This window comes from Kangiella sp. M94, from assembly GCF_054926195.1.
Map to the genome: position 1 here is coordinate 973829 of NZ_CM142903.1, position 57671 is coordinate 1031499.

Genomic DNA, 57671 nt, shown 5'->3' on the forward strand with positions numbered 1-57671 from the left:
TAATATCAGCCAGGTTGATGACTTAAACTGGAGCGCGTCAGTGACTTTACCTTCTACAGCGGGTTTGGAAGTTGCCGAGCTATTACAGTTTAACTATTCGGGCGTAGACGCACTTGATAATGAAAGTAATCAACTGCCGAGTGATCTTCAGTTCCAAGTTTACCAGGGTGACTTACCGCCGCTTGATACACCTTTTGGTTTGAAGGCTAGCGCAACACAGAACGGTATTATCGAACTTAGCTGGTACGCCGTTCCGGAAGCCTCTGCGTATCAAATTTATCGACAGGCTCCGGGTGAAACTTCGTTAACTGCTTATCAGCGCGTAGAAGATGCCACATCATTTGCCGATCAAACACAAAGTGATGATGTTTATCAATATGCGATTGCTTCGATTCGTTCAGCAAACGGGGAAGAGACGTTTAGTGCACAAAGTGAAGTGGTTTCTGCAAGTTCGGATAGTGTTCAACCCGACGCTCCAACGAACCTTGAGCTGGAACTAACACCTGTTGGTGTGCAAGTTACCTGGGAGTTGAGTGCATCGGATGATATTGAAAGTTACTCATTGTATCGAGCCGAGACACAACCGATCACGACTATTGATGGCTTAGAACCAACTATTGAAGGTATCCCGGCTTCCAGCCCATCGGTTGTTGATCCAGAACCTATGCAAAATCTACCAGCTTACGTTGTTGTAGCAGTAGATAAAGTTGGCAATACATCCGAACCAAGTAATACAGGCTATTTAAATATCGATTTATTGCCTGTTTCGAACTTAAAAGTCGTTCAATCGAATGCCGAACATCCGGTCATTAGCTGGACGCATAACTCTAATGATTTGTTGGGGTATGACTTCTACCTGGGCGATAAAGAAACCGGCTTAAAACTCAATCAGGAACCTTTAGTCACTCCTGAGTATGTTGATACCGGCTTTGCCAACCAATCACGTCAATACTCAATTGTTGCTATTGATAATAATGCTGTTGAGAGTATGGCCCGAACAATCACTTTACCTGAAGTAGACATCTCGCTTAATGAAGGTGAAGTCATCACGAAAAACGTGATAAATGAAGTGTCATTCACGGTAACAAATCGCAGCGACTCTACGATTACCAATAGTCGACTGTTAATGACTATTGCTGGCAAGCAGCACACCTCACAACCATTCGCTATTGAGCCTGCAACTTCTGAGCAAGTCGATCTAATTGTGGGTGGCTACTCTTCATTAAGCCCGCTAACGCAATATCAAGTTGCCTTGGTCAGCCAGCCGAATCAGGGTGAAGAAGTTCGTATTGAGCGTGAGAAAGACATCGAAGTTGTGGCTGGCTCGTTGGTATTAAATCTTGAAACTCAAGACTTCCTGAGAGGCGGTAAAGGTCAGATGCGCTTTAGCCTTGAAAATACCGGCCAGGCAATGATGGAGATTATTACGGCTCTAAACAGCGGTAATAAAAACTCTCCTGATATAAAACTTCTGCTTAAAGATCTGGATGGTAACGTATTAACCACTCAGGACTTTAGGCAGTCGGTTGGTGAAGGTGTTATCACGCTGCCAACTAAAGAAACCGTTGCACGGATCGAAAGTGGTAATAAGTTCACTACCGATTGGTTTGAAATGGATGTTCCTGCTGCGGCTCCTGAAAATGTTGTTCTTGAGTTAAAGATCAATAAAATTCATCGAGACGTGGGCAAAGAAACTCATGTTGAGCTACAGGGCGTTAACACCACAACGCAACTATCCTTGATAGATACACCTTATACCGGTGGCGCTGTCGTTATCACGCCTGAATCATCATTCGGTGACGAAGATATTCAGATTGCTGGTAAAGCAATAGAGCGTGAAACTACTCAACCATTAGCGTTTGTACCTTTAAAAGTGGTTATCAATGTTAACGGCTTTGAAAAAATTGCTGATGTCACCACTGATTCAGAAGGTGCCTTTACTCACTTGTATTCTCCTGAAAGTGGTGAAGCGGGTATCTATAAAGTGTCAGTGATACATCCAGAGCTAACGGATAGACCTGAGCACGGTACTTTCGTAATCAGTAAAGTGATTATTAACCCTAATAATCTCAATGTGACCATCCCGAAAAATTACTCGCAGCAACTTCCGTTGACGGTTCGAGCTGGCTCTGGCACAGAGCTAACCAATGTTAGGTTTGAGCTAAGAGCGCAAGATCAGACGGACGGTGTTTTGCCGGAAGATATCTCACTTGAGTTCGCCGCCCCCGTTTCTTTAAGCTCTGGGCAATATAAAAAGCTAGCCGCAACAATGATTGCTGGTGATAACGCCTTAGAGCAGGGGCAATTCAAAATAGCTCTGATTTCTGATGAAAGTGGCGCTGAGCCATTGGGCTTTGCAACGGTCAAATACAGCCTAACCGAAGCAACTCCAGCGCTTTACTATGCACCAAGTTTCGTCGAAACAGGTTTAACCCTGGACGGACAGGTAACGGAATCCATCACGCTTGAAAACCGTGGTGTTGATGCTATGCGCGACATCCAGCTTGAACTACTGAGAAATGATGATTATTCAGCGCCAAGTTGGATTAGTCTGACCGTGGCTAATAATTTCGGAGAGCTTGCGGTGGGCGAGAAACGTCCTGTTGGTATCAATATCATGCCGCAAGGTCAGGTTGCTCCCGGCGTGTATGAGATGAAGCTAAGGGTGCTATCAAGCAACCACCCAACGCGCGATATTCCAATCTACGTTTCGATAACAGAGAGTGGTCAGGGCGGTTATCAATTTAAAGTATCCGATATGTACACTGCGACACTGGATGATAACGGTAATCTGATTCAAGGATTGTCTGGCGCGACCATTCGTATGCAAAATGAAGACGTACCAAGCATCGAATACAGCTTAACTACGGACAATATTGGTGAAGCTTATTTCGAAGACATTCCTGCCGGTCAATACAGTTATTGGGTGTCAGCCAATAAGCACCAGGAAAAACACGGTCGAGTTCAAGTCAGACCTGGCATTGTTCGTAATGAATCAGTGTTCCTTGATTACAATCTAATCAGTCTTGAATGGTCGGTCAGAGAAATAACCATTGAAGACCGCTATGAGATTATCTTAACCGCGACTTATGAAGTGGATGTTCCTGCTGCGGTAGTTGTATTGGAGCCTTCGTCAGTGACATTACCGGATATGGAACCAGGCGATGTCTTCTATGGTGAACTGTCATTGACGAACCATGGCTTAATCCGTGCGCACAATATCGACTATAGCTTCCCAAGTACTAACCAATATTTCCAGGTGGACATGATGACCAGTGCCTTGCCGGATAGTCTCGAAGCTAAAGAAGTGGCCAGTATTCCATACCGCATCACTGCACTGGAATCACTAGAGCCAGAAGTGGATGGCTCTGGCGGTGGTTGCTACACCTTGCGTATGTGCTTTGGTAGTAAAGCCGATTATACCTGCGCCAATGGTGATGATTCGAATACGCAAAGCCAGACTTGCTGGATAAAAAGCTATGGTATCTGTGAACCCGGCGGCGGCGGTGGCGGCGGTGGCGGCTGGTTCGGCGGCGGAGGTGGCTACGGCGGTGGCGGCTATGGCGGCGGTGACAATGACCCCGATCAGGAGCCTCTCCCACAATGTCGAGTCCCTTGTGAAGACTGTGAAGCTAAAGCCAACGGCGGCGGTGACCAATAATGGATATGAATAAAGTGATAATAAATGCTGAAGCTATTGTTAAAGGTAATCCTATGAAAAAGTTGCTCTCTTTGAGTCTGGTATTAATGTGTCTTTTAGTGAGCACAAAGCTCAGCGCTATAGAAGTTATTGACAGCCGTCCTGATTACAGTGGCGGTACTTATGAAGAATACACCATGGACATGAAGGTGAAAGTTCTTGGTGGTTATGTCTCTATCAAGCGGCATTATGGCCAGGATGGCTGGTTATTGCATCCCAACTGGCAAAGCCTCAAGTTCTACGATGCAGCTGAGAATAAAATTGTTCTTGCTGAGTATTATCAAGATCCGGCCAATACGCATGCCGATCTCATCATTGGTGAGATTAAGCGTGAGCGTTATGTTTATAAACCGCTATCCAGCCAAAACAAGTCAACTTTCAGAGACCAGTATGATCCTAGCAAATCGATTGTAAAAACTGAGACGGGTTACCGCTGGGAAAGCAGAACTGGTGACTGGATTGAATATGATCAGTACGGTGTGGCGCAAAAGTATGGCAACAAAAATGATGTGACCGTTACCTTAGTTCGAGATGAGAAAAATAGAGTTAAAGCCATTCAGGACCATTTCGGTAGCCAAGTTATCACTATTGATTATAGCGTTGCTAATCAAATAACAGTTACGGATTATGATAACCGTACTTTAATTTATCACGGTAGTTTCCCGTTCATCAGTAAAGTTACTGATGTTCGCGGCAATGACTGGCAATACGAATATACCGAGATCAAAGGCAAAAAATACCTCAGTAAAAAAATCGATCCTGAGAATCGCGAAACAACTATTGGCCACGAGTTAGTACCGGGCAGTGTACAAACCATCATTACCGGTGATGACAACCCGACCTGGACGCTTGAAGAATATACCGACCCTGATACTGGCGAGACAGTAGTCCGAGAAAGAATGGTGGAAAGTGACTCTTCAGCATCTCGCAGCCAATTTGTTCCTGCCATGGTGATGTTCACTCATCTTATTTATGACGATGGGGCACGCGTTGACTTTAAGTATTATTACAACCAACAAACTAAAACCTACTCATCGGTCAGTAAAACCAGTGACGGAATTCACCGCGATCAATGGTTTGGCCCAGACGGTAAGCTAAAGCGCTCATCTGTTGGGGGTAAACTACTCTTTACCCGCGCAGAAAGTCAGGATGGCTCAAAGTCGATACGTGTTGACGCAGAAGGGCGCAAAGTCACGACTCATTATGATCAATGGGAAAAACCCACCAAGATCGTTGCCGCTGATGGTTCTACAACGACATACAGTTATCACCCACAATTCAGTTATCCAGTCGAAATTATAGACGCTCGTGGTGTAAAAACCACCAATGAGTTTGACGCGAAAGGTAATTTAATCCGCGTGACTCGTGCAAAAGGCTCAGGCAACGAACGGATTACTGAGTTTGAATACGATGCTTATGGACAGGTTAAGTTAGTTCGTCAAGTAGGTAATGCTGTAACAGACACAGCAGAAACCATTTTTGATTATGATGACTATGGCAATATCATTAAAGTGACTGACCAAGAAGGTTTTGAAAAACTCTATCATGAATATAACGCTTTGGGGCAAGCAGCTAAATTTACCGATGGTCGCAAAAAAGTATGGTCATTTGTTTATGATAATGCTGGAAACTTAAAAGAACGAAGCAGCCCACTAGGATTTAAAAACACCTTTGTTTACGACAAAGTTAATAACCTAAAAGAAACGACCGATGCAGAAAGCAATCCTTCCAGCTTTATCTACGACGTTCGTAATCGACTGACGACTGCTACTAATGCTCTTGAAGAAACTTATGAAATAAGATATGCACTGGATGGCATGCCAAAAGAAGCGATAAATCGAGAAGGTCATAAAACCTTGCTCCAATATGATTTACAGCGTCGTCTGAAGTCTGTTAATAACGAAGAAGGCTTATTTACTGAATATCACTATAAAAATGAAGATTCTCACGCTTTATCAGACTTGGATTCAATTATTACCACTAATGGTAAGGTCAAGTTCCAACTCGATCAACGTGGCCGAATAGTACAGCAGACCCAAGCCAGCTTAGATGAATCATTATTACTAGCTACCAAATTTGAGTTTGACGCGATCAGTAACGTCACAAAAGTAACAGATGCTAGAACCCATAGCTCCAAATATGTATACAACGAACACAACGAGCTAGTTAAAATTATTAATGCCCTTGACCATATTATTGAGCTGGAATATGACGCACGCGGTAACTTAATCACGGTTATCGACCCTAAACTCAGTACAACACGCTATGAATACGATAAGCGTGGGCTACGCACCGCTGAATATCGCCCTATGGGTGAGAAGACCACCTATCAATATGATGAGGATGGTAACTTAACCAGAGTCATTGATGCTAAAGGACAGGTCATAGAGTACGTTTATGATGATAATCTCAGAATGGAGAAAGAAAATCTTTATCTGACAGAAACTAGTGAGCAGCCTGAGAAAACAATCACCTATAATTATAACAAGAATGGGGTGATGACAGGTTATGATGATGGAGTTACATCTGCAGTTTTTAGCGTGGATGAACTAAGTCGCGTTAAAAGTGTTACCACAAACTATGGGCCTTTCTCTAAAACCCATAGTTATAGCTATCACAAGGACGGCGAAGTAGCATCATTCACTAACGCTGAAAATATCACCTCCAGTTACTCTTACGACAAAGCTAACCGCTTAAAACTGATCGGTATTAGTGGGCATGGCAGCGTTTCATTTAACCAATATCAAGGCTATTCACCAACAGAAATTGTCTATCCAGGCGGTATTAAAGTTACACATGACTATGACGGGATTGGTCGATTAAAAACGAAAGCAGTTGATGACCCTGCCGGTAATGACCTGCAAAACGAAAATTATCATTATGATGAGGTTTCCAATATCACCTCTAAATCCACCGACGATGGCGAATATCAATATACCTATGATGAAATTAATCGCCTTATTAATGCCAATCAACCGCAACCATTGCAGAACCGTAGCTATCAATACGATGAAGTCGGCAACCGTATTGGTACCGAAATTGAAGGTCAGAACTGGGACTACAACGCTAACCACGAGTTATTGGGGTATGGTTTAACCGATACTAAAACTGTTTTTGAGTACGACGCTAACGGTAGTACCATAAAAAAAACGGATGCTAACGGAATTGAAGAGTATATCTATAATATTGCTGGCCGATTGGTTGAGGTTCAGCGGAATGGAGAGTCAGTAGCCAAATATTACTATGACCCATTTGGGCGAAGGCTGTATAAAGAAGTCTCAGGTAATAGAACCTATTTCCTCTACAGCAATGAAGGACTTAGTGGTGAATATGATAACTCAGGAACCGCGATTAGAAGTTATCAGTACTTCCCTAATCATTACTGGGGAACAAAGCCTTTAGCGCTAATAGAAAATGGCGAGGCTTATTTTTATCAGCATGATCAATTGGGCACTCCTAATCTTCTGACCAGTAAAACGGGCGAAACCCAGTGGAAAGGTATGGTCGATGCTTATGGCGAAGTTCATACGAGTGTTTCATCCATCAATAACCCATTACGTTTTCCGGGGCAGGTTCAGAATATTGAAACAGGTTATTACTACAATTTCCTGAGGGATTACAATCCTCAAATAGGACGTTACATGCAATCTGATCCCATTGGATTATTAGGTGGAGTAAATTACTACAATTATGTGCATTCAATGCCAACAAGGTTAATAGACCCTTTGGGATTGTCTGCTACGATCCCACAATGTAATGGGTTAGAGCCAAGTGACGAATGTAATTTCTTGCGTTCTAGGATAATAGAGAAGCACTTAAAGTTTACCAAAGAATTATCAAAGTATGATCCAGTCTCGGATGCAATTGGTGGGCATAAAATGAAGTATGGTAGCGGTAAAACGAAGCCTTATGGCCATTATAAGGAACTTACAGATTTACAAAGGGGTATAAAAAACGATATCAAACGGTACAACGATTTATGCCGAGGAGGCGGTGGGGGCCCACCACTAGCGGAGCCAATCCCTAAATATATAGATGCAGATGCTAATAAATTAATTCCGCTCATAGATCAATCTGAGTTTCGAGAAACCTCAGATGAATATTGTGCACGTAACCCGTATAAATGTGCTTTTGTTGCTACTGGAGTAGTTGTTTTGGCGGGGCTTAGAATACCTGTTGGTATTACAGGTACAACAGGAGTGGCAGCAGCAGCAGCAGCCTTATGACTACTTATGAATAAAATACAAAAGTTGATAATGAATGCTGAGTTTAAAAAATTGGAACAACTCTTTATTGAGTCGCCTGATTTGCTACATAGCTTAAGCTTTGAAAATGTGATTAGACTTATAGGAGAAGGCTATAAGGGTACGATTATCTATTATCTGCCAAAATTGTTGCCAAGTAGCTTGATTGATGAAGATGGTTTCACACTTGCTCATTTTGCATCAAAAACTAAGGACATAGAATTGCTTGATGCCTTAGTTAATAGTGGCTATTCCATTAATGCACAAGATGAGGAAGGAATAACACCGCTCATGATAGCTGCGAGATTTGGGGACTATAATTTATTTAAATATTTTATAACGAAAAATTGCAGTCCTTTTCTTTTGTCTAATGACGGGAATACCTTACTTCATCACTCGATTATTTATTTTGATCAACCGCAAATTGTCCATAAGTTACTAGCTCTCGGTGTAGATCCCAAAACTAAGAATAAATTAGGACTCAACGCACTAGAATATGCGAGTTTACTTAATAGGAAACTAGCACATCGTTTAATGAGTAATCATGAATAAATGTAGAGATTAGGGTGATTTTAATGACAAAGTCATCTTTTATGCGCTGACTTCATTTGATGTGTTTAAATCGTTGTAATTTATCGGCCTTGAAGCGTTTGCAGGGCGAGTATTATTACTCATAATAAAAGAGATATATAAGATAATTAATGGGGCCAGAGTGAAAGTCAAAGCATGATACTGGGAAATAGAAAGACAAAAATTAGTAAAAGAGTTAATGGGGTCAGAGTTAATTTTATTCAGCGATATTTTTTTTGATCATCTCCTAGGTAGGAGTGATGGTTTAATAGAACAGAAAACAGTATTAAGTAAGGATTAAAAAGGCGCATTGATATGCACAAAATAGTAAGAAAGTTATGGTCAAACGGTATTTGTATTTTAAGTGCTCTTGTATTGATGGTTTCGTTTTCGGTTCAAGCTGAGGATTCGGTTTGTGCTGTGGTTAAAATTGAAATCTTGCAGGAGCTGACTCTTGAGCGTCAGGGCTTTGAGGCTGAGCTTAAGATCTCGAATGTTCTTGATGATAAGTCGATTGATAATATTGACGTTGATGTCTGGTTTAAGGATGAGAATCAGGAGGATGTGTTAGCGTCCTCTGATCCGAACAATACTGACGCCAAGTTTTTCATTCGTGTGCAGTCGATGGATAATATTCTCGATGTCAATGGGTCTGGTTATATTCAAGCTGGTGATGAAGCGGTTATTCGCTGGTTGATTATTCCATCTCCTGGTGCTTCGAACGGTCGTGAGCAGGGTACTTTGTATTTTGTCGGTGCTGATTTTAATTACACCTTAGACGGTGAAGCGGACACCATTAAAGTTGCGCCGGATAATATCTATGTTAAGCCAATGCCGTTGCTTACTCTTGATTATTTCTTGCCGCGTGATGTTATTGGTGATGATCCTTTTACCGATGAAGTCGAGGCTCCGGAACCATTTAGTTTGGGCGTGCGTGTTCAGAACAATGGTAACGGTACTGCCAAATCATTAAAAATCGATTCCGCTCAACCTAAGATTGTTGAAAACAAGCAAGGCCTTTTAATTAATTTTGAGCTGTTATCCAGTTATGTTCAGGACGAGCCAGTAGAGAATAGCTTGCTGTTGAACTTTGGTGATATTGAGTCTAATCAGTCTAAAGTAGGCCGTTGGCAGATGGAGGTGACCCTTTCCGGTAAGTTTACCGAGTTTGGCGCTACCTATACCCATGCCAGCGAACTAGGCGGCGAGCTAACCTCGCTACTCGAAGCTACTAATACTCATTTCTTAATTCATGATGTGCTGGTTGATTTGCCAGGTCGCGATAATGTTCGTGACTTCCTTGCCGAAGACTTGGAAGGCCCTATGGTCTATGAGTCTGACGGTGGTACTTTTAATGTCGTTGATCAATCAGAAAACTCTGGCTTTAGTTACGTGAAAGAAGTCGGCGAATATTCTCAGTATAAGTTAACAGTGCCTGCTACTCCGAACCTGTTTTATTCTAAAGTGACTGATCCCTTTAATGGGCAAAAAGATATTGCTTTTGTAACGCGCTCTGATGGCAAGTCTATTAAATCAGAGAACGCCTGGCTGTCAAAAAAGCAGGATAGTGTGACTCATGACTGGTCATATTTTATCAACCTGTTTGATGCTAACGGCACCGATAGCTATTTATTCCACTTTAAAGAAAGAGTTATTCCACCAAGAGCGCCTGTGATTCAGTTCATTCCTCAGCGTGTTACCCATGAAGGCGCCAGCATTGGCTTTACGGTCGATGCTTCCGATCCTGATGGTGACGCTGTTTCTTTATCTGCATCGGGTCTGCCGGGCGGTGCTAGCTTTGTTGATAATGGTGATGGCTCAGGTACTTTTAACTGGTCTATATCTATAGGGCAGGCTGGTGTTTATTCGATCACTTATAGCGCTACTGACGGTACTCACGTTACTACTCGAACGGCCAGTATTGTCGTCAATCCTCATGATGATATTGACGGTGATGGCTTGAATGATGACTGGGAAATGGAGCATTTCAATACGCTTGATTATGACGGTTATGGTGACTTTGATGGTGACGGTATCAGCAACCAGGACGAGCATGACAATGGTACTAACCCGACCATCCCTGATGGGCCTACCAAGCCAACTATTATTTCGCCACAGCTGGATGGTGAAACAGATAGTCTGGAGGTAGAGTTAACAGTCGATAATGGCGTTTATGATGGGCCGCATGACATTGTTTATCAGTTTGAAGTTTATGCTGATGAAGCCATGACACAGAAGGTGGCGTTTTATAACGCTGTACCACAAGATTACAGTGGCTTAACTTCCTGGAAGCCTGGATTGCCTTTAAGGGATAACAACACTTATTACTGGCGTGTTAGAGCTTACGATAGCTTTACCTACAGTGAGTGGGTCAATGGTTTCTTCTTTGTAAACACAGTGAATGATTTACCGTCTAAGCCAAATCTTTCTTCACCTGCAAACGGCGCTGAACTTGAAGATACGGTATCTACAGTTTCTGTGACTAACAGTAGCGATATCGATAATGATACTTTGTACTATGAGTTTGCACTCTATTCTGATTCAGAAATGCTCGATTTGATTGCTGAGTCTGGTGTTAAGAATCAGGGGGCCGACGGTACTACAAACTGGACATTTGATCAGTTCCTAATCGATCAGAAAACCTATTACTGGCAAGTCAAAGTAACCGATGAGCATAATGACTTTGTTTATTCGGATGTGTTCTCATTTGTCTGGACCATTAGTAATCAGGCTCCGCCAGCGCCAACTATTGTTGGCCCAGAGTTAGACTCGGAAACTACATCGACAACACCAACTCTAGAGGTTAGTAATGTTACTGACCCTAATAATGATGTGGTTTCTTATAAGATCGAGCTGGACAAGGTTAATACTTTTGATAGCGAAGCATTGCAGGCTTACTCATTTGAGATAGATTTGCAAAAGGCCAGTCAAACTCAGCAAGTTTCAGAGTTACGAGACAATCAGACCTATTATTGGAGAGTAAAAGCTATTGATACCTATGGTGCTGAAAGCGCCTGGGTCAGCTCTAGCTTCTTCGTCAATACAGAGAATGATGCGCCAAGCCTGCCTAGCGTTAAAAACCCGGGTAATGAAGCATGGGTTGATACTTTAACTCCAAACTTGCAACTTAATGCATCAACGGATGTTGATGGCGATGCGGTGCGTTACGAATTTGAAGTCTATTTGGATTCAGGCCTAAACAACCTAGTGCAAATTTATGCAGTCGAAGCTCCAGAAGTGATGCTCGAAATCTTGAGTGATAATCGCTGGTATTATTGGAGAGCAAGAGCTATTGACGATGAAGAGCTTGATAGCGGTTGGATAGAGACGCATCAGTTCTTTGTTAATGATAATGACTATGACGACCCTCCGACTTTAACATGGATTAAGCCTGTTAAAGCAGTAAAGGCAACGCCTAATACTGATATTGAACTGGTCTGGGAAGATTCTGACCCTGACAGCTCGGCAGTTATTGATTTATATTTTTCAAGCTATGAAAGTGGCACCAGCCCAGTTTATATCGCCGAAGGCATTGCAGAAGATAATGACAGTACAGCAGATCGCTATGTCTGGAATATCGGTGAGCTAGAGTTTGGCGTTTATCATTTGTTTGCTGAAATTAGAGACGGAGCCTCGACCATTACTGTTAAAGCTCCAGTGACTGTCGAAGCCATTCCAGAGCCCGTTATTCCGGGTAATATCATTGTTGAATCAGACCCACTGGTTAAGCTTTACGAGTCAGTTGTCAATCCTGTGACTGAGTCAATAAGCCTGCGTCTCGATAAGGCTCCAGAAGCGGACGTTATCGTTCCGATTGTTAATCCTGCACCCGACAGGTTGCATCTAAGTACGCAACAGCTGATTTTCAATGCCGACAATTGGAATACCCCTCAGCAAGTTATATTAACTCCTAAAAATAACTGTTTTGTTGATGAGCATGTTAATTTTGACCTTAATATCGCCGCAGCTGTCAGTGAAGATGAAGCCTTCAGTGGTGTTACAGGCAGAGACGTCAAGGCGCAAGTGTTTAATGATGATGCGCCCATAACCTCTAGAAGCGGCTCGGTAACGCATGAGTTTGCAATGTGTGGACTGGAAGAATCATTCTCCATAAGCGTGTTTGGTTTGTCTTTCCACACCTATAACGTGTACCTTTCAAACTTAACTAGTTTCAAAGGACGGAGAGGATTTAAAATTGACGGTTACAATAATCCTGTAATTGCTGGCAATGGTTCTATTAAAACTCAGCAATCGGGTATAGATGAAATTTATAAAGGAAAGGGAATCTTTTTCTTAGGCTTTTCAGGCAAACCGGATAATGAGTGGGTTAATCCAGCTTGGTATAAGCTAAAATTACGTGGAAATAACTTTAGGCGGTTTTAAGGATTATGGCATTACGAACAATCATCATAGGTGGTATTTTGTTGGGATTAATTAGCCCTGCTTTCTCTTCAGATTTCTTCAAAGCTGAACTAGAAGTTTGTTCAATTGATGATGAGGAGTACATCCATTCTCTAAGCGCAACCAAATTTAGAGAGCGTAAACAAAGCTATTATATGGATCTTAATGAAGCTGTTGTTGAGTACCAGAAAGATAAACTGGTCGTTATTGATGTCAGACCTGACTATGAATACAAGTCGTATCGTATTCCGAAGTCTTTAAATATGACTTCTGGTTTGATAAAGCGAAAAGGATTCTTAAAAAATAAGAATATATTGTTAGTTAATGACGGTATACGATACACGGCTTTAGAAATGGTGGTTGATGAGTTACTTGCAAGTGGCTTTAAAAAAGTATCAATTCTTGATGGTGGCGTTAAATTGTGGGCGCGTAAAACAAGCTATGTCGATGGTCAGATAGGGCTGGCGCGTTCAACACCGACAATATCAGTAAAAAACTTCCTCGCTGAATCGAGGCTAGGCTCCTGGCTAGTGGTGGATGTCGGAAGCGAGCCAAGCTTTAAGGAAGACATTAATGGCAAAGTCATTCACTTACCTCTGAATGAGTCATTTACTCTTAATTTAAGCAATCTATTGCAGCAAAATAGCAGCTCCTTAAAGCGTGTTCTTTTTGCCAGTAATGATGCGGACATGATGGAGGAATTGAATAAAAAACTCAATCTCATAACGCTTGATAATTATTTTGTGTTAGACCAAACCATACCTGCTATTGAGCAATATAAGAAAGAAAGTCTGATCGCATTTCAAAAACGCAATAAAAAGGCCAGAGAAGAATGTCAGTAGCTAACAAAGTGGGGCAGTCTAAAATTCTTATCACTGCTGCAATACTCATTGTTATAGCGGTGGTACTTTTTTTCGTTTATAAGAATAGTGAAACAGTCCCTTTCGTGAAAGAAGACTCCTATCCAGTGACGAAGCACTTTAAGTGGCGCTATAAACTGGTTAATGAGTCTTCAAAGACATTGCAATCCACAAGATTTAAAGTTGCTGCGCCATCCTCGCTACTGGCCAATCAAAAGTTAGTAGAGCTCCAGGCCAGTTTGCCCTATAAAAAAGAGACGGATGAATGGGGGAATACCAACTTGGTATTTACACTTGATAACATTGCTCCCTACGCGACAACTTACATAGACGTTAAAGCGCAACTTAACTTTGCCGTTAAGCCGCAAGCATTTACCGATGAACTGGCCGATATTTACCTTGAGCCATCCTATCGTATTGAGTCCGATCATGCGGATGTGATTGGTTTAGCGCAGAGATTGAGCAAAGCTGACAAAATTGAGACTCTTAAATCTCAATATAACTGGATTAAAGACAACCTCGAATATTCTGGTTACGTCAAAGAAGATATGGGCGCATTGTATGCACTAGAGCATAAGAAGGGTGATTGTACTGAGTATTCCTACTTGATGGCAGCGCTGGCAAGAGCTTCGAATATACCCGCAAGAGTCATGGGCGGTTACGTATATGCTGAAAATAGTGTCGTGAAATCAATGGATTACCATAATTGGACTGAAGTTTGGCTAGATGGGCGTTGGTACATTATTGACCCACAGAAAGAACGGTTTATGAGAAATTATCAGGATTATCTGGCGGTTAAAGTAATACCTCTGACCAATGAAAATCAATCAAATTCACACCAAATAGCCATTAGTGAAGAAGCTCTTAAAGTCACATTATAAGCTTATCAGCTGACTTTTTGTGGCGCAGCTTGGGGAGCATTAAATGAATAAATGGGCCATTATCATCAGCCTGGTTGTCGGGATACTTCTGTTTAAACATTGCTCGGGGCCAGAACTTGATGTGAATCAGCTCAACAATAGCGATGTGGTTTTTTATTCCGCAGAGTGGTGTGGTGTTTGTGATAGGACGCGAAACTACTTTGATAAAAACAATATTGATTATGTTGAGTATGACATAGAAAAATCTGCAGTAGGGCGCCAGCAATATAATGCCATTAAACCTCGAAGCGTTATTCCCATTGTTGTGATCAAAGGGGAGTTAATCATGGGCTATAGTGAGCAAAAGATGCGAAGAGCTCTACAAAGTCAATAATTCACTTCATATAATGAAATCCAAGCGTTACATCCTGATAGACCTCTGGTGCGTCAAGGCCCATCCCACATCCGATTACCAACTCTTTTACTAATTCCTGAAGCCATTATTACCAAGGAATATTCTTCAGATATATCAAGAATAGACAAACTGTCAGAGATTGTTACAATCGAAGAAGGGCATAGCGGATTGATAACAATGATGCAGTTAAAAAAAAGCACTATTCGAGCGATGTTGCTGCCAATAATCTTGGGCATGTTTCTGTTTGGCGGGCTTTCAAATAATGCACTGTCTGCTGAAGACCAAGACCAAGGTCAAGAGCTAGATCAGGCTGGAAAAGAGATTACTCTTGAAGAACTGCAACAGTTGGAACCTTTCCCCGAATTTTTTGAGCAGATGTCGCCCGAGGGGCGGCTTGATTGGTTAAACTCTCAAGTTAAACAAGCCACCACTCCTGCCCAAAATTATAACTTCCAAAGAGCTTTGGCTTTTGAGCATTTTTTTAATTATAGGAACTCCGAAGCTCAAAACATTTGCCAAACAACTCCTCCTTTATCATTCGATCTTCGCTACCGTTTTGCCTGTATCCAGGCAAGCGATGTAAGTTACGAGAAGCGAATCGAAAGATTCTTTAATCTCTACCAGTCTGCTATCGAAGCTGACGATAAGACTATGGCGGCACAGGTTTTAACTTCTATGGGCTGGTACCAGTCAGGAAAGGGTGATATTGCGGCAGCTTTTAAAAGTTACGAAGAAGCTTTATCAATGGGCGAGAGTCTTGAGTTTTTTGCGCTTAATGATGCGATGGTCAATACCGCCAGCTTGTATATTATTCATGGGGATAAAGAGTATATTCGAAAAGGTATTGAGTTACACAAGCAGTCAATTGAGAGAATAAAGAAACGAGCAGAAGAAGATCCTGAATTTGCTGAAACGTCGCGCGCAGCAATGATAATTCCTCAGTTTAATATTGGGATAGCTTATGCTCTGCATACCTTTGAGTATGAAAAAGCTTTGCAATGGTTTGAGATTGTAAACAACAGCGATACTGAAATCCTCCATCTAAGACTATCATCAATACTTTTCTCAGCCCTGTCTGCGGTTGAACTCGGGCGTACTCAGCAAGCAGAGCAGTATTTAGCTCGCTCGTACGACGAACCCGTTGTTAATAATACAGAGTTTTCCTATCTATATTGTTATAGGGAGCTGGTTAAATTTAAACTGGGTCAAGAGGCTGATATGGATGTCTGTCTGCCTTTACATGATAATGTACCGCTAGAGGTTAAAATTGACGTTTATAAACGCATATCAGACTTAGATGATGCGGCGATAAAGTATGCGGGTATGGAGCAGTTTTATAAGTTGTTCGAAGAAAAATTGGAAAGTCAGTTAAAACAGAGCTCGACATCAGTTGCTTCTACTGCGGAGCTTCATCGCGTACAACAAGAATCAAGACTCAGAAATGAATTGCTGGAAAAAGAGATAGCACTAAAAACTGCCGAGCAAGAGAAAAAAGAAGGTCAGGTGCGGTTTATGATCGCTGCTTCATTAGTCTTGCTGTTGCTTGTGCTGATTACCATCATTCGACTCAATCAAAAAAGACGTATGGCTGAACAGTTCGAACAGTTGAGTGTTATGGATGTTCTGACTGGGTTAAAGAATCGTCGCTTTCTGGAACAGAATATCGGTCGTGAAATGAGCTATATCAAGCGTTCACAGGCCAACCAGAATGACCACGTCTTGGGTATTTATTTGCTGGATATTGATCACTTTAAGAATGTTAATGATTCATATGGGCATGAAGCAGGAGATCAGGCGTTAATTGAATTTACGAAACGAATAAATAAAACCATTCGTGATACGGATCTTTTTGTGCGCTGGGGCGGTGAGGAGTTTTTGCTAGTTGCTCGCCTGGATAATAGAGATGGCTTGCATTTATTGGCAGAGCGAATTAACCAAGCAGTAAAACAAGAGCCATATCAGGTAAGTGAAAACCAATTTATTGATTTAACCTGTACTGTTGGGGCAGTTGTGTATCCATGTACAGAAAATACTAAGAAAGAGATTTCGTGGAACAAGCTGGTTCAACTTGCCGATTTGGCACTTTATTATGGCAAGGAAAAGCAACGTGACTGTTGGGTGTGTATCGAAAAGATTTCAAACTATAAAAGTAGAAATACTGTTCTTGAGCTTGGTTTTGAAGAGTCTCTAAAACAAGGCTTGCTTACTTTCAGCACTTCAATCTCAAAGTCTTAATAAGTAAGTTGTAACCACTAAAGAGTGTTAACGCGCGGTGTTAATCTTTGCGGCTAACACTTTTTGTATTCTTTGCTTATTCTTATTGTTTATTCCTAGCCCTAACTTATTAATCTAACTGACACCTTTTTCTTTCTGTGCCAGTTTTTGGAACTGTTCTTTTTGTGCGCCAGCAGGAACAGGGCGCTCACCTTTGGGGTCCTCTGTATCCATCACTAAAGAGATTATTTGAGTTCCTTCCTTAATGTTTTTCCCTTCAGTTTCGGATGAGAAAACTTTCATCGTGTCATTTTTGTCAATCATAAACAAAGCAACGAAGTTTTGGTTATCGTTTTGATATTGCTCGTAACTGTAACTTTCAGTGATGCTGGTGATTTTGATTTTAGCATTCTTTGCGATCATGCTGGCGAGCTGTCCATAAGTAACAGATTCACCAAATAACCAGGGTGATTGCCAATACTCATCTTTATCCTGACGATCATTTTTGCTGACGTCTTTGCTTGCACGTAAGCGATAGATGTTTTGTTTTCCGAATGTGTGTCTGAAGTTGAGTTCACTTAAACTATTCAGTTCTTGATCCATGCTCATGGCGAATACATGACCATATCCAATCAGGTCAAGGCTTCTATCCGCATGTTCCGAAATGGGGTTGCCGAAGTAAACGTGAATACCTTCCATGCGCGCTTTAGAGATGTTGGTGTAGTTATTATGTGCCATTAATACATCGATATCATGATCTTTAAGAGCTTTGGCCACGGTAAGTGCCACTGGGTTACTGCCAATGATCAGTACGCCATTATTGGAAGGCTCTCGTACATCCAGCAAATTGCCTATGGAGGCTGCACTTAAACTTTGTATGACGACGGTACCAATGATTACTATGAAAACTAGCGGCACAAGGTATTCAACGCCAGCCAGTCCGGAGTCTTCGAGACGGATGGCGAACAAGGATGAGATAGCCGCAGCAACAATACCACGCGGGCCAATCCAACTTATCATGAGCTTTTCATTGGTCTTGAGTTTCGAGCCGATACTCGAAGCCCACACACTAACTGGACGCGCAACTAACATGATAATCGCGAGCAGGATTAAACCGTTGTAGCCGATCTTCTGGACACTTGCTAAATCCAGCCTGGCAGCCAGCACAATAAAGAGCACCGAGATCAGAAGTATTGAGAGAGACTCTTTAAAGTCGAGAATGTCGTCTTTGGGGAATTTCGGCCAGTTAGCAAGCGCTACACCAAGAACGGTAACAGTTAATAAACCTGATTCATGCTCAATGTAATTAGAAATTGAGAAAACAAGTAGTACGAATGCGAGTGTGAACACATTATTCAAATACTCAGGGATCCAGTGCTTTTTCATCAACAATGCTAGAATAGCGGCACTGACAAAACCTATTACCGAGCCGATCAGCAGAATCTTACCGAAAAGTAATAATGCACCTTCACCAGAGCCGCCTGAGATAATGTAGTTATAGACTAGAACCACAGCGATTGCGCCGATTGGGTCGATGATGATGCCTTCCCAGCGAAGGACATTGCTGATGCTTCGGTTAGCTCTTAAATTACGCAGAATCGGCGTAATAACCGTTGGTCCGGTAACGCACACCAGAGCACCAAACAGCAAGGCAATTAACGGATGCATATCGAACAGGTAGTAGGCCGCCAGACCTGCGATGGCGATAGTAATCAGGACGCCGACTGATACGAGCATTTGCACCACGCGGCCATGACTTTTAACCTCGTGGAATTCCAGCGTTAAAGAACCTTCAAAAAGAATGACCGCAACACCAAGTGAGATGAAGGGGAACAATAAATCGCCTAAGGCCTGGTCCGGGTTAAACCAGCCAAGCACGGGGCCTATGATAATGCCGATCAACAACAGGAATAGAATCGAGGGCTGCTTTAAATACCATGCTAACCATTGCGCGCCGATCCCGATGGCCAATACCGCGGACAAAGTTAATGCTAAATCTAGTGTCATAAAATTCCCGTTGTGTTCCGTTATCAGCCTTATTGTTATGAAAGCTCATTGTCTTGTGCTTAGACTGATAAATCAACCGCTTAGCCTTCAGTTTTGGTAAACGGGTAGTTTAGGGAAGGTAGTGTCAAAGTTTTGTGGAGAAGAGTTTTGTGGAGAAGAGGGGGCTAGCTCACGAACACTGATGCTTTAGTGTCATTCGTATTAATGGTTTTCAGCGTTAATATGATGCGTTTGCTGGATATAACTTCTCATATCAAAACCCATGGCACCATCGGCTAATGGACGCTTGATTGAGTAGCGCATGCCTGATTTGTCAGAGGGTAATTTACTCAAGTCGATAATCAGAGATTTGCGCAGTTTGCCTTCGCTGTCTCGCACCAACTCAACTTTCGGCTTCAGCTTTTTCTCTGGATGCGTTGAAATCACAATGCCGACTTCACCGTTGCTCATTTCAACCAGAGTGCCTGGAGGATAAATACCGAGCATACGAATAAAGGCTTCGACCAGCTCACCATCGAACTGCTTGTTGCGCTGATTGAATAACTCTTTTAGTGCATCACGGGCAGAACGGCTACGACTGTAGCAAGTGTCGCTGGTGATAGTGTCATAAGCATCAACAATACTGACAATACGGCAATACAGGCTGATTTGCTCGGGCGGTATACTAGGGTAGCCAGTGCCATCGATATGGGCATGGTGATTTTTAATCACATCCTTGATGGTTCTGTTTATCGATGGATCAGCATTGACCAATTCATAGCCGAGAATGGTGTGCTTTTGCATCACACGCATTTCAATGTCCGTCAACAAACCATGCTTATCGACGATATCTTCGGGGATTTGAGTTTTGCCCAGGTCATGCAGCATGCCGCATAAGCCCAACAACTCCAATTGCTCCTCATCAAGCTTAAGATATTTGCCAAGTGCCATGGCAAGAATGGAAACTCTGACGCTATGTTCGGCGTTAAACTCGCTTTTATCTTTAATACGAGTTAACCAGAAGAGGGCATTCGCATTCGACATAATGCTGATCATACAATTTTGAATCACGCGACGAGTATGTTCGATATCAATCTTCATACCCATTTTGGCCAATTCAAATAAATTCATTGCTTCTTCGCGCGCAGCTTCATAAGTACCCTGGGCACGCTTTAGCTCATGGTGTAATGGGGTGTTTTCGGGAAGCGGGGCGGTTTTAGCTTTTGCCTTGAGCTTGTCTTTCTGTAACGACCAGAACTGCTCATCGACTTCGATATAAACGTATTTGCAGTATTCTTTGAGGGTTTTGAGTTCAAGTTCGCGCTTAATCATGAACTTTTGGAACATCAAAGGCACATCAAGCCAAGGCCGGTCGAGTTCTACGACATACATGCCTAGCTGTAATGAGTCAGCCGGAATTTTTACCTTAAGTGACATAAGTGCCCTGTGATGCGAGTCTTACCCCAAACGAGAACCAAAAGGCTCATAATTGGTTAACTCTATCACATTTATACAAAAGGTCTATAAATTTTGTATAAAATGCTGACGATTTTAGAGCTGATAGCTATCCTGTATCAGGATTTCTTTTCTGATAGCTTTTCTGCTGCCTGATGGGTGTATAAGTAATATCTGGGTACACTTTATTCGTTGATTCGGCTGACCAATACTGGTAATTTCCACTGCACAAAAATCTATCTAAAAGACATTAAGCATGAAAGACAGGGTTAGCGCACTGGTCCAGCATAAATGGTTTGAGCGGATCATTATTTCAGTCATTGTGTTAAGCGGTGTTTTGATCGGTATCGAAACCAGTCGAAATCTCTCGCAGGCCCAATTGGGCTGGGTTGAAACTGCTCATGCGATCATCCTGGGCATCTTTGTGATTGAAGTTATTCTAAAGCTCTTTGCCTGTGCGCCCGATGTGAAAAAGTACTTTAAAGATGGCTGGAATGTCTTTGATTTTACGATTGTTGTCGTTGCCTTGATTCCTATGACTGGTCAGTTTGCGGTGATTGGTCGTTTACTACGCCTGTTGCGTGTTGCCCGTCTGATTTCAGTTCTGCCGGAACTGCGCCTTATCGTAACCACCTTGATTAAAACGGTTCCATCCATGTTCCATGTCGTCATACTGATGTTGGTGCTGTTTTATATCTATGCTGTGGCAGGCTTTAATTTATTCCACGAGAATAACCCTCAATATTGGGGCGATCTGGGCACCTCAATGCTGACCCTGTTCCGAATCGTGACCTTGGAAAGCTGGACACAGATTATGTATATCGATCTGGAGTACCACAGCTGGGCCTGGCTGTTTTACGTCAGCTTTATCGTGATGGGCACCTTTATTATCATTAACCTGTTTATTGCTCTGGTATTGAATAATCTGGATGAGGTCAAAGAGCAAAAGAAAGCCCTGGAGCGTAGCCAAAATACGGAAGCTCATATTTTGAACAATATCGTTCTTATTCGTAAGCAACTGCAAGAAATCGAAAAGGAAATGCATGAAAAACAATAGGTTAGCTCTGATACTTTTTGATACTGGCAACTCATAACAAAATCGAGGATAATTGCGCCCAATTTTGTTTCGGACAACATTTGGTCGCGGAGACTTCTATTGTGTCAACAGACTATCGCCAACTCGTAGACTCGCTAACGCCTGACATTATTGAGCGCTTTACAGAAGCGGTTGAGACGGGCAAGTGGCCTGATGGCAGCGCTTTATCAGAAGCGCAACGTGAGAACTGCATGCAGGCGATTATGTTGTATAACGCACGCCATAACGCCAGTGATGAGCCTTTCACCATTTCAACAACGGGTGAAATCCAGACCGGCAAGAAGATGCGCAACGACTTCGAAGGTCAGTCTTCAAACGATAGACTCCGTCAACAAGGCCATTTAATTGATTCCAAAACAATCGACAATTCTGACGAATAACAATCATTCCAGTCAGCTTTTATCTCTTAAAATTACAGCAAAATAGGGTAGTTATGCTTAAAACGATTATTCGAAAAGAACATAAGAATAAGTGGGAAAAACGAGCCCCGTTAACACCAGAAGCCGTTAAGACATTAACCGAACAAGGCTTCGCCATAGAATTAGAACCCTGCAATATCCGCATTTTTTCAGACCAAGAATACCAAGCCGCTGGCGCCATTTATCCTTCCTCTCCAGACCAAGCAGAATTCGTATTAGGCATTAAAGAACCACCCGTTGACTCAATCAAACACGGCCAGGTGCACTTAGCCTTTTCGCACACCATCAAAGGCCAGGAATATAACATGCCTTTGCTGCAGAAATTCCTTGATGAAGAAGCAACGCTGTTAGATTATGAACCGATTGTCGATCCTGCAACCGGCCAAAGAACCATCGCCTTCGGTCGTTATGCCGGTATCGCTGGCGCAGTTGATAGTTTTGCTGTGCTTGGCGAAAAGCTAGCGCAAAAAGAATTAGCCACGCCATTATCAGAACTGAAAATGACCCATGCCTACGGCACGGTTGAAAACCTCAAGCAATCGCTTGAGCAATTTGATTTGTCACAAGGCGAACCGATCCGCGCGCTAGTCGTCGGCACCGGTAAAGTCGGCAAAGGCTCAATCGAAGTCTGCGAATGGTTAGGACTGCCGAAAGTCAGCGCCAAAGACTTCCTGGCCGGTAACTTACCAGAAGGTAGCTTTTATGCCGTATTAAGCAGTCGTCACATCAACCGCCGCAAAGACGGTGGTGAGTTCAGCATGAAAGAATTCGTCGCAAAAGGCAGTGAGCTATACGAAAGCAGCTTCGATCAAGTGCTCGGCAAATTCAACATCCTGCTGCAAACCCCATACTGGGAAGAGATGTACCCGAAACACCTGACTAAAGAACGCATGCAGCAAAACAAAGACAAACTGCCACTAGTCATCGGCGACATCAGCTGCGACATCAACGGCAGCCTCGAATGCACAACCAAAGCCTCCGACAGCGACAACCCAGCCTTCACCTACAATGTCGACACAGCAGAAAGCATCGACGGCATCAGCTGGAACGGCGTCACCGTCATGTCAATCGACAACCTGCCATGCGAGCTACCGATTGACGCCTCCAACGACTTCTCCAAAGCATTAACCACCTACGCACCGCAAATCATGCGTATGGACCTAAGCAAACCATTCGCAGAATGCGGTCTGCCAAAAGACCTCGCCGACGCCGTCATCGTCTACAAAGGTCAATTAACACCAAACTACGAATACCTGAAAGAGTATTTGTCCTAATCCGTAAAAGTTTGGGTAGGGGCGGGCCAATGTGCCCGCCCTTAATGTATGGAGTAAATATTTGTTGGTAGGGGCGCACCTATGTGTGCGCCCAATGACCTCATACAACATATAAAAAAGGGCAGACACACAGGTCTGCCCCTACCAAAGTAACGAAATCACCATCAGGATTAGCGCCAATCCCAAAGCCCTGTCATACCGTGGCTTGACCGCGGTATCCAGTGACTTTCAATTATTGTTATCTATGCACCACATAAAAAAGGGCAGACACACAGGTCTGCCCCTACCTAAATATTTGCCTTTGTAGGGACAACTCATGAGTTGTCCCTACGACAAACCAATCACTCCGGTACCGTCAATTCACCCCGTAAATTGGTCATCATCTTCTCGCGAATACTTTGCCTATCCATGCCGCGGCTAAACAAATAATACAACTTCGCCAGTGCCGCTTCGGTGGTCATGTCGTACCCGGAAATAACACCCGCATCCATCAATACTTTGCCGGTTTCATAGGTCGCCATATTAACGCTGCCTTTCAGACACTGAGTACAGTTAACGATGACCTGGCCGTTGTCGCAGGCTTCGCGAATCGCATCCATCAGCGCCTTATTCTTAATCGGTGCATTACCGGCGCCATAAGACTGCAACACAACGCCATCGAGTGGCTGGCTTAAAAAGCCTTTAACCAGATCCGCTGAAATACCGGGGAATAGAGTCAGAATGGCAATCTTAGGCGAGCTGAACTTTTGCACATTTAATTCAGGCTTATTCTGTTTAAAGACTAAATGCTCACGCACTTTAATGGTGCTGCCGATACTGGCCAGTGGCGGCATATTCGGCGATGAAAATGCCGCGAAGCCATCAGCATCGGTTTTGGTGCAACGATTGCCGCGATGCAAATGATCATGGAAAAACAGACAGACTTCAGGAATAGGGTGGTTGGCCGCCAGAAACACCGCATTGATGAGGTTATCGCGCGCATCGGTGCGCAGCTGCGTCAATGGAATCTGCGACCCGGTCAGAATCACCGGCTTCTGCAAACCTTCGAGCATAAACGACAAAGCCGACGCCGTGTACGCCATGGTATCGGTACCATGCAACACCACAAAACCATCGTAAGCGTCGTAATTATCCTGAATATCCTGCGCAATCAGATACCAATCCTCCGGCGTCATATTCGCCGAATCAATCGGCTCCGCGTAATCACGAATCGTAATCTCCGGCATATCCGGATGCTTAAACTCATGAAAGCTCGCCAGAGTATTCTCCAGAAAACCCTCCTGCGGCACAAAACCCTTATCACTCGGCTTCATCCCAATCGTACCGCCGGTATAAGCGATATAAACTTTTTTCTTCTTCATCGGCTACTCAATCTTTGTCATTCCCATGAAAATGGGAGTCTATACTTTTCGTCATACCCAAGTGAGGTATCTAAAATCAACAAGTTGGCAGAAGTATAACTTTTATTGGGGGGAGAAAGAAGTCGTGCATTTTTATAGCCGTGGCATTAGCAGTTAGCCTGCGGCTTGACAGTGTTGCGCGATGCGCTACACTCGATCAATCAATCAATCAATCAATCAATATTAGTTTTACTACTGACTTAGAGCATTAGGAAATACCGGCATAATAGACAAGAAGAATTATCACTAATGAATATGCATAACCCACCACATCCCGGCGAGTTTATCCTCGCAACTTATATGGAGCCCTTTGGTGTCAGTTGCCGAGCGCTGGCCAAGCACCTTGATGTTGCTCCTTCTACATTAAACCGTATCCTAAAAGCTAAAAGTGGCATCAGCCCCGAAATGGCACTACGGCTTGCCAAAGTTCTTGGTCGCACACCGGAAAGCTGGTTAGCCATGCAAGACAACTATGATCTATGGCAAGCTAAAAGAACGCTGAAACTTGGCAAGTTGCATAAACTTGATTTGAGTGCTGCGTGACAGAGGGAGCTTTTCGAATTAGAGTTGGACTTTAGTATTAAATTTATGCGTGTCGAAACTTTTGTAACATTAGAGTTCGTTAGGAAAATATGTGAAAAAAAATGTAAAAGACTTACATGATAAGAAAACTCTTGAAGAATTGCTTGCAATATTCGAGTCTCAAGCTAAGTGCTTATCAAAAGTAAACAATGTCACTACAGGTGATCTTAAGTTTGATCTTGGAAGAAATTTGATTTACACAATTGTTTCCAAGTGTAGGGCAATACATATATTAACTGCTGCTAGTTCTGACCATGAAGTTCAAATAATTGCAAGAAGCTTACTTGAAAACATAATTGACTATTATTACATTCAGTCAAGCGAAGAGTCAGAATTCAAGAACTACATAGATTATGGTGTACAAAAAAGTTACAGAGTGAAAGCTGGAAGAAAGATAACTGTTGGTGAGCATACTTTTGAGATTAAAAATCAAACTTTAGAAGGGATTGATGACAATGACTGGCTCAAGCTCGCTTTAGAAAAATTTACTAGCAAAAAATCAGGAAAGCCTATTACTAGATGGACAAATCAAACATTGGTTAAAAAGTTAGAGAAGATACACGAAAATAATATTATAGATATTCGGAGACTCATGCTTGCAGTCTTATCTATTCATGAAGATGCTTCTGAAACTGTTCATAATACATTTTATGGAAATTTGCATTTGTACGGAATTTTTGATGGTGTCCATCCTGGCGACTATCTCCAGCAGGAGAAGTATTACAGAAAGATTCTGAATACCAATTTATATTTAATTAATAGTTTGCTTTGTAGTTTAGGATGTTACGTAGGTAAAGTAGTATCCTCTGATGATGCTCTTATAAAAAGTAGAGAAAATGATGAAGCCAATTCTCAAATAGTTGATGACTTGTTTAATAGCATCCAATAAATTAATAGAGTCAGAGTAAATAAGAAATGTTAAGAATCATTCTGTTTTCTATACTTTTCATTGCATCCTGCAGCACGATGGATAAAAGTGATAGTAAAGGTTTTAATCCAATTTACATCTCTATTGACGGCGTACCCCTATGGTTTGAGAACCCCGGTACTCCTGAGATGGTGCTTTGTTCGGGCCATACATGTTTGAGTCTTGGGCAATCTTTTTGCGATGATGATAAGTATTATTGTGTTGAAGATCCGTTGCTAAAAATTAGAATCCCAAAGAACATAGAAGGCATGATTCCTGAGTTCGTCACGAATGATTTTGGAACAGAAAATATCTGGGTTGCCGATGGTTATAGATACGAGGTCACTCCTATTTATCAAGGTAGAATAATTCCTAACCGTTCACGTTATCAATCAGAAGTTTCTATTTTTGGTGAGAGTCGAGCTATTTATAATATAACCTCATATGAAGAAGGAACTGATATACCAATATCTACGGTTTTATATTCTCCTGTGTACGGCATAGTTGCAATTGAGGCACGTTATGCTGGAGACATATACAAAAGTTATTGGCTGAAAGGACGTTGTGGTTATTTAGCAAATGTAGGGTGCGTCGAGACGCACCGATAAACCAACCGATAGCTCCAAGAGCGGTGCGTCACGACGCACCCTACGATACCTATCAAAAGGGTTACAATGAATCTCAATAAAGTAATAATAATCTCTATGGTTCTGTTCACAATAACTTCCTGTAGTTCTATTCCTGAGAGCGGCCCTTTAATTGTTAGAGCAGTGCCGAAGTCTTCAGAGGATACAAGTTGGTATCGTGATTATTGTACTCATGGTCAGCCTGTCAATAATGATACTGTTAGCTATGGTGACTCTTGTCAAAATAACCAGATTCTTCATCATGCCTTTTTATACAAGGTAAGGCTTTCAAATGTGTACAGCGTAGACGGTGATTATTTCGGAAATAATATCTATGCCGGTATGCCTGGTGGCCAAAGAGTCTTCTGGGAGCAAGAGAATCAGAAGGAGAGATATTTCATACTTCAAAGAGCTCCACAGGTGTTTACTAATGATACTCAAATTAGCTTTTTAATGACTCCTGTGTCATACGACAAAAGGTTAAATTGTGTTAGTAGTTTCGGTTTTTATCCTCATACTGACTTCCGAGCGTGTCCAGAAAAAGATTTTCACAAAGGTGATTATGATGCCTGCATACCTATTAACGATGTTTTAGAGCATTTTGCTGATGGTTAGATAACAAAGCCTTGGACATGCACAAACTTGCGAAAAGCGTTGGGTTACGCTTCGCTAACCCAACCTATAATGAAGGGGAAGTAGCCACTAGATCAACAAGGAGCAAAGCATGTCGAAACTTACTAAAGAAGAACAAGAGCGTCGTGTTAAAGAGGCTGAAGCTCGCTTTCAAGAAAGCGTCAGTTATATTGAAGAAGATGACGTTCAGTCAGCTGCCAAGTCTGGTGAGGAGAAAGTTAACGTCTTAGCCAAGGCTGTCCCTAAATCTTTAAAATCACTTTGGTCTGATATCAAGCTGCTCATAGGCGTTATTAAGGATTATTCATCCGGTGAATATAGGGAGATTCCATTTGGTACTATTGCTGTCATCGCTGCGGCAATTCTATATTTTGTTTCGCCAATAGACGCTATTCCAGATTTCATTCCGGGCATCGGATACATAGATGACGCAGCGATCATTGCTTTATGTCTTCGAGGAGTACGTAAAGACCTTGAAGTTTACAAGGTCTGGAAGGAAAAGCAGGAAATGTAGGGTACTCCTAGGGCAGGATCTGCGTCGATACGCACCAATGAACCAACCGACAGCTCCAAGAGCGGTGCGTCACGACGCACCCTACAGGCAATAGGATTTTTATGTGAGACTGTTTATAACTTTAATATGAGCTGAAAGATATGACTTATAACTTTTCTAACAAAAATGATGTTATCACCATTAGCAACAAGCCTAGTTTGAAAGGTAGGATAATAGGCTTTTCGTTGGTTTTTCTATCCCTTATATGGTTAGCCTATATCTTGTACCAGTTTTGGATTCCTGTATTTGATAGCAAGAATGCTGGAATAGCATTCTATCCAGTCCTGATTATAGCTCTAACAGTTTTTTTCACCTTTAATTACAAGACTATTCATTTCGATCTTAAATCCGATAGCATAATTATTATAAGGCAGTTAATTCGATCAAAGACAATTTATTTAAAAATGGGGGAGGTGATTGGAATTAAATCAGTAAGAAATGACTACTCTTACGGAGGAAATTATAGGAATAGAGAGCATATTTCTCCTAATCATAGTTTTACTTCATACTTGGTCTTGAATTCTGAAAGACAAATAAAATTGTTCCAAATACACGGAAGATTTTGGAAAAAGTATTTTGATTATCTGAAAATTCTTAGAGAGGAAACAGGTATATGTTTATTAGATGGCTGATTTCATTCTCCTTGGTTTTACATATATCTATAATTTTTTGGATATGCACAAACCTGCAAAGAGAGTTGGGTTACGCTTGGCTAACCCAACCTATAAGATCTTAGAGCAGATTCCCTAAAGGGATTCCCTTCGGTTGCCTGAATCTAGTTCAGGCAGGCAATTCTCCAATAATTGCCACTGCATTTCCCACATCCTTGTGGGTCAAATGACTCACCTTTAAGTCCTGTAATTATCCTCCAATCTTTCCATTCGCTGTTTATTTTTAGGCGTGTATAATAGTGAACATTCCCGAGGGGTGGCTTTTAGCCTGAGATGAGGCTCAATGCGGTTTGCTGTTTTGCGACTGTTTGAGCGCCAGACCCTTAGAACCTGATCCGGGTTATGCCGGCGTAGGGACAGGGAGTTCAGAAAATGTGTTGTTTTTTGGAATCTGGCTTTTCTCTTTCTCAGTTTTAAGCCATTCATTGACAGGGATTGAGTCAGCTTAGCTTAACTGCAATTTTCTGTCTTTTCTGTTGTTACTCTGCATACCCCCTAAAATATTGTGCTATGTGGAGTTGTCTTTTGATACACGCTATTCGTTCTTATAAACCTCTTGTTTTGACCAGTTTGCTGGCGATGTCGTTTGGTGCAGTTGCTGATGAGCAGTCGGATGATGAGCTCTTGGATAAAGATCTGGAAACCCTGGTTGTTACCGCTGAACATCTGACTGAGAGTCCTTTGACCCTGCCGTCGAGTGTGACTGTGATTGGTAGCGAGACGGCGCGTAAGAACAATGCTCACCATGTTTCTGATGTTTTTAATTTAGCGCCTAATGTGAATTTCGCGACGGGTGCGTCGCGTGGTCGTTTTATTCAGATCCGTGGCGTCGGAGAGCGCAGTGAATTCGTTGAGCCGGTGAATTATTCGGTCGGTGTCATTGTTGATGGCATCGATATGACGGGTATTGCTGGCGGTGCCTTGATGCTGGATACGCAGCAGGTTGAGATCCTTCGTGGCCCGCAGGGCACACTCTATGGCGCGAATGCTTTGGCGGGTTTGGTCAATATGGTATCTGCCGCACCCGAAGCTGATTTATTGAAAGCTTCAGGTTCCTTTGAGTCTTATAATGGTCGTAGCGCTTCTTTGATCAGCAGCGATCAGTTATCAGATGGCTGGGGCTATCGTTTCGCGGTGGGGCAATACCGTAGCGATGGCTTTACCGACAATATTTTCCTTGGTCGTGATGATACCCAGAATTTTGACGAGTCGAGTATGAAGGCGCGTCTAGTCTATCAGCCAGATGATAGCTTCTCTTTAACCTCGAATCTGATTCTGGTGGATGTGGACAATGGCTACGATGCCTTTAGCCTGGATAATACCCGCCAGACGTATTCCGACGAGCCGGGTCATGATCGCCAGGAAACTATTGGTGCTTCCTTTATCGCTGAATGGGCCTGGGATTCCGCCAAGCTGCAAAGCACCTTGTCTTTTGCCGACAGCGAACTGGATTATGCTTACGATGAAGATTGGAGCCACACCGGGATTTGTGACGGCACGCCGTGCGATAGCGATGACTGGGGTTTTGACTGGTGGTATTCGTCTTTTGATCGCTTCTTGAGAGATAACCGTAATCTGAGCCTGGACGTTAAATTGATTGGTGGGCAGGACTCGTCTGATTCTGTATCTAATCAATCTGTTTCGAATCAGTGGGTTGTCGGCGCTTATTTCCGTGACCAGTCAGTGGATCTGTTGCGCCAATATACTTTCAATCCTGTGGACTTCAGGAACCGATATGACACGAACAACGCGGCGCTTTATGGTCAGCTGGATATTCCGCTGAATAATGACTGGACCTTGGCAACTGGTGCACGATTCGAGCGTCAATCGGCTGATTACAGTGATAACCAGCCGTTTGCCGATGACCGCTCAGAGAATTTCTGGGGTGGTAAAGTATCGCTTGAGTATCAGGCCAGCGAACAGACGATGCTGTATGCCTTGTTGTCGCGTGGTTACAAAGCAGGAGGCTTTAATACCGCGCAGGAGTTGCCGGAATCGCAACGTGAATATGATTCGGAATATATGCTGAATCATGAGCTGGGCGTTAAAGGCTTATGGCCCGATGCCGGTGTAACTTTGCAGGCGTCTGTGTTCTATCAAAACCGTGATGATATTCAGTCTAAGCAATCTTACGTGACGTCGCAGGCTGATGGGCGTACTTTGCAGGAAGGTGGCGAGTGCCCCTGTAATTTCACTGATTACAACATCAATGCCGGTGGCGCAAAAAGCTATGGTGCAGAAGTTGAGTGGAATTGGCGTTCGCTGGATTGGGCGCATTTTTATGGTTCGGTAGGCATATTAAAAACTGAGTTCGAAAATTTGCAGAGCTTTACGCATGTGTTGGCTGACCTAACTGCCAACCCACCAGTGCCTTATGACCTGAGCGGACGCGAACTGGCGCATTCGCCTGAGTTACAGTGGGTGGCTGGCGCTGATTTTTATTTGAGCGACTACTGGAGTCTGAACCTACAAACTGAATTCAAAGACGAGTTTTATTTGTCGGACCGTCATCAGGTTAAGGCCGATGATTATCAGTTGTGGCATGTGGCGTTGACCTATGAAGATGTCAATTGGTTGGTTGAGTTTTATGGTCGTAATCTGACCGACGAGACCATTGTCAATCGTGGCTTTGGTAGCTTCGGTAATGACCCGCGTAAGTTCTACGAAACCGAGCCTTACTTCCAATATGGCACACCAAGAATAGTTGGCGTTCGAGCCGCCTACAGTTTTTAATAATTGAGGGGATGATGTGATGAATATTTCAGTCGAATTAAGTTTGTATCCGTTGGACGATCAGTTCCTGCCAATCATTCAGGATATTGTTGAACGTCTGATGGGTGACAAGCGGGTAGAGGCCATCGTTAATACCATGAGCACGCAAATATTTGGTGACTTCGAATCCGTCATGGCTGTGGTTAACGAAACGGTCGAATACTCGTTTAAGACTTATGGCAAGCAGGTGTTTGTGGCCAAGTTTTTGAATAGCGACGTTAAGCCCGGTTAAAGAAGAAAAAAATAAATAAGGAAGCTGATGAGCGACTTTTTTGAAACTTTCGGCCAGCAGGTGGCTGCCACTTCGATCTGGGAGTGGCTGGCTGTGGCCTTGGCTATCGCTTATGTCTTATTGGCGATTAAAGAGAACATCTGGTGCTGGGTTGCCGCATTTTTCAGCACGGCGATTTACACCGTGTTGTTTTATGATGTCAATTTGTTCATGGAGTCGCTGCTGAATGTTTATTATTTACTGATGGCGGTTTACGGCTTCTATCTGTGGCGGTTTACGGGAAGAAAGGGCAATGATAAACCGATCAGTCGCTGGTCAATCAAGACGCATCTGATGTGGATTGTAGGTTTGTTGGTGATTGTTGCTATCAGCGGCTATTTGCTGGATAACTACACGACGCAGGATTTTGCTTACGTCGATTCCTTTACCACCTGGTTTGCGGTTTTTACTACGTATTTATTGGCGCAGAAAGTTCTTGAGAACTGGTTGTATTGGGTTGTGATTGATTTTGTATCAGTGTTTTTGTATTGGGAAAAAGGCTTGCTGATTACGTCGATTCTTTTCGCAGGTTATACGGTGATGGCGATTATTGGTTGGCTGGAGTGGAAAAAGCATTATGAACAACAAACAACAGCCTGATTGGTGGCGCTATTCTGCGCATAGCTGGCAACAGTTGGTAGAGCTGTTAACTGAATTACAGCCTGCTACCTATGGCCAGTGTGCTAACCAGGCTAATTGGCAATTGCTTCGCCAGGGTGAAACCAATGCCAACTTCAAACTTAGTCTTGCTCATCAGGATTATTTTGTGCAGTTGGCGGATCAAGCCAAAGTGGGTCAGTTACCTGGGGGCCATTACCGTTCGCAGACGCGCCTAGTCAGTGAGAACCCGGCTTTATCAAAATGGTTACCGAAATGCTTATTGGACAGCGAAGAGATCCGCGTTTCGATTTGGCTTTATGCCAGCCCGACGGTGAGTCAGCATTTTGTTAATCCAGAACTTACTGTTGAGCTATGTCGATTGTTAGCCGAGCTACATGAATCGTCGCTGTCGTTGCCAAAGCTCGATATTCAACAGCACCTTCAGCGTTACTATGAGATAGCCAGTGCTAATCAGCTTGATAAAGTAGCTCATTGTCGAGACCTTTATGAAGAGGCCGTTGAGCACGCCGAACAGTTTTGCGCCACTCATAGTTGTCATAATGACATTTCCCCCGGCAACTTACTGACGGGGCATCAGCTATTTTTAGTGGACTGGGAATACGCTGCGATTAGTGACCCTTTGTTTGAGCTGGCGGGGATAAGTTGTAATTTTCATCTGACCGATCTGCAAGAATCATTTTTGGTTTGCGAATATCAAAGGCAATCCAGTCAGTTTGTGGAGCCGCAAAAACTGGAAGCGATGAAGCGGTTGTATCAGATTATTGGTGAGCTGTGGTATTTGGGGAATGAGTAGACTGCTGCTTCGTAGGTTGGTGATGTACCCTTAGGGCAGGATCAGCAAAGCGAATCCCAACAAATTTAAATGTTGAGGTTCAAAACCATTTTTTAATTTAATTTAAAATAATTGCCAATTTATTCACAACCTTTTGTCGTAGTGTGTTGCATAAAACAATGTTGGGATTCGCTTTGCTGATCCTGCCCTAAGGGTACATCACCAACCTACAGAAATTACAGAAACAAAAAAGGTGCGTCACAGCGCACCTTTTTATCTAATCGACTAACGACTAATGAGCCTCTTGATATTTGTTCAAGTAATCAACCGCAAGCTGCGATAAAGCTTTAACACCGGTTTTCATTCCCGCTTCGTCTACGTAAAAATCTGCAGTGTGGTGAGGCGCTACTTCACTAAGTGGTTTGCCAATGGGTTTGCCGCCCAGGAAGAAGAACATGCCGGGAACTTCGTTGGCGAATATGGAGAAATCTTCTGCGCCGGTAACTGGGTTAACCAGGTGGATATTGTCTTTGCCGATGACGTTTTCAAGAGTTGGCATCATGGCTGCGGTCAGTCCCGGATCGTTGTAGGTTACTGGTAGTGAGCTGGAGTAGGGAAGTTCAACCACAGCAGTCGCGCCCATACTTTTAGCAACTAATTCTGCTTTTTGGCGTACTTGTTTAGCGATATTTTTACGGTCATTTTCGTCCAGGGCACGAATGGTACCGAGCAGTTCAACTTCTTCTGGAATAATGTTGGAGCGTACGCCACCGTGAATTGCGCCAATGCTGACAACCGATGCTTGCTCGGTCAGCGGCATACTGCGACTGACGATAGTCTGCAAGCTGTTTACGATTTGTGCTGCCGTGACTACGGGGTCAACTGATAGCCAAGGCGTGGAGCCATGCGCCCCTTTGCCTTTGATGGTGATTTTAAAATCGTCCACGCTGGCCATCAGTCCTTCGGATTTAATACCGATTTCACCGACATTAATGCCGGCCCAGATGTGCAAACCAAAAACCACATCAACATCAGGGTTCTTCAGAGCGTTTTCTTTAACCATTAATTCAGCGCCGCCTTCTTCACCCGGAGGCGAGCCTTCTTCTGCTGGCTGGAATAGAAATTTTACGGTGCCGGGGAGCTCGTCTTTCATGCCTGTTAGAATTTCAGCGACCCCCATCAGCATGGCGACGTGTGTATCATGACCACAGGCATGCATCACTGGCACTTCCTGACCCATGTATTCACCAATGGCAGTAGATTTAAAGGGCAGGTCATTGCGTTCTTTGATCGGTAGGGCATCCATGTCGGCGCGTAATGCCACTACCGGCCCCGGTTTGCCACCTTTGAGAATGGCGACTATGCCGGTGTGGGCTACGCCGGTTTGGACTTCAAGGCCTAGCTCACGTAAATGCTGTTCAATGTATTTGCTAGTTTCGAACTCACGGTTGCTGAGCTCTGGATTTTGATGGAGATGGCGGCGCCACTCGATAATCTTGGGCTCAATAGCCTCTGCTTGTTCAGAGATGATTTGCTGAGTATCTTGCGCGGAAAGCGATAGCGAAAAGCTTGCTAGTAATAAACTGACAATAAACTTCATAAAAGAGCCCCTCAATTTTTAAGCGCATTCAGTTTGGCCTTTTTTGCGATTTAATGCAAATGTGGGTGGTGGTTGGTCAGTTGAAGGGTGGGCCTTGGCCCACCAGAACGTAGGGACAACTCATGAGCATCCTGCGGGGCAGACCCTTGTCCGTACAAAAGCGGGAGGTAGGAGCAGACCTGCGTGTCTGCCTGTGATTTTTATTGAAGAGCAGATCCTGAATCGAGTTCAGGATGACAAAACTCTTGAATAGTACATACCTCACAAAAAAAGGCGTCCAGTTGGACGCCTTGTCGAGGGTGTTGCTTAGGGGTGTTTCTCGAACATGATTAAACTTTCTTGTGTACCATTTCTTCTGTTTCGAAGTCGTCGACGTTGATGATGTCGAGGCGTGCTTTTTCGGCTTCGATAATTAAGTTGTATTCATCATTGCTGATAATGTCTTCTTTCTTGGCCTGTTCGGCAAAGATGACCACTTGGTGATTGTCAGGTTTGACGCCGAGTGTGGTGGCGATCTTTTTGACCAGTGGCTCAATTTCAAGCTGCATACGAAGTGCGCGGTCGACTTTGGCAGCGTTGTTGAACTCTGCTGGAGTCTTGAACATGCCATGGGTCAGTTCTTCACGCATTGCGCCAGGTTCTTGCAATTGGCGGGCTACTTTACGCTGTATCTTGTCGGATGGTGCTGACACTGGCATTCCTAATGGGAAGACCACGATACGCAGTAGTTTGCCTAACCAGCTGATTGGGAAGTTACGCAATACGCCATCGGCAGCCATTTGGGTTTGGTGCAGGCAGTAGTCCAGTGACCATTGCACGATCTCGCGGTCATGCGCTGGGCGACCTTTGTCCTCATAGAATTTCAGGACAGATGAGGCGATGTACATATAACTCAACATGTCACCTAAACGACCAGAAATCATTTCGCGACGTTTCAGTTCGCCACCGAGCACGCCCATGGTCACATCGGATAAGAAAGCTAATGTGCTGGAGAAACGAGTCAGCTGTTGATAGTAGCGACCGGTAAAGTCTGATTTTGGTTTTATGACCAGGCGGCTACTGGTTAGGCCAAGCCAGAATGTACGGAGCTTATTACTGGCAGCAAAGCCCAGGTGTGCAAACAAAGCCTTATCAAAATCTTTAACAGCCTGTTTGGTGTCTGGGTTTTGAGTAGCCGCAATTTCTTTCAGAACATAAGGATGGCAACGAATCGAACCTTGCCCATAAATGATCAGGCTTCGCGTCAAAATGTTCGCGCCTTCGACGGTTATGGAAATGGGCGCGCTTTGATAAGCACGAGCCATGTAGTTTTTAGGACCCATGATAATGGCTTTACCACCATGCACGTCCATGCCATCAGTCGCTATTTCACGTGACATGTTAGTTGTGTGGCATTTGACAATGGCAGAAGCCACTGAGGGTTTTTCACCAGTATCAATACCGGCTGCTGTAAAAGTGCGCACTGCGTCAATAAGGTAGGTTTTACCGGCAATACGCGCCAACGCTTCCATTACGCCTTCCATATAGCCAACAGGAACTTTGAATTGTTTGCGAATACGGGCATAAGCACCGGTGGTATAAGCAACGGCTTTGGAGCCACCGGTAGCACCTGAAGGTAATGAAATTGCACGACCTGCGGATAAACAGTCAACCAGCATGCGCCAGCCGATGCCAGCGTTTTTAGCGCCACCAATAATATAATCCAGCGGTACAAAAACATCTTTACCGGTTGTTGGACCATTCTGGAATGGGGTACTGATTGGGTGATGGCGTCGGCCAAAGTTTACCCCTGGCGTGTCAGTTGGGATTAGGGCGCAGGTAATGCCTAAATCTTCTTCATCACCGAGCAAACCGTCAGGGTCGTATAATTTAAAGGCTAAGCCGAGTAGGGTAGCGACTGGTGCAAGAGTTATGTAACGCTTATTCCAGGTCAGGCGCATACCTAATACTTCTTCGCCATTCCATTCGCCTTTGCAGATGATGCCTTTATCGGGAATTGCCCCGGCATCGGAGCCTGCTTCAACTGCCGTCAATGCAAAGCAAGGGACGTCTTCGCCACTGGCCAGGCGTGGCAGGTAATGCTTCTTTTGCTCTTCGGTGCCGTAATGTAGCAACAATTCAGCAGGGCCAAGCGAGTTTGGCACTGACACGATACTGCCGACGGTGGCACTACAGGAATTGATTTTGGTTAACACCTGCGATTGGGCATAGGATGAAAAACCTAAACCGCCGTATTCTCTTGGGATGATGAAACTGAAGAAGCCGTTCTTTTTAATGTATTCCCACATTTTGGGTGGCATATCGCGGTCATATTCCGAGATGGTCCAGTCATCAATCATTTTGCAAAGCTCTTCAACTGGGCCATCAAGATAGTCTTGTTCTTCCTTGCTCAACTTGGCTGGCGGCACATCGTGCAGACGTTTCCAGCTTGGTTTGCCACCAAAAACTTCTGCTTCCCACCACACGGTACCGGCATCCAGCGCTTCTTGCTCAGTGTCGGAAATGGTTGGCATGATGCCTTTGAATATCTGCAATAACTTGCCGGAAATGATTTTACGTACCGGCTTTAGGTTTAGTGGGGCAAATATGGCCAGAAATAGAATCCAGTGTACATAGGGTATGGACATTTGAAGGCTATATAGAACCAGGATGGCGGCTAGCGTTAAGGTCGTGACCAATAAGCTCAGGCGATGGTACAGGGTGATACCAACGGCGGCTAGCAGGACGAGCGTGAGGATAAGCAAATTCATGGAATAACCTACCTTTTAATGAATAAAAGTTTGTACGAATTTATAAGCAATTTATCGGCCTAGAATAACACATCGTACCAGTTTTGCTAGTATGATTTTTTGTTTCAAAGTTTGTAACTGCTTGAACTCAAAGAGCAGTTGTAACAATATAGGCGTGAACTAAATATAAAGATAAATTGAGGAGCGGGAAATGAAGCGTTTAGCTGTAGCTATCATCCACGGGATTGGTTCTGAGAAGGAATTTTTCTCTGTTGAGTTAAAACACCGAATTGTTCAGGAATATCTGAAAGGTGACCCTGACAATCGAATGGAAGACGATTTACTATTTCATGAAATTTACTGGGGTGATTTAGTTAAAGACGAACATGGTGAGTTGTTACAACAACTCGATTATCGTAATGAACTGACCTACAAGGGTGTTCGTAACATGTTCGTGGACTTTATGCGTCTTGGTCTTAGTTACCGTAAAGGTGGTGAGAGTGGGCTGTATGAAGCGATTCATGGGCGTATCAAAGAAAGCATGGCCAAGTTTGCTACCCACCGCCATGTTGATACTGACTCAACACCATTAGTACTGATGGCTCATTCATTTGGCTCGGTCATTATGTCTGACTATATTCACGACCTGGCGGCCAATGGTGGTGATTTAAACCCATTTGAGCAATTTCAAACCTTGGCTGGTATTGTGACTTTCGCCAGTCCACTTGGTGTTTATTCTGCGCACCACGATAATTTTGACGGGCCAATGCCAAAAGTCGGTCAAGCGTTAGAAGACGGACTTAAAGAGCGGGTTAAATGGCTTAACTTCTATGACAAAGATGACGTGGTGGCATATCCACTGAAAAACGTCAGCGAAGACTATAACCAGGCAGTTGATGAAGATATCGAAATCAACGTTGGTAGTGCAGCGACTTCCTGGAACCCTGCTTGCCATACCGGCTACTGGGAAGATAAAGACTTCTACAAACCTGTTGCAAAATATCTTGGTGAAGTTCGTGCACCACACGAGTTCTGGAAATTGTCATAACCAGTAATTTAAGCGACAATAGCGACATCGTTTATTCAAGCTCCTGTTAGTTATCGATTTCATTCGGTCAATTAGCAGGAGCCTGTTTATTTAAGCCATGGTCTGATGACCTTTGACTGTTTCTTGAGTGTTTATTGTCGTTTATGTCAAAACAACCAACTGTTTCCAAAAAGCCTGCCTCAGACAAGCCTTCTTCTAATAAGACTTCGATTCAAACTCTGATCACCGAACAGGTGGCTCAATGCCAGCTTGTGGATCAATTTGAGTTGAACAAACTGAAGTCCATTATTACGAAACGACAAAAAAGTAATCAGCCTGTCAGTAAGCTAGTCAGCAAAGCCGAAAAGCTTCTTCAAGACTCAAAGCAGATTGTCGAGCAACGACAAAAACTGATCCCAACCGATATCGAGTTTGATTTGGCCTTGCCAGTGTGCCAGGCAAGAGATGATGTCCGAAAAGCTATCGAAGAGAATCAGGTGGTGGTGATTGCAGGCGAAACGGGTTCAGGTAAAACCACACAGCTCCCCAAAATCTGTTTACAGCTAGGTTTAGGTGTTTATGGCAAGATTGGTCATACGCAGCCGAGACGAGTAGCTGCAACCAGCGTTGCTCGTCGCATTGCTGAAGAATTAAAAACTGAGTTGGGTGAGCTGGTTGGCTATAGTATTCGTTTCAATGACCAGTCTAATCCGGTCACACCTGTGCGCGTCATGACCGATGGTATTCTGCTCAATGAAATCACCCATGATCCGTTACTGCGACAATACGACACTTTGATCATTGATGAAGCTCATGAGCGAAGCTTAAACATTGATTTTCTGTTGGGTTACATAAGTAATATTTTACCCAAGCGGCCCGATCTTAAAGTCATAATTACTTCTGCAACGATTGACGTTGAGCGCTTCTCCAAGCACTTTGCCATTGATGGCAAGCCTGCCCCCATTCTTGAAATTAGCGGAAGGACCTATCCGGTTGATGTCTGGTATCGACCTGACGATGAAGAGAACCCGAGTCCGCAAGTTGAACGTATTGGTCATGCAGTTGACGAGCTAATCAGCTATGCCCCCGGCGATATTTTGATTTTCTTGTCTGGCGAGGCTGAAATTCGCGAAACTGCTAAGTTATTGCGCAAAGAACGCTTCCAAGCTTGTGAAGTTCTGCCTCTCTATGCGCGGCTATCAATGCGCGAACAGGAAAAGATATTCCATCCGTCTGGCGGCAAGCGCCGAATTATTCTGTCCACCAATGTAGCTGAGACTTCGGTGACGGTTCCTGGCATTCGTTTTGTCATTGATCCCGGCTTTGCCCGTATCAGTCGTTATTCTGTGCGCAATAAAATTCAGCGCTTACCGATTGAAAAGATTTCTCAGGCTAGCGCCAATCAGCGAAAAGGTCGTTGCGGTCGTGTTGCTGATGGTGTTTGTATCCGTCTATATGAAGAGGAAGATTTTCTAAATCGTCCTGAGTTTACTGACGCAGAAATTCTGCGCACCAATCTCGCAGCGGTCATTTTGCAGATGAAACAATTGGGGCTGGGCGATATTGAGGCCTTTCCTTTTATTGATGAGCCTGCGCCAAAGCAAATCAGCGATGGTTTGAATTTATTGTCTGAGCTACAGGCGGTAGATGGCAAGAAACAGCTGACCCATATTGGTCGTAAGATGGCGCGCCTGCCGATTGAGCCGCGACTGGCTCGTATATTGCTTGCCGCAGAAGATGAGTCCTGCATTCGAGAAGCACTCATTCTCGCAGCCTTTCTATCGGTTAAAGATCCTAGAGAGTGGCCTTTCGAGAAAAGAGAGCTGGCCCAGCAGAAGCATGCCAAATACAAACACCCACAGTCTGACTTTATCGCCATCATTAATTTATGGGACCATTTGCATCAGCAGCAGGAAGATTTAACAAACAATCAGTTTCGTCGTTACTGTCAGGAAGAGTTGATTAATTTCAACGCGTATCGAGAGTGGCGCAGTACTTATCGTCAATTAAAGAGTTTGGTTAAATCTACACATCATCAGACACAAAAACAGTCAGAGCCAATCAATCCTGAGGATAAGGTCTATTACGCCAAGCTACATTCGATTCTGTTAACCGGCTTACTGAGCTTTATTGGCCAAAAGGATATTGAAAAAGGCTATTTAGGAACTCGTCAGACACGCTTTATGATTCATCCTCAGTCTGCAAATTTTAAAAAGCAGCCGCCGTGGGTGATGGCTTTTGAGATTGTCGAAACCACGCAGAATTATGCACGCTTAACCGCCATGATTGAAACGCCATGGATTGAGACGATCGGCAAGCACCTGATTAAGAGTCATTATTTTGATGCCCATTGGGAAAAAAAACGTGGCGCAGTGGTTGCCTCATTGCAGCAAACGTTATTGGGTTTAAAAATTGTTTCTAACCGAACCGTCGACTATTCCTCTATTGAGCCTGAGCTGTGTCGTGAATTGTTTATTGTGCATGGCCTGGTTCGCAGAGAGCTTGAGCCAAGACATTCGTTTCAGCAGGAAAATGAGCAGCTTTGGTTAGATGTCGAACAGGAAATAGCTAAGGCCAGGCAGGCAGACATGCGCACTGATGAGCGTGATCTGGTTGCATGGTTTGATAAACGTTTACCTGAATCAATTTGTAATGTTAAACAGCTTAATCAATGGCTCAAGAAAAATGCTAAACAGAATAATCAGCTGTTAACTCTCAATAAAGATGTTTTATTCAAAGCGGAGGAGCAGGACGCCAGCCTTTATCCTGAAACGATTAAAGTGAAATCGATTGAGTTACCGCTGACCTATCATTTCGAGCCAGGGCATCCACAAGATGGTGTGACGGTAAAAATCCCTCAATCGCTGAGTCAACAATTTAAAGACTCGGATTTTGAGCGATTGGTTCCGGGTCTATTAGAAGAAAAAATTGAGTTCATGCTGCGCTCTTTGCCGAAACGCTTCCGCAAAAACTTTGTGCCCATACCGCAGTTCGCCCAGGCCTGTTATGAACAGGTATTGGAGCAGCAGGGCAGCTTGATCGATATTATCAGCAAGCACCTGTTTAAAATGACTGGCGTGATTCTGCCTAAAGAGGCGTGGCAGGAACTGAGCTTGCCCGAGCACTACTTAATGCGCTTTGAAATTGTAGATGATAAAGGCAAGGTACTTACTAGCAGCAGAACCCTTGAGCAGTCGCAGGAGTTAAAACAGGTTAAGGTTAAAAGCAAAGGTAGTCACAAGAAGAAAGAAGAGACTTTCACCAGCTGGCCTGAATCTTATGTCAAAGAGGGTGTTTTCGAGGAGGCAGGCACTAAAATCCCAGTAACTTATGCTCTGGAAGATGCTGGCAACAAGGTGCGAATTCTTGCTGTGGTCAACAAGCGTCAGGCAGAGAATGTGCATGTGCGAGGCGTCTGCCGCTTATTAGCGCTCGAAAAAGCGCAATTGTTGAGTTACCTGAAAAAGAAATATCACAACAAACAGAAACTAACTCTATCAGTGAGTACTTTAAGTAGTGTCGATGATTTGATTGATGATGCAGCCATGGCTTGTCTGAAAGATTTTGTACAACATAATACGCCTTATGATATCAAGGCGTATCAGTCATTGGTTCAGGCAATGGAAAAAGAACTGGTGCCTGCTACGACAGAATTGCTGGATGATCTGGTTCAGGTTCTGCAACTTCGAGCTAGCGTTCTGGCTCAAGCAAAGGGGTTGGGTAAAGCTCTGGCTAGCACCCGACAAGACATCACAAAGCAGTGTGACTATCTGTTTCAGCCTGGGTTTTGCTTCAGGTTTGGTGCAGAGAAGATCAAAGACTTCAAACGTTATTTATCAGCCATCGAAAAGCGCATTGAACGTGCAAAGCTGAGCCCGCTCAAAGAAGCTGAGTCGTTGATTGTGGTGTCTGATTGGATTAATGTTCGCGACAGTTTGGCGGATGACAAGGCGATTCCATCTTTTGAAGTGGACGAGTTCAACTGGATGTTAGAAGAGTTCAGAATTTCATTATTTGCCCAAGGACAGAAAACACGTTTTCCGATTTCGGCGAAACGACTGCAAAAAGCAATTGATGAGCTGGAGAAACAGTATTACTAGAGGGTGTTATTTAGAGGGTCTCATTAAAGAATAATGATTAAACAGTCGTTATTCTTTATTCCGTGCTAGTTTCTTCCGGAGTGATGACGACTTTGTTACGACCGGTTTCTTTAGCTTCGTAGAGGCACTGATCGGCAATTTCAATCATACTATCCAATACATGATGATGATTGATGTTAACGCCAATACTGATGGTCACTTTGACCTCCAGACCATCAATATCTATCGCTGTGTTTTCAACTCTTTTTAGTAATTTATCAAAGAATATTTCTGAATTTTCGCGATTGATACCTACCATGTACATACAGAATTCTTCACCGCCAAAACGTGCCACCACGTCTGATTTTCGCACTGAGCTTTGTAGTATTTCTGCAACTTTTGTTAAAACTGCATCACCTACCTGGTGCCCGTAGGTATCGTTTACCTTCTTGAAGTGATCAATATCCACTAATGCACAGGCTATTGGCGTGGAGTGTCGAACTGCGGAATTATGCATAACCTCAACCAGCTCATAGAAGTGGCGACGGTTATTGAGACCAGTCAGGTAGTCTTTGGTAGCAGCAGTTGTCAGCTTTTCATATTCAATGACACGGCTGGTGTTAACGGCAACCCGCAGATAAAATTCTTCCGCCAAAAAAGACTGTTTAATGATGAAGTCGTCAGCTCCATGCTTTAAGAAATTGGCAGACATCAACACATCGTCTCGAGCTGACATGCCGATAATGGCCAATTCCTGCTTGCTGTAGAGTCGGCGTATATTTTTGGTTAAGTCGTAACCATTCATGGCTTCCATATCATAGTCGGTTATCACTAGTTTGATATCATGATGTTGTTTTAAGTGCTCAAGCAGTTTTTGTGGGTCGTTAAATTGTAGGGTTTGGTATTTATGGACGCTGAGCAGGGTGCTCATTATTCGCAGACTGGTCTTAGAATCATCAGCCAGAGCAATCTTAACACTCGGATTGATTTTCAGGCGCTGCAGAGTTTCGATAATATACTCAGTGACATAGTTATCGCTCTTGATAACATAATCTACGATACGGAATTTCCAGATATAGTTACGAATTTCAGCGGTGATATCGCTGATCAAAACAATGGTCGGGATACGCTTTTTTGCCATTAACTGGACAATTTCACCCTCTGGGGCATCAGGCAAACGGAAATCTACCAGGCAGGCATCGATCTGTTCAATATCTAAAACATCCAGCAAAGCTTCCGCACTGGCATAGGTGCCAATAGACATTACCTGATAGTCCATCTTTTCGGTAATTTTCTTTTCTATCAATGCGCAGAAAAATTTACTGTCGTCTACAACAAGTATGGTTTTCAAAGTATTAGTATCTTTATTCCAATAGCGTGATTGTATAGGAGCTCAGCTTAAATGCACAGAACCTTATATGCCAAGTACTTAGATCCGTTTTTCACCCCTAATAAGACCACTGTAAAAGGTTTTGTGCTGTGGGTTAAAAACTAAATGTAAAATTTGCAGGGTTATTTCTCAAAATATGAGCTGATTCACTGTATTAATATCTGACGCTAAGCCAGACTTTGACAAAAGGTTGCTCTGTAAATGAATTTGACGCTTTATTATTTCAAACACATAGGGTGATTTTTAAATGTATTAAAAAACATTAGGTTAATGCAAATCTGCATTACTCCAAGGTTAACTCTTCGCTAAACACTACTCCCGAAAGTTAAGGTGTAAAAAATCATTGTCACCAGTCAATATTTTTAACAAACAAGTCCAATAAAGCCTTAATAAATGTATCAAAGTTGGACATTCGACAGCTTTTACTAAAAAAAATATATTGAGCGTCGGAGTCCTAAATTTGTAACACCGCCTTTTTTACAGTCTCAAGTAAATCACTTTTGTAGTTCAAAGACGTCGCATCATATTTAGAGACACTACTCTTAAAGCTAACTTTACCAAGGAAGCAATTGGTATGGCTTTAGGTACACACTATTACTGTTCGCAAACAATGGATGTTCAATGGAGGGAGAATTCATGGACACTAACTTAAAGACACTTTTCAAGCCCATAGTGGCTATTGGCTTGTTGATGTCAGCTCAACATATTTACGCAGCGCCGAAAATTCATGAGGTGCAACCTTATCCCTATGAGACACCGACAAACTTGGTGATTTGGGGATCGGGATTTGAGGATCCTCAAGTTTATTTTGGAACGCATCCGGATCCATTAGTCATCAGTGCCGATCAATCGACTTGTGATGCTATGACTTTTAATCCTGCACCACCACTTGATCCTACTGACTTCCAATGTCTGGTAGTTGATCTGCCTTATGTTAATAATGGTGAGCCCGCAGTGCCCTCAGGTGATTATCTTTTGAAGATAGTTGCTGTTGGTGGGTTGAATATATGCGGTACCAAACCAAGTTCGTTAACATTTGAATATAATCCTTCAGACTGTAGTGGGCAAAATTCTCAAGAAACTGCTACCTGCTCAGGTGATATGACAGGGGCGGTAGGTGCAACAAATGTCAATGTGTTTGGAAGAGATGAAGAAAAGTGGAGTTATCCTTCGGTCATTTATCCCGGTGAAAATGTCACATTTACTTCAGCTGGAAGTAAATGGGGTAATCAATTAAATGTACATTTTAGTGAAGGTAACTTAGCTCAAGATATTGGGTTGCATACTTCTTGTTCCGAGCCATTGGTGTTGGGTGATTCTTACGGTAGTTTTATACTAGTAGACTTTGTTGGTGAGGCTAGAGGCTCTACCGAGGAATATGATCTTTATGATCTCACTATAGGAGGAGTTGGTCCTCAAGGCCCTCAAGGTGACACTGGTCCAGCGGGTCCTCAAGGTGACACTGGTCCAGCGGGTCCTCAAGGTGACACTGGTCCAGCGGGTCCTCAAGGTGACACTGGTCCAGCGGGTCCTCAAGGTGACACTGGTCCAGCGGGTCCTCAAGGTGACACTGGTCCAGCAGGTCCTCAGGGTGATACCGGTGCCACAGGTCCACAAGGCCCTCAGGGTGATACTGGTGCCACAGGTCCACAAGGCCCTCAAGGTGATACTGGTGCCACAGGTCCACAAGGTCCTCAAGGTGATACTGGTGCCACAGGTCCACAAGGCCCTCAAGGTGATACTGGTGCCACAGGTCCACAAGGCCCTAAAGGCGACACGGGTGATACCGGTGCCACAGGTCCACAAGGTCCTCAAGGTCCTCAAGGTGATACTGGTGCCACAGGTCCACAAGGCCCTAAAGGCGACACGGGTGATACCGGTGCCACGGGTCCACAAGGTCCTAAAGGCGACACGGGTGATACCGGTGCCACGGGTCCACAAGGTCCTAAAGGCGACACGGGTGATACTGGTGCCACAGGCCCACAAGGTCCTCAAGGTCCTCAAGGTGACACCGGTGCCACAGGTCCAATGGGTCCGCAAGGTCCTAAAGGTGACACGGGTGATACTGGTGCAACTGGCCCTCAAGGTCCATCTGGCCCAATGGGACCACAGGGTCCACAGGGTGAAAAAGGTGATACCGGAGACACTGGTGCCACTGGTCCAGCAGGTCCTCAAGGTCCACAGGGTGAAACTGGCCCAGCGGGTGGCGGCTCTAACTTACTCTGTTTCGCAACTGACCAAACGATCGGCTCGCAAGGTAAATACATGGGTCTCGGTCAGCAAGGTGGTTCGCATCAGGAAGTGGCAGTAATAACACCTTTTGAAGCCGGTGCCTTTATTAAGCGTTTCGTGATCAAAGCCGCACAAGGTAACAACCCTGTCAGTGGTGTAGCAACTGTTCATCATGATGACGGTCCGATAGGCACTTGTAACCTGGTTGCTAATGATCCCGATGGTATAAAATCAGTTTGCTCTGGAATTACGAATGGCGTTTTAGGCGAGTTTGACAGCTTAAGCGTGTTCGTTAAAACAGATAGTGGTAGTTTCAATGGTGCCACAGCTTGTTTGTTAATAGAAACCGACCCACAAGCGCAATAATTGGGAAGATGAGTAGAATGGGTTCTTAACACCCAAGTGGCAGTCTCCTAGCCACTTAACCCGCAAACGCGCCACATCATGTGGCGCGTTTTTTTATTAGCTGCTTTTGCCGTGAGATGAGTTCAGAGATGAATTTGGAGATAAGTTGTGTAACATATCTTGCCGATAATGCTCATACCACATCTTGGTCGCACCGCAGACAGCGGCAGGCATGACTAATAAATTAATAAAGGGAATCATGGTCATTAACATCACCATGGCACCGAAGCCGAATGTGCCGCTACGTCTTTGTTGTAAGGCTTTGAGCATATCCTGAAACGGCACCTTGTGGTTATCCATCGGGTAGTCAACGTACTGAACTGACATCATCCAGGCGTTGAAAATAAACCAGATAACAGGGAAGGCAAGCGCACCAATCAGTGGCACAAACAGGATCAGTAGACAGATCAGCGCTCTGGGAATGTAGTATTTTAGCTTGGTCCATTCACGACCAAATAATCGCGGGATATCTTTGACCAAAGCCCAGAAGCCTTGTTCTGGTAGAACCTTTTCCTCGTTACCCGCCGCTGCATGTAGCCTGTTTTCAACCGCTTCGGCTAACAGGCCATTGAATGGAGCCGCAATCCAGTTTGCCAGCATGGCAAAAAAGAAGAAAACGAACAAAATTCCACCAATGATGACTACCGGCCACATCAGCCAGGCGAGTGCTGTACCCAGCCATTCCCAGGCACCCCAGCTGGCGATGGTCTGCTCAACCCATTGCGACCACTCGGAAACTTGAGAAATCAATAAAATCAATGCAGTAGTGAGTAATATTAAATTAATTACTAAAGGGATAAGGACATATCGTTTAAGCCCTTTTTGGGTTAACATGCGGAATCCGTCGGCGAGATAGTGGGCGCCATGAAAAGTGTTTTGTGCCATGTCGATTTTTTTACTTTTACTGTGTGCTTATTGGATTAAAATAATTTACACTTAAACGCTTTAGATTATAACCCTGCAAATGTAACAGGGCCTTTCATACAATTAAAATCTTGCCAGCTTGACTAGCATGCTCAGCTTGGCTTTTGACTAAAAAATAGACGAATAAAATAGATGCGATTAAAACAAATTAAATTAGCAGGTTTTAAATCATTCGTAGATCCAACCACGGTATCCTTACCGAGCAACCTGACAGCGATTGTCGGGCCTAATGGTTGTGGTAAGTCAAATCTTATTGACGCGGTGCGTTGGGTGATGGGGGAGTCGTCCGCTAAGAACCTTCGTGGTGATGCGATGACTGACGTTATTTTCAACGGTTCCACCGGCCGCAAACCTGTCGGCCAGGCCAGTATTGAGCTGGTATTTGACAACTCAGACGGCACTGTGCAGGGCGAGTTCGCTAATTATAACGAAATCTCCGTCAAGCGTATGGTAAACCGTGAGGCTCAATCGAGCTATTTCTTAAACGGAACGCGCTGTCGCCGTAAAGATATTACCGATATTTTCCTTGGAACCGGTCTTGGCCCTCGCAGTTATGCCATTATTGAACAGGGCATGATTTCGCGCCTAATCGAGTCTAAACCGCATGAGTTACGTATTTTCCTCGAAGAAGCGGCCGGGATTTCCAAATATAAAGAACGTCGTAAAGAGACAGAAAACCGAATTCGCCATACTCGCGACAATCTAGACCGCTTGACGGACTTGCGCGATGAGTTAGGAAAGCAGCTGTCACACCTCAAACGTCAAGCAACATCTGCTGAGCGTTATAAAGAATACAAAGCCGAAGAACGAGAACTCAAAGCGCAATTAGCAGCAATCCGTTGGCAAACTTTTAACAGCAAAATTGAAGCGCTGGACGATGGCATCCAGAAGATGGAAACTGAAGTCGAAGCCAAAATGGCCGATCAGCGCCATGCCGACAGTGAAATTGAAAAGTCCCGCGAATTACACATTGAATTAACCGATGCACATAGCGAAGTTCAAGGTCGTTTTTACGGCATTGGTGCCGACATTGCCCGCCTGGAGCAAGCCATTGAGCATGCTCGTCAGCAAAAATCACAACTGCTGGAAGACAAGGCACAAGTTCAAAGCTCATTGGATAAATTGCGCGAGCAATTGCGTTTTGATGAATCAAAACTTGAAGAGTTGATGACTGAGCTGTTGCAAACCGAGCCCGACTTAGAACTCAAAACTGAGCAAGTTGAAGAGCAGCAACAACAGTTGCAGGACATGGAAGAAGACATGCGCTTGTGGCAACAAGATTGGGATGTGTTCAACCAGCAGGCTCATGCCAATGCGCAGAAAACAGAAGTTGAAAAAACGCGTATTCAACATCTGGAATCGCACATAGCTCGTTATACTAAACGTCTTGAAGATATTCGTACTGAGATCAATCAGCAAGAAGCCAGTCCCATGGAAAATGATCTGGTCGAAATTGCCAAGGAATTAAATCTGGCTGAAGAACAGTCAGAGCGCCTTGAAGAGGAAGTTTCTAACGCAGTAGAACAAATTAATCAGATCCGCCAACAGCAGCGTGAACACAATCAGAAGCTGGAAGTGTCTCGTAAGGAATTGCGTGGTCTTGAGTCCCGTAAGATTTCCTTAGAAGCCTTGCAGAGCGCAGCATTGGGTGGACAAAGCGAAGAGTCGGTTAGTTGGTTAAAGCAACAGGGGCTGGACAGTAAATCACGCCTTGCGCAAAATATTTCGGTCGATTCTGGCTGGGAAGTTGCGGCAGAAACTGTATTGGGTGAATACCTCGAAGCAGTAGTGGTTAACGATAGTCATGAATTTGCTAATTCTTTAACAGAGCTCGCCAGCGGCAAACTGATTTTGATTTCTGGTAACGGTTCTGGTGGTAGTCACCCGAATACTTTACACAGCAAGATTAAAAATGCGGATGCCTTAGCCGGGCAATTAAGTAAAGTTAAAACTGCTGATTCACTTGAGCAGGCTATGAGTATTCGTGAACAGCTTGCCGACGATGAATCGGTGATTACACAAGACGGCCTATGGGTAGGTAAAAACTGGCTACGAGTGTCGAAACAGTCAGAGCAGGGTGCCGGTATTCTTGAGCGCGAAGCTGAGCTTAATGAGTTGACTGGCAAGATTGAGCAGCAAGAAGCTGTGATGGAAGAGCTGGAGCAAACCAAAGAGCGTTTGGCCGAGCAACTTTCAGAGCAGGAACAATTGTGGCAATCCAAGCAATCTCAGTTAGCGCAAGCAAGCCGCAGCTATAGCGAATTACGAGCCAAAGTGGGTTCGCAGCAAGCCAAATTAGAGCAAGCTAAAAACCGACTGGAGCGTTTGCAAAAAGAGCAACGCGATGTCTTGCAACAGTTGCAGGATGATGAAGAGTTATTAGCAAAGAGCCGTCAACAGATTGAGCAAATGGTCGATAGCATGGCTGATGATAATCAGCGTCGCGAACAAATGACCACTGAGCGCGAAGAAAAGCGCGCGCAGCTTGAAGCGAAACGCCAGCAAGCACGTCAGGTTAAGGATGAGCAACATCAGTTAGCGATTCGCGTCAGTGCGGTTAAAGCCGAAGTTAATTCGACTCGGGCTGGTTTCGAGCGTGTTAACTCACAAATCGGTGAATTAACTTCACGTAAAGTAGAATTGGAAAATCGTTTAAGTTCTGAACAGGATCCAACTGAAGATTATCAGATTGAACTAGAGCAGGCTTTGGAAAAACGTTTGCTGGTTGAAGAAGAGCTTAAGCAAGCTCGTAATAAGTTGTCAGAAATTGATGACAAAATGCGCAAGCTTGAACGTCAACGTCATGAGTCTGAACAGCAGGCGCAAGGTGTGCGTTCTCGTTTAGAGAAATTGCGCATGGACTGGCAAGAGGCTAAAACTCGACAAAATACTCAATCTGAAATTCTAGCCGATGCTAAAGCTGATGTTGATACACTTCTTGAAGAGTTACCGGAAGAGGCAAATGAACAGCAGTGGATTAGCGCTATTGAAGACATTACTGGCAAGATCCAGCGACTTGGTGCGATTAACTTAGCAGCGATTGAAGAGTTCAAAGCGGCAGAAGAACGTAAAACCTATCTTGATGCTCAGCATGAAGATTTGAACGAGGCGTTAGAAACCTTAGAAAGTGCTATTCGTAAAATCGATCATGAAACCCGCACTCGCTTTAAAGAAACTTTTGATAAGGTTAATAAAGGCGTGCAGGAGCTATTCCCTAAAGTGTTCGGTGGCGGTCATGCATACCTTGAGCTCACTGGCGAAAATTTACTTGATACAGGTGTTACGGTTATGGCGCGCCCACCAGGCAAGCGTAACTCTACTATTCACTTGCTATCGGGCGGTGAAAAAGCGTTAACGGCTATTTCTCTGGTATTCTCTATCTTCCGCTTGAATCCGGCGCCATTCTGTATGCTGGATGAGGTGGATGCACCACTGGATGATGCGAACGTAGGTCGTTATGCTAATTTGGTAAAAGAAATGAGTGAGCAAGTGCAATTTATTGCTATCACACACAATAAAATTGCGATGGAAATGGCACATAATTTATTAGGTGTTACTATGAGTGAGCCAGGCGTTTCGCGCGTGGTTTCAGTAGATGTAGAAGAAGCTGCAGCATTAGCGGCTTCATAATAACCATTAACCAAAAGGTGAAGTGATGGACTGGCAGTTCACTTTATTACTGATAATCGTAGGCTTAATTATAATTGGTTTTATTTACTTTGATGCAAAGCGCCGAAGTAAAGTCAGACGAGAAAGAGCTGAACGAGAACTTTATGAACAACGTATGGAGCAGCATCGAGACGGTACTGGATACGACCCAGATGGGATTGGTCAAGTCCGTGTCATAGGCAAGGATGAGAAGTCTGAGCAAGTCTCCTCTCGCCCAGAGCCTGTTTCTCAAAGTAAAACTGAAGCCATGTCTCAGCCGCTTTCAGAAGAACAGGCGGAAGAGCAGGTTGAGCAAACGCAAGCTGAGAAACCTCTCAATCAGGAACAAGTGCATAAAGATCCCATTATTGATGAAGAAAATGTCCCTGTATTGGATGATGCGCTGTTTGAATTTACCAGCGAGCATTTTAAGCGTGAAGCTGCCAAAGAATCTGAAAGAAAAACCGCTGCTGCTACAAAAAATGAGCCTCAACTAGCAAAGCCACAGCAGACCTCTCTTTTCGAAGAGCCTCAAGAAGAAGCTTCTACCGTTGAAGTGGAGCCTGAGTTAATCTTTTCACTATATGTGGTCGCCTCTCAAGATCATCCTTATCATGGCCCTGAATTAGTGCAGACTCTGGTTGAGCAAGGTATGCGTCATGGTGATATGGATATTTTCCATCGGCATGCACAAGCCAATGGTCGCGGTGCGGTTCAATTCAGTTTAGCCAATGCTTTCGAACCAGGTATTTTCGATCTGGATGATATTGATAATCTATCCTCAAAAGGCTTGGCTTTATTCATGACTTTGCCGGGTCCATCAAAACCAATGAAAGCTTATGAGTTAATGGTTAAAACTGCCCAAGCGATTACCCAGCAATTAGGCGGGCGAATTTTAGACGGCAGTCGTAGCAACTTTAGCCGTCAAATAGAAACACACCATAAAGAACAAATTAGTGAGTTTGAGCGTCGCCAGCTGCTCAATAAGCAGTAATACTTTCAAATATTTTACTTAGACGAGAGTCATGAGTCATAAGATGTCCGATTTAGAAAAGCGCGTTGCAGAGCTACGCGCTACCCTCGATAATTATAACTATCAATATTATGTTTTAGACGACCCTTCGGTTCCTGATGCTGAGTATGATCGCCTGTTACGCGAACTTCAGCAGATTGAAGCTCAACATCCGGAACTTGTTTCCGAAGATTCTCCGACACAACGGGTTGGTGCAAAACCTGATAACGGCTTTCAAGAGGTTACTCATGAACTGCCTATGTTGTCGCTTGATAATGCGATGAGTGATGACGAACTGTTTAGTTTTAACAAACGTATTCAGGACCGCTTAAAAACAACGGGCAATATCGAATATGTGTGCGAGCCAAAGTTAGATGGCCTGGCAGTGAGTTTGTTGTATGAAAATGGCCAGCTTGTCCGTGGTGCTACACGTGGTGATGGTGCCACTGGCGAGAATATAACTCTTAACGTGAGAACCATTCGTGCCATTCCTTTAAAGCTTCGAGGCAAAAAGATTCCTGAGCGTGTTGAAATACGTGGCGAAGTTTATATGCCAAAATCAGTTTTTGAGTCATTGAATCAAGAAGCACGGGAGCAGGGTGGTAAAAGTTTCGCCAATCCTCGAAATGCTGCCGCCGGCAGTTTACGCCAACTCGATCCTTCAATCACGGCAAAAAGACAACTGTCTTTCTATGCCTACTCAATGGGGCTGGTCTCCGATGATTTTGAGCTTGCCGATACTCACTATGATCGATTGCAGCAAATCAAAGACTTTGGTCTGCCTGTCAGTAGTGAAATTAAAGTAGTGAAAGGTGCGGAAGGATGCTTGGCTTACCATCAATCAATATCGGAAAAGCGTGACTCGCTTGGTTATGAAATTGATGGAGTCGTTAATAAGGTTAACTCGATCGAGCTACAGGAAGAGCTTGGTTTTGTGGCTCGCGCACCGCGTTGGGCAATTGCCCATAAGTTTCCTGCGCAAGAAGAAATGACTCAGTTAATTGGCGTAGATTTCCAGGTCGGTCGCACTGGCGCTTTGACGCCGGTGGCGCGATTAGAGCCAGTTTCCGTTGGCGGAGTAACCGTCAGCAATGCGACTTTACATAACATGGATGAAATCGCACGTCTGGATGCACGAATTGGCGATACTGTTATCATTCGTCGTGCTGGAGACGTTATTCCTCAAGTTGTTAGTGTCATTCTTGAAAAACGTCCTGCTGAAGCTGAAATCATTTTAACGCCGGAACATTGTCCAGTGTGCAATTCTCCAGTAGAAAGGACTGAAGGGGAAGCAGCCATTCGATGCACTGGTGGACTGATTTGTTCGGCCCAGCGCAAGGAGTCTATTAAACATTTTGCTTCACGCAAAGCTATGGACATTGATGGACTTGGTGACAAGCTGGTTGAGATTTTTGCTGAAAAAGGCATGGTGCAAAGCATCAGTGATCTTTATCGGTTGGAAGCTAGCGATATTGCATCTCTTGATCGTATGGGTGAAAAATCTTCTGAGAATTTAATCGAAGCTTTAGAATACAGCAAAAATACTACGCTACCAAAGTTTCTATATTCACTAGGTATTCGAGAAGTCGGTGAGGTAACTGCAAAAAATATTGCACATCACTTTTTAACATTGGACGCCATTATCAAAGCCAGTCAGGAAGATCTGGAATCTGTCCCAGATGTTGGTCCGATTGTTGCTCATCATATTCGAGCATTTTTTGATAATGAAGAAAATATTGAGCAAATTAAAGAATTAAAAGAGTTAGGCGTAAACTGGCCTGATATCGAACAGAAATCAGATGATGAATTACCTCTGAAAGGTAAAACTTTTGTCATTACAGGTACTTTAGAAGGTATAAGTCGACCCGAAGCCAAAGCGAAATTGGAAGCTTTGGGGGCTAAGGTTTCTGGTTCAGTATCCAGTAAAACAACGGCCTTAATTGCCGGTGCAAACGCAGGAAGTAAATTAAAGAAAGCACAAGAGCTGGACGTTGAAGTGCTTGATCAATCTTTCCTAGACAACTTATAGAGGTCTGTATGAAGAGCTTTGCTACAACCATTATTGCTTCGAGCTTACTTGCTAGTAGCTCGTTATATGCGAGTGAAGCTGGTAGTCAGTCTAGCCAATGCGATAATTATGACGTTTATGTTATGCGTCATTTGCCTAAAGCTGATGTTGCTAACAAAGATCCCGAGCTAAATGAACTTGGCCAAAAGATGGCGCTAGTATTAGCTGACTCAGAGTTTATGGTACAGGTTGACGCTGGTTTTAGTACAGATTATCAACGGACCAGACAAACATTGGCACCTTCCGCTGAACGCCATGGTTTTGAGGTTCATATTTATGATCCAAGAGATAATCAATCACTGATGAACATCATTAATGAGCAATATTGTGGTAAGACTATTGCTATCGTTGGTCATTCGAATACAACGCCTGCAATAGTTACAGCGCTTGGCGGAACCTTTGAAGTGTCTTTTGCAGGTGAGCCGCTGCCAGCTAACACCCAAGTTCAGCTAGATGAATCTGATTATGGTGCGGTTTTTCACGTCAAGAAAGAACAAGGTGCCATAGAGCAGGACATGTTCCGGTTGAAATAGTAATAAACGATTTCTCTATAAATAACTGAGCATAAAAAAAGGAGGCGATTAAGCCTCCTTTTTTATTAGCAATTGCAATTAAGCAACATGACTAGTTCAGTTGACTGGTCTTTGCTGCAGGGCTATTACTATGTTTGTCACTGGTGTCTTCAATATCAGTTGTAATCACATCACCTTCAGAGAACTGATAAGGTTTTGGTGAAAAATCCGCTGATACGACTGACTCGTGATTAGTAGCTTTAGCCATTGGTGCCGAAGCGTGAGTCGCTACATGCGGCTTAGCCGGTTGTTTAATAACTTCGGTTGCAACATCATCAGCTTTCGCTGTTGGTTTCTCGTTGCTCTCAGTTATTTGTTCTTGCGGCTTAGCTTCTTCTAACTTGCTTTCTTCAGGCTTGGCTTCTTCGCTAGCAGCCGTTTCTGGTTTGCCAGTTTCAACGTCCTGGTTAACAAATGGCTCAACCGTCTCAGCATCAAGCTTGGTTGCAACTGACTCATTCTGAGCTTGTGTTGCTTGAGGCTTTTGCTGTTCAGTTGTAGCTTCTGCCTTTGCCGTAGAAGCCTGAGCCTGTTCAACTTGAGCATCATTTGCTGCTTCCTGAGTTGGCTTAGCTGCTTCAGCTTTGTCGTCTTTCTTATCTTTGCTGTAGCCCATCACTTCAGAAACACTACGCTCTAAAGATTTATGGGCCTTATAGACCATAATATCTTCAGCGTGTGCTTTATTCTTCGGAGCACGCTCTTTGGCTGATTTTTCTTTAGTCGGTTTGTCGCTGCTAGCTTTACCTTTCTTGGCTGCTGGTTTTGTATCTACCGAGTCATCTTGAGCTTTCTTGCCTTTAATTGCTGAGCGTACCGAAGGTTTTTTCGGTTGTTGATCTTGCTCATGCTTTGCAGCTGGCTGTTGTTCTTGACCAGACTGGCCTGGTTGTTTAGCTTCAGCCATACGTTCAGCACGCGTTTTGCGCGGTGGTCGTTTTGCTTGAGGCTGCTGCTCTACAACATTTTTCTGCTCATTCTTTTGTTCTGGTTTTTGCTCTTGCTTTTGACCAGATTGCTGCTTTCTTTGTGGCTTGTCGCTTTGCTTCTTCTGCGGACGCCCACTTTTTTGTTGAACCTTATTGTCTTTATCATCACGCTGTTCTTGCGGCTGAGGTTTGTTCTGACTTTGGTTTTGGCTCTGGTTCTGGTTCTGGTTGCGACCTTTCTGGTTAGTACGCTTTTTACCTTGATGGCGAGTGTTACGACCGCGAGTATTACGGTCATATTTGCCACGGTTGTTCTGCGATTGCTTGTCTTTCTTTTTCTTGTCTTTGTCGTCACCAAACAAAGAAGTCCAAAGACGCGCGAATAAGCCAGGCTTTTTCTTCTTGGCTGGTTTACTTGGAGCAGGAGGCGGCGCAGTTGGTTTAACACCTTTTAGCGCTGGTTGGTCGCTGACAGGGGCTGGCTGCTTACTACTTCTAACCAACTCAATCTCAGGAGCATCGCCAATTAAGCTATAGCTACTGTCTTCCAGAGTTTCGCCAGCTTTAACTCGTAACACTTCATAGTGAGGTGTTTCAAGGTATGGGTTAGGTACAACGACTAAGCGAACTTTTTGACGTTTCTCAATTTGCTCAATTTTGCGCCGTTTCTCGTTCAACAAGAATGTTGCCACTTCAACAGGAACTACTGCTTGAACTTCAGCAGTCGACTCTTTCATAGCCTCATCTTCCATCAATCGCAGGATAGATAGAGCCAGTGAATCAGTACCACGAATGACACCAGAACCAGTACAGCGTGGGCAAACATGTTGGCTGGATTCTTCCAATGATGGACGCAAGCGCTGACGTGACATCTCAAGTAGACCAAAGCGAGAAATACGACCAATTTGAATGCGTGCACGATCACGGGCTACGGCATCTTTAAGAACCCGCTCAACTTCACGCTGATTGCGAGGAGGGCCCATATCGATAAAGTCGATAACAATCAGGCCACCGATATCACGTAAACGCAATTGACGAGCAATTTCTTCTGCTGCTTCGACATTGGTATGTACAGCCGTTTCTTCGATATCACCGCCTTTAGTTGCGCGAGCAGAGTTGATGTCGATAGAAAGCAACGCTTCTGTTTGATCAAATACTACTGAGCCACCAGACGGAAGGCGGACTTCGCGTTGGAAGGCACTTTCGATCTGGCTTTCAACCTGGTAGCGGTTGAACAATGGAATTTCATCACGATACAGCTTAACTTTACTGACAAAGTCAGGACGTTGATACTGAAGTTCGCTTTTGACCCGCTCATAGATCTCCGGGCGGTCAATAACGATCTCACCAATATCTGGACGTAAGTAATCACGAATAGCGCGCGTGATAACGTCTGATTCTTGAGTGATTAAGAATGGAGCAGGGCGTGTGCCAGCTACTTGCTTGATGCCGTTCCAGGTATCAATCAAATAGTTGAAGTCGTATTGGATTTCTTCAAGGCTTTTACCGATGCCAGCAGTACGAACAATACAACCCATACCATTTGGCACAGGAAGTTGGCTCATAACTTGCTTAAGTTCAGTGCGCTCATCACCTTCGATGCGACGAGAAATACCGCCAGCGCGAGGATTGTTAGGCATAAGAACCAGATAGCTACCGGCCAAACTGATTGAAGTGGTCAAGGCTGCGCCTTTATTACCACGTTCTTCTTTATCAATCTGAACGATGACTTCCTGACCTTCTTTTAAGGCATC

General features: G+C 43.9%; 35 protein-coding genes and 1 riboswitch (2 of these 36 running past the window's edge). Of the genes, 27 read left to right on the forward strand and 8 right to left on the reverse strand.

The window, feature by feature from the left end; genetic code table 11:
* The 8 genes from ACYTXU_RS04470 to ACYTXU_RS04505 all read left to right on the forward strand — a co-directional run.
* A protein-coding gene (locus ACYTXU_RS04470) for a fibronectin type III domain-containing protein (protein WP_462208669.1) crosses the window boundary here: on the forward strand, positions 1-3661 show its end. Its footprint begins 8114 nt before the window's first position; the window shows 3661 of its 11775 coding nt (coding positions 8115-11775); its start codon lies beyond the left edge, outside the window; it ends in the stop codon at positions 3659-3661.
* A gap of 53 nt (positions 3662-3714) precedes the next feature.
* Complete coding sequence (locus ACYTXU_RS04475; protein ID WP_462208670.1) at positions 3715-7926, forward strand: RHS repeat-associated core domain-containing protein; 4212 nt, start codon at positions 3715-3717, stop codon at positions 7924-7926.
* 6 nt (positions 7927-7932) lie between these two features.
* Positions 7933-8496, forward strand: coding sequence for an ankyrin repeat domain-containing protein (locus ACYTXU_RS04480; protein WP_462208672.1), 564 nt, complete (start codon positions 7933-7935; stop codon positions 8494-8496).
* Positions 8497-8829: 333 nt separating this feature from the next.
* On the forward strand, positions 8830-12897 hold the full coding sequence (locus tag ACYTXU_RS04485) for an Ig-like domain-containing protein (RefSeq protein ID WP_462208674.1): 4068 nt from the start codon (positions 8830-8832) through the stop codon (positions 12895-12897).
* Between the two features lie 5 nt (positions 12898-12902).
* Positions 12903-13757, forward strand: a complete 855-nt coding sequence (locus ACYTXU_RS04490) for a rhodanese-like domain-containing protein (RefSeq protein WP_462208675.1) — start codon at positions 12903-12905, stop codon at positions 13755-13757.
* A complete protein-coding gene (locus ACYTXU_RS04495) occupies positions 13748-14656 on the forward strand; it encodes a transglutaminase-like domain-containing protein (RefSeq protein ID WP_462208677.1) in 909 nt (302 codons plus the stop codon). The genes ACYTXU_RS04490 and ACYTXU_RS04495 overlap by 10 nt, the downstream gene beginning before the upstream one ends.
* 43 nt (positions 14657-14699) lie before the next feature.
* Positions 14700-15029 carry a glutaredoxin family protein gene (locus tag ACYTXU_RS04500; RefSeq protein ID WP_462208679.1) on the forward strand — a complete coding sequence of 110 codons (330 nt, stop codon included), beginning with the start codon at positions 14700-14702 and terminating at the stop codon, positions 15027-15029.
* Positions 15030-15227: 198 nt separating this feature from the next.
* Positions 15228-17285: a tetratricopeptide repeat-containing diguanylate cyclase gene (locus ACYTXU_RS04505; RefSeq protein ID WP_462208680.1), complete on the forward strand. Its 2058-nt coding sequence runs from the start codon at positions 15228-15230 to the stop codon at positions 17283-17285.
* Positions 17286-17399: 114 nt separating this feature from the next.
* Here ACYTXU_RS04505 and ACYTXU_RS04510 read toward each other — a convergent pair whose 3' ends face one another.
* Positions 17400-19271, reverse strand: a complete 1872-nt coding sequence (locus ACYTXU_RS04510) for a cation:proton antiporter (protein WP_462208681.1) — start codon at positions 19269-19271, stop codon at positions 17400-17402.
* A gap of 201 nt (positions 19272-19472) precedes the next feature.
* Positions 19473-20687: an HD-GYP domain-containing protein gene (locus tag ACYTXU_RS04515; protein WP_462208683.1), complete on the reverse strand. Its 1215-nt coding sequence runs from the start codon at positions 20685-20687 to the stop codon at positions 19473-19475.
* A gap of 274 nt (positions 20688-20961) precedes the next feature.
* Between ACYTXU_RS04515 and ACYTXU_RS04520 the strand changes: the two genes are divergently transcribed.
* The 3 genes from ACYTXU_RS04520 (at position 20962) to ACYTXU_RS04530 (ending at position 23494) form a co-directional block, all read left to right on the forward strand.
* Positions 20962-21762 (forward strand): ion transporter, encoded by an 801-nt coding sequence (locus ACYTXU_RS04520; protein WP_462208685.1) that lies wholly within the window; start codon positions 20962-20964, stop codon positions 21760-21762.
* 101 nt (positions 21763-21863) lie between these two features.
* The gene (locus tag ACYTXU_RS04525) at positions 21864-22181 is read left to right on the forward strand and encodes a YeaC family protein (RefSeq protein WP_462208686.1); all 318 of its coding nucleotides are present in this window, start codon (positions 21864-21866) and stop codon (positions 22179-22181) included.
* Positions 22182-22234: 53 nt separating this feature from the next.
* Complete coding sequence (locus tag ACYTXU_RS04530; RefSeq protein ID WP_462208688.1) at positions 22235-23494, forward strand: bifunctional lysine ketoglutarate reductase /saccharopine dehydrogenase family protein; 1260 nt, start codon at positions 22235-22237, stop codon at positions 23492-23494.
* A 341-nt stretch (positions 23495-23835) separates the two neighbouring features.
* Here ACYTXU_RS04530 and ansA read toward each other — a convergent pair whose 3' ends face one another.
* Complete coding sequence (gene ansA, locus ACYTXU_RS04535; protein ID WP_462208689.1) at positions 23836-24855, reverse strand: asparaginase; 1020 nt, start codon at positions 24853-24855, stop codon at positions 23836-23838.
* A 288-nt stretch (positions 24856-25143) separates the two neighbouring features.
* On the opposite strand from ansA, the gene ACYTXU_RS04540 reads away from it, so the two are divergent.
* The 9 genes from ACYTXU_RS04540 to ACYTXU_RS04580 all read left to right on the forward strand — a co-directional run bounded on the left by ACYTXU_RS04540 (position 25144) and on the right by ACYTXU_RS04580 (position 33323).
* Positions 25144-25437 (forward strand): HigA family addiction module antitoxin, encoded by a 294-nt coding sequence (locus ACYTXU_RS04540; protein ID WP_462208691.1) that lies wholly within the window; start codon positions 25144-25146, stop codon positions 25435-25437.
* Positions 25438-25528: 91 nt separating this feature from the next.
* Positions 25529-26365: a DUF5677 domain-containing protein gene (locus ACYTXU_RS04545; RefSeq protein WP_462208692.1), complete on the forward strand. Its 837-nt coding sequence runs from the start codon at positions 25529-25531 to the stop codon at positions 26363-26365.
* A gap of 77 nt (positions 26366-26442) precedes the next feature.
* Positions 26443-26991 (forward strand): hypothetical protein, encoded by a 549-nt coding sequence (locus ACYTXU_RS04550; RefSeq protein WP_462208693.1) that lies wholly within the window; start codon positions 26443-26445, stop codon positions 26989-26991.
* A 66-nt stretch (positions 26992-27057) separates the two neighbouring features.
* A complete protein-coding gene (locus ACYTXU_RS04555) occupies positions 27058-27624 on the forward strand; it encodes a hypothetical protein (RefSeq protein ID WP_462208694.1) in 567 nt (188 codons plus the stop codon).
* 109 nt (positions 27625-27733) lie between these two features.
* Positions 27734-28156: a YkvA family protein gene (locus ACYTXU_RS04560; RefSeq protein ID WP_462208696.1), complete on the forward strand. Its 423-nt coding sequence runs from the start codon at positions 27734-27736 to the stop codon at positions 28154-28156.
* A gap of 952 nt (positions 28157-29108) precedes the next feature.
* Positions 29109-29241, forward strand: a riboswitch (TPP riboswitch).
* A gap of 150 nt (positions 29242-29391) precedes the next feature.
* A complete protein-coding gene (locus tag ACYTXU_RS04565) occupies positions 29392-31599 on the forward strand; it encodes a TonB-dependent receptor (protein ID WP_462208698.1) in 2208 nt (735 codons plus the stop codon).
* Positions 31600-31618: 19 nt separating this feature from the next.
* Positions 31619-31870 (forward strand): thiamine-binding protein, encoded by a 252-nt coding sequence (locus ACYTXU_RS04570; protein WP_462208700.1) that lies wholly within the window; start codon positions 31619-31621, stop codon positions 31868-31870.
* A gap of 27 nt (positions 31871-31897) precedes the next feature.
* A complete protein-coding gene (gene pnuC / locus ACYTXU_RS04575) occupies positions 31898-32509 on the forward strand; it encodes a nicotinamide riboside transporter PnuC (protein WP_462208702.1) in 612 nt (203 codons plus the stop codon).
* On the forward strand, positions 32487-33323 hold the full coding sequence (locus tag ACYTXU_RS04580) for a phosphotransferase (protein WP_462208703.1): 837 nt from the start codon (positions 32487-32489) through the stop codon (positions 33321-33323). The genes pnuC and ACYTXU_RS04580 overlap by 23 nt, the downstream gene beginning before the upstream one ends.
* A gap of 271 nt (positions 33324-33594) precedes the next feature.
* On the opposite strand, the gene ACYTXU_RS04585 is transcribed toward ACYTXU_RS04580, so the two are convergent.
* Both ACYTXU_RS04585 and ACYTXU_RS04590 read right to left on the reverse strand, forming a co-directional pair.
* Positions 33595-34902, reverse strand: a complete 1308-nt coding sequence (locus ACYTXU_RS04585) for an amidohydrolase (RefSeq protein WP_462208704.1) — start codon at positions 34900-34902, stop codon at positions 33595-33597.
* Between the two features lie 329 nt (positions 34903-35231).
* Entirely contained in the window at positions 35232-37652 is a 2421-nt protein-coding gene (locus tag ACYTXU_RS04590) for an acyl-CoA dehydrogenase (protein WP_462208706.1), read from the reverse strand.
* A 190-nt stretch (positions 37653-37842) separates the two neighbouring features.
* Between ACYTXU_RS04590 and ACYTXU_RS04595 the strand changes: the two genes are divergently transcribed.
* Entirely contained in the window at positions 37843-38679 is an 837-nt protein-coding gene (locus ACYTXU_RS04595) for a hypothetical protein (RefSeq protein ID WP_462208707.1), read from the forward strand.
* A 143-nt stretch (positions 38680-38822) separates the two neighbouring features.
* Positions 38823-42758, forward strand: coding sequence for an ATP-dependent RNA helicase HrpA (hrpA, locus tag ACYTXU_RS04600; protein ID WP_462208709.1), 3936 nt, complete (start codon positions 38823-38825; stop codon positions 42756-42758).
* Between the two features lie 55 nt (positions 42759-42813).
* Here hrpA and ACYTXU_RS04605 read toward each other — a convergent pair whose 3' ends face one another.
* Positions 42814-44088, reverse strand: a complete 1275-nt coding sequence (locus tag ACYTXU_RS04605; RefSeq protein ID WP_462208711.1) for a GGDEF domain-containing response regulator — start codon at positions 44086-44088, stop codon at positions 42814-42816.
* 675 nt (positions 44089-44763) lie between these two features.
* On the opposite strand from ACYTXU_RS04605, the gene ACYTXU_RS04610 reads away from it, so the two are divergent.
* Complete coding sequence (locus ACYTXU_RS04610) at positions 44764-46725, forward strand: DUF7467 domain-containing protein (RefSeq protein WP_462208713.1); 1962 nt, start codon at positions 44764-44766, stop codon at positions 46723-46725.
* Between the two features lie 96 nt (positions 46726-46821).
* On the opposite strand, the gene cysZ is transcribed toward ACYTXU_RS04610, so the two are convergent.
* Entirely contained in the window at positions 46822-47649 is an 828-nt protein-coding gene (gene cysZ / locus ACYTXU_RS04615; RefSeq protein WP_462208715.1) for a sulfate transporter CysZ, read from the reverse strand.
* A gap of 171 nt (positions 47650-47820) precedes the next feature.
* On the opposite strand from cysZ, the gene smc reads away from it, so the two are divergent.
* Genes smc through ACYTXU_RS04635 form a run of 4 tightly spaced genes read left to right on the forward strand, consistent with a single transcriptional unit; the run spans position 47821 to position 54949 of the window.
* Positions 47821-51318: a chromosome segregation protein SMC gene (smc, locus tag ACYTXU_RS04620; protein WP_462208716.1), complete on the forward strand. Its 3498-nt coding sequence runs from the start codon at positions 47821-47823 to the stop codon at positions 51316-51318.
* A gap of 25 nt (positions 51319-51343) precedes the next feature.
* Positions 51344-52330, forward strand: a complete 987-nt coding sequence (gene zipA / locus ACYTXU_RS04625; protein WP_462208718.1) for a cell division protein ZipA — start codon at positions 51344-51346, stop codon at positions 52328-52330.
* Positions 52331-52373: 43 nt separating this feature from the next.
* A complete protein-coding gene (ligA, locus tag ACYTXU_RS04630; protein ID WP_462208720.1) occupies positions 52374-54377 on the forward strand; it encodes an NAD-dependent DNA ligase LigA in 2004 nt (667 codons plus the stop codon).
* Positions 54378-54385: 8 nt separating this feature from the next.
* On the forward strand, positions 54386-54949 hold the full coding sequence (locus tag ACYTXU_RS04635) for a SixA phosphatase family protein (protein ID WP_462208722.1): 564 nt from the start codon (positions 54386-54388) through the stop codon (positions 54947-54949).
* Positions 54950-55040: 91 nt separating this feature from the next.
* On the opposite strand, the gene rne is transcribed toward ACYTXU_RS04635, so the two are convergent.
* A protein-coding gene (gene rne, locus ACYTXU_RS04640) for a ribonuclease E (protein ID WP_462208724.1) crosses the window boundary here: on the reverse strand, positions 55041-57671 show its 3' portion. 273 nt of this gene lie beyond the right edge of the window; 2631 of the gene's 2904 nt are visible here — the last part of the coding sequence; the start codon falls outside the window, past its right edge; the stop codon is at positions 55041-55043.

Bases quoted from the DNA above. Each gene is read 5' to 3' on its own strand.
- ACYTXU_RS04540 (WP_462208691.1), top strand. From the start codon at position 25,144: ATGAATATGCATAACCCACCACATCCCGGCGAGTTTATCCTCGCAACT.
- ACYTXU_RS04550 (WP_462208693.1), top strand. From the start codon at position 26,443: ATGGATAAAAGTGATAGTAAAGGTTTTAATCCAATTTACATCTCTATT.
- ACYTXU_RS04480 (WP_462208672.1), top strand. From the start codon at position 7,933: ATGAATAAAATACAAAAGTTGATAATGAATGCTGAGTTTAAAAAATTG.
- ACYTXU_RS04610 (WP_462208713.1), top strand. From the start codon at position 44,764: ATGGACACTAACTTAAAGACACTTTTCAAGCCCATAGTGGCTATTGGC.
- ACYTXU_RS04510 (WP_462208681.1), bottom strand. From the start codon at position 19,271: ATGACACTAGATTTAGCATTAACTTTGTCCGCGGTATTGGCCATCGGG.
- ACYTXU_RS04500 (WP_462208679.1), top strand. From the start codon at position 14,700: ATGAATAAATGGGCCATTATCATCAGCCTGGTTGTCGGGATACTTCTG.
- ligA (WP_462208720.1), top strand. From the start codon at position 52,374: ATGTCCGATTTAGAAAAGCGCGTTGCAGAGCTACGCGCTACCCTCGAT.
- smc (WP_462208716.1), top strand. From the start codon at position 47,821: ATGCGATTAAAACAAATTAAATTAGCAGGTTTTAAATCATTCGTAGAT.
- zipA (WP_462208718.1), top strand. From the start codon at position 51,344: ATGGACTGGCAGTTCACTTTATTACTGATAATCGTAGGCTTAATTATA.
- ACYTXU_RS04505 (WP_462208680.1), top strand. From the start codon at position 15,228: ATGATGCAGTTAAAAAAAAGCACTATTCGAGCGATGTTGCTGCCAATA.
- ACYTXU_RS04485 (WP_462208674.1), top strand. From the start codon at position 8,830: ATGCACAAAATAGTAAGAAAGTTATGGTCAAACGGTATTTGTATTTTA.
- ACYTXU_RS04475 (WP_462208670.1), top strand. From the start codon at position 3,715: ATGAAAAAGTTGCTCTCTTTGAGTCTGGTATTAATGTGTCTTTTAGTG.
- ACYTXU_RS04570 (WP_462208700.1), top strand. From the start codon at position 31,619: ATGAATATTTCAGTCGAATTAAGTTTGTATCCGTTGGACGATCAGTTC.
- ACYTXU_RS04520 (WP_462208685.1), top strand. From the start codon at position 20,962: ATGAAAGACAGGGTTAGCGCACTGGTCCAGCATAAATGGTTTGAGCGG.
- ACYTXU_RS04555 (WP_462208694.1), top strand. From the start codon at position 27,058: ATGAATCTCAATAAAGTAATAATAATCTCTATGGTTCTGTTCACAATA.
- ACYTXU_RS04530 (WP_462208688.1), top strand. From the start codon at position 22,235: ATGCTTAAAACGATTATTCGAAAAGAACATAAGAATAAGTGGGAAAAA.
- ACYTXU_RS04635 (WP_462208722.1), top strand. From the start codon at position 54,386: ATGAAGAGCTTTGCTACAACCATTATTGCTTCGAGCTTACTTGCTAGT.
- ACYTXU_RS04580 (WP_462208703.1), top strand. From the start codon at position 32,487: ATGAACAACAAACAACAGCCTGATTGGTGGCGCTATTCTGCGCATAGC.
- ACYTXU_RS04560 (WP_462208696.1), top strand. From the start codon at position 27,734: ATGTCGAAACTTACTAAAGAAGAACAAGAGCGTCGTGTTAAAGAGGCT.
- ACYTXU_RS04595 (WP_462208707.1), top strand. From the start codon at position 37,843: ATGAAGCGTTTAGCTGTAGCTATCATCCACGGGATTGGTTCTGAGAAG.
- ACYTXU_RS04495 (WP_462208677.1), top strand. From the start codon at position 13,748: ATGTCAGTAGCTAACAAAGTGGGGCAGTCTAAAATTCTTATCACTGCT.
- ACYTXU_RS04515 (WP_462208683.1), bottom strand. From the start codon at position 20,687: ATGTCACTTAAGGTAAAAATTCCGGCTGACTCATTACAGCTAGGCATG.
- ACYTXU_RS04590 (WP_462208706.1), bottom strand. From the start codon at position 37,652: ATGAATTTGCTTATCCTCACGCTCGTCCTGCTAGCCGCCGTTGGTATC.
- cysZ (WP_462208715.1), bottom strand. From the start codon at position 47,649: ATGGCACAAAACACTTTTCATGGCGCCCACTATCTCGCCGACGGATTC.
- ACYTXU_RS04490 (WP_462208675.1), top strand. From the start codon at position 12,903: ATGGCATTACGAACAATCATCATAGGTGGTATTTTGTTGGGATTAATT.
- pnuC (WP_462208702.1), top strand. From the start codon at position 31,898: ATGAGCGACTTTTTTGAAACTTTCGGCCAGCAGGTGGCTGCCACTTCG.
- hrpA (WP_462208709.1), top strand. From the start codon at position 38,823: ATGTCAAAACAACCAACTGTTTCCAAAAAGCCTGCCTCAGACAAGCCT.
- ACYTXU_RS04585 (WP_462208704.1), bottom strand. From the start codon at position 34,902: ATGAAGTTTATTGTCAGTTTATTACTAGCAAGCTTTTCGCTATCGCTT.
- ansA (WP_462208689.1), bottom strand. From the start codon at position 24,855: ATGAAGAAGAAAAAAGTTTATATCGCTTATACCGGCGGTACGATTGGG.